The organism is Vicinamibacterales bacterium (assembly GCA_036012125.1).
GTDB lineage: Bacteria > Acidobacteriota > Vicinamibacteria > Vicinamibacterales > UBA823 > UBA11600.
This window is the reverse complement of the sequence record DASCOS010000035.1, coordinates 57672-99451: the sequence shown is the minus strand read 5'-3', so window position 1 is coordinate 99451 and position 41780 is coordinate 57672. Positions and strand designations below refer to the sequence as shown.

Below are 41780 nucleotides of genomic sequence, written 5' to 3'. Positions count from 1 at the left end.
TTTCTGGCGGCACGACTTGGAAGTTTCCGAACGCGTTCTGTCCCCATCGGAGGAATGCATATCGCTCACGGTTGCGCTGATATTCAAGCTCAGCATTCAATAACAATGCATCGGGTCGTCCAAAATAGTCGACTTGGACGGAGTGATCGATCACAAGCTCAACCGGCTGTAGTGGATTAACACATCTTGGGTCACCGCCAAGCTTGGCTACTCCGTCACGGATCGCGGCAAGATCGACGACTGCCGGTACCCCCGTGAAGTCCTGCAGTAGCACCCGTGCCGGACTGAACGCAATGTCCTCTACTACTCCACCGGCTGGGTCCCATTGTGCGAGGGCAGCAATATCGTCTCCAGTCACCGCTCTACCGTCCTCGTGCCGCAAAAGATTCTCCAAGAGAATCTTGAGTGAATATGGCAGATGGGACACAGAGGGAAATCCCGCTTGCTCGAGCTTGGCTAGACTGCAATAACGACTGGACTGGCCACTTATGGTCAAGTCAGCGAACGTTTCAAATGAGTTCTTCACGCTGGCCTCGTCCTCCTTCCCACCATTACTATCATCTCGACCCCGACGCTACCTTTAACACCGCTTGTGCAGCACGGTGGCTCGCACCCGAACCACCAAGGCGCTCCCGCACAATTTGCAGCGATGCCTTCGTTTGATTCATCCGATCGTGATCGGTGAGGTAGCCAACAATTTCTTCAGCGACCGCGCTGGCTGTGCAGCGCTCCTGAATCAACTCGGGCACAATCGGTCCGCCAGCAATCAGATTTACCATGCCGTAATTATCCACCTGTACGAATCGTCGACCGATTGCATAAGTCAGTGGCGATACGCGGTAAACAATGACCATCGGCCGACCGTGAATCGCCGCCTGAACCGTAGCGGTGCCTGAAGCGGTTGCAACTACGTCAGCGGCCGACAGGGCATCGTCAGTCCGTGCTTCAATGACCGCAGGACACCAGGGTTCACGCCGACCCATCAACGAACTGAACAACGAGTCTTCGAGATTGGGTGCTCGAGCAAGAATAAACTGCACTTCCGGTACGCGTGTCGCAGTTATTCTGGCCGCCTCGAACAAGATTGGTAACAGGCGCCTCACCTCATTAGGCCGACTACCGGGAAGTAAAGTAACGGTTGGTGCCCTTGGTGCAAGACCCAACTCGAGAAGTAACGTTGTTCTCGCTGTTCTTGATTCCGCCAAGTCGACGAGTGGGTGGCCAACGAACTCGACGGGAATACCAGCATTTCGATAGACCTCTTCCTCGAATGGAAAAATGACAAGCATGCGATCCACAAGTTGCTTGAGCGTCCGTAGCCGTCCACGACGCCAAGCCCAAACCTGGGGACTCACATAGTAAACGACCGGTATCCCAAGCCGACGAGCGGCCGCCGCCAACCTGAAATTAAAGTCCGGGAAATCGACCGTCACTAGAACATCCGGTCGGTTCTTCTTCATGGTGTCGACCAGCCGTCGATACATCACTAGTGATCGCGGGAGGACAGCCAGAGCCTCGCTCAAGCCCGTTACGCTTAGGCCACGATAGTGACCAATAAGACGGGCGCCAGCTGCTGCCATCTGATCGCCACCAAGACCAAAGACCTGCACTCGGGAATCGAGCTTGACGAGCTCTGACGTCAGCGCACCGGCATAGATATCGCCTGACACTTCACCACACGAAATCAGCATCTTGGTCATGAGAGGGTCACCGTGGGACACCGCTTGGCATCATACGGACACTAAAGTAGGCGCGATAAGCCGCAAGGATGAGCGTCGACTTATCTTGATAAACTCGAACCACTGCGGGTCAACCCGGTCGATGACAGGTCAAGGTCGGTCACCGGTACCCGCTCGATGTCTGTAAATCCGGCGATGGCTAGGTCATCAATGAACTCAGACGCATCGCCGACAAGCACGATGGACAGCCGATCCGGCGTCAGAAATTTTCGAGACACGCGTTGGATGTCATTCACCGTTACAGCCCCGACGCGTTCCCGGTAGGTCGCCAATTCACCAAGGTCTAAACCATAAAACACTACATTTAAAACTCGCAATGCGATGGCGTCGGGTGTTTCGAGTTCCAACGGGAAACTGCCAGACATGTAAGCCTGAACCCCAGACAGTTCACGCACACCGATCCGCTCCTGCCGCAACCGCCGGAACTCCTCGATCATTAAGCCGAGCGCCTCAACCGTCGTCTCAGTTCGCGTAGCGGTCTGAGCCTCGACATCACCGATAAACTGCAGGGTATGCATGGACGCTTCTGCGCCATAAGTCAGTCCACGGTCACTCCGCAGCACGCGGTGCAGTCGGTTACTTCCCTCCCCACCGAGCACCCGAATCGCCATCTCAAGAGGCAAGTAATCAGGATGCTTCCGTGCTACTCCTACGTGACCCAGGCGAATCTCAGTCTGTACCGCTCCAGGTTTATCCACCACGATGAGCCGCCGCGTCGCTGGCGGCGGCTCGCTCAGCCGAAGAGGCTCGATTGGCCTCAGGGGCCAGTCCCCGAAGATGCGCTCAGTCGTATTGAAAGCGGTATCTGCGGTGAGGTCGCCGACGATTGCCAGAATGCTGTTGTTCGGCGCGAAGTAAGTCTCGTGAAACGCATGGAGATCGTCCGAGGTAATCGTCGGAAGTGACTCGAGCGTTCCCGACTGTGGTCGACCGTACGGATGGAATCCGTAAACAAGACGATCGAACACAATACTGGCCAGATAGTCGGGATCCTCTAAACCCACCTGCAGCCCGGATACAATTTGTCGCCGTTGTCGCTCAATTTCCTCAACAGCGAATGCCGGGTGCCGGATAAGGTCACTCACGATTTCCATCACCAAATCGAAGCTGTCGTTCATGACAACTGCGTTCACGAAAGTGAGGTCGCTACCTGCACCCACACCTATTGACCCACCGATTGTATCGATGGTTTCGGCAATATCCTGCGCCGTTCGACTGGTTGTACCCTGGTCGAGCAACGCTCCGAGGAGACTCGCTAAACCCGACTTACCAGCCGGCTCATGCGCCGTACCGGCGCCCACGAGAAGCCGGACGCTCACAACAGGTTGTTCGTGATGCAGTACGACCACAACGCGCATGCCATTGTCGAGCGTGCGCACCTCATACGGGGGAAACTGGACTTCTGTCTGCGCCAACGGCGCCGGAGGGGATTCCACCGGCCACTCGGTGGGAGTCTGTGCAATGACCGTGACCGGAAGCAAGAGACACGCGGCGCCCGTAGCAAGCCTGTTTACCGCTCGTGCGCCCCGACTCACCGTTATCAATGGACGCCCCCAGGGAAGACCTCCCGAGGCATGATCGTGAGGATCAGGCGATTGTCGTCAGTAAAATAGGTCTGTGCAACGCGTTGCACGTCCTCAGCTGTAATGTTCATAAAGATGTCGAATTCGCCATCAGCCGTGGTGATATCGTCATGAATGACCGCGGCATGCGCAAGATGCATCGCCTTTTGCTGATTCGACGTCCGTCCGAGAATGTAGTCACGAGCGAACTGGTTCTTAACACGTTCTAACTCTCGCGGTGAAACCAACTCCGTTTTGAGTAAGTCAAGCTCCTCCCGAAGCGCCCGCTCCGCTGCGGCCGAAGGACGATCGGGTTGAACCAACGCAACGGCATAAAATAGGCTCGGGTCCTCGACAATTTCACCCTGGCCGAACGCCGCCAAGGCGAGTTGGTCATCATAGACAAGCCTCCGATAGATCCGCGAACTCTGGCCATCCGAGAGAATCTTCGACGCGAAGTGAAGCGGATAGGAATCAGGATGGCCATCGAACGGAATCTTATGCACCACCACAACGGCAGCTAGCGGCCACGATTCCTCAAGTACCACTCGGCGCTCGTGCTCCCACGGCGGCTCCTGGGGGATGTCACGCGGAACGGCTTGTTTAGCAGCTGGCACCCGCCCAAAATACTGCGTCACTAGATCAAGCGCTGCCGAAGATTGGAAATCACCCACAACTACAAGGGTGGCATTACTCGGCACGTAGTAAGTCTCATAAAAGCTTCGCACATCCCCTATCGATGCCGCCTCGAGATCCGCCATGCTTCCAATGGTTGAATGTTTATACGGATGCACGGAATAAGCCTGGTCGTAAATAATTTCCGATAACCGGCCAAACGGTTGGTTATCCACACGCATCCGTCGTTCTTCTTTAACGATTTGACGTTCGGAGACCAATGCTTCTTCATCCACTTTGAGGCTCGCCATTCGGTCGGCCTCCATCCACAACACAAGCGGCAGGTAGTGTGCAGGTACCGTTTCCCAAAAAACCGTAGCGTCTTCGGTGGTGTAGGCGTTGCTCCGTCCGCCAACACTAGAGACCATCGACGTGTGCTGCTCAGCTTCGACATTCTTCGAACCGTTAAACATAAGGTGTTCAAATAGGTGGGCAAAACCGGTTAGCCCAGGCTGTTCGTTCTTTGAGCCGACGTGATACCAAAGTTCCACGTGAACAATCGGAGTCGAATGGTCCTCAGAAAGCACGACAGTCAACCCGTTGGGCAAAGTCGTTATCTCATACTGCAACTTTGGTGGGCGCGTGGCCGCCGTCAAGACACCGACACCGATGATCGCAACAACAGCGACGCATGTAGACAACCGTCTCTTCATCACTATTGGTTCGATTATCGCACAGTCATACCCTGGATTCCGTTCGCAGGTGCAAGAACTTAGTCCCGACTAAGAAGGCGAAAGCCGGCCATGCCCCACGTTCGGGGCAGTCGATCGAGCGGGGCAGCATCGACGCGCTTCTCAAGGGCAACAAATAGTTCGAGTGCGACAGCATCGCGGTCAAAACGTAAACCTCCCTCAATCGACCCTCCGCTAATCCCACTACGACCAGCGACACTTGTGTCGGTGCGCATGTGTACAGCATCCGCAGAAGCGATCAGAGAGAGACGCTCCTTGAGCCGATATCGGAGGCGCGCATGGCCACCAAATTCACCTGTATAGTCAACAAACGAACGTTTAGTTGTTCCATACGCGCGGGCTCCTAGATCAAGATGTACTTTGTCAATATCGACGCGGTGCCACACCTGCATGCCCACCATGTTCCAATCGATCGGAAAACGCTTACGTCGATCGCTAAGATGACGTGAAATGTGGTGGAACGTACCACCAATCTCGGTTGACCCAAGACGATAGGTGATCGTGCCGTCGAGAATGTAGTTTCCTTGGTTTACGTCGAAGCGCCGAAACTGTTCTCCAAGAATCGCTTCGAAGTTCGCGAGGAAAATGAATCGTCCAACCCCAAAATCAACTACATCGATATCCCCACCGTAGTCAGCATCCCAATTGAATCGTTCATCATCGTCAAGAAGAGCAACGGCGTTCAAATGAAAGCGGTAGCCGGTGAAAACACGGACGCCCGCATCATCAGAAGGGTCGCCATTCTGAGCGGAAAGCGGTGAAGCACAGCAGAGACTTACGAGGCACAACACGCGCATCACCATCCAAGGAATGGATGGCTTATCAACTGGCGTGGACATGAATACAAAACGTGAAGAGACTGAGCCGAGACGCCGGCAGTATAGCACGCGTGCTCTTGTCGCTTATCGGGTAGAGCGCAGGACCCTCCGTTCAATAAACCACGGAAGCCCTTCAAGACCAAGTGCCAGTGATACCTCGTGTATGCGCTGGTTACGACTCATGGGATCGAGGTCCAAGATGTTGCGCAGGCGGGTAAGCGGTGCCGATGCAACGCCCTGCCATCGCACTTTGGAGCGCCCTCGCCGCGCGCCACGAAGTGAGAAATAGTGACCGAAGCAGCGGACAGCAAAGTAATAGGCAACCAGGTTAGGCCCAGGAATAAAAAAAAGAAGCGGGCCCGTTACCGCCCATCCGATGGCATCCAAAACCAGCCAGAACAGATGACGATCGCCGTCGCGTTTTAGGAGCCGCCGCATTACGTCGTGGGCCCTATCAGACCCGAGGTCATCAGGGTGTAATAATCGTGACGTCGCTCGCTGACGAAGCTGCCACAATAATCGCTGCTCTGCGACAAAAACGGCCATCCAGCGAAACAAACGTCGGCGAAGCCACCTAGCGCCTCTGTATAACCACGACGCCGATGAGGGGCCGGGCTGTGCCCGGCCGCTAGCAATCTCAAGTTCCGCCTCCTTAACGTGAGCACGCAACTCTTCGAACCATCGACGCAGAAAGCCGCGAGGCCGCTCATCCTCCTGCTCTGCCTCGACCTCATTCGCTTCGTAGTAAAGCGCGTATCGTCCGTTACTGGTAGGCACCAAATACACGGACATTAGCTCCGGATTCTTGGGCGGAACGGTCAGGCGGCACCTCCGTGGTCGCCACCATACTGGGTGACACTGTTGATCATACGTATGGCCCTCATTCTTGATGGTATATTAGCTTCCTCGAACGACCATGCCCCGTCTCGGTGCCCATATGTCGATCGCAGGTGGCCTGCCTCGTGCCGTAGAGCGGGCACAGGCTGCTAACTGCAACACTTTGCAGATCTTTACCAAGTCCGCAAGTCAATGGCGTGCGCGGCCACTGCCTGCAGACGAGGTTACCGCGTTTCGAGCGACCGCTCACGACCTCGACATTACCCCAATCGTCGCGCATGCGAGTTATCTCATCAACCTTGCGGCTCCTAACCCTGCGCTACGACAACGCTCAATCAACGCTCTCACAGACGAATTAGATCGTGGAGATGCACTCGGCCTATTGGGAGTTGTACTGCATCCTGGCTCATACACAACCGGCACGGAAGAAAGCGGTCTCCATCTCGTCGCCGAGGCCATCGACGAAGTCTTTGCAGATCGGGAAAAAGGAACGCTGCTCCTTTTGGAACACACCGCTGGGCAGGGTACGAACCTTGGGCACCGATTCGAACACCTAGCGACAATCATCAACGGAACGTCCGCCAAGAAACGTCTCGGCGTCTGTCTCGACACCTGTCATCTTCTTGCAGCCGGCTACAACATTGCCACGGCAGACGGCTACTCACGAACCTTCGAAGACTTCGAAACGTACGTCGGACTGGATAGGTTGCAGTTGCTTCACCTGAACGACTCAAAACATCCTTGCGGTAGCCGTCGGGACCGCCACGAACACATCGGCGAGGGCTGGGTCGGGCTAGAGGCATTCGGGAGACTACTGAAAGATCCACAACTGGCTCACCTGCCGATGGTACTGGAAACACCAAAAGAACAACGACAGCCCGGTAAACCCACAGAAGTGGACCCGGCTGACTTGAAGAACTTGAACACCCTGCGTCAATTTATCGACGCCACCGACAGTAAGGAGAAGAAGTCTTGATACTGGGAACTATCTTGGATCTGTACTCGTTGGTTATCGTGGGCGCGGTCATCGTGTCGTGGACGAAACTGCCACCAAATCACCCAGTGGTTCAACTGGTAAGCGCGCTGACCGAACCCGTGCTCAGGCCAATCCGCCGCGTGCTTCCATCTATGGGCGGCCTAGACCTGTCTCCGATGGCCCTCTTAATCGGCCTACAGTTTCTCCGACAACTGTTCATATTGTAGGTGGAGTGAACTCCATGTCCTCACGTCTAACCAAGAGCGACGTCGAAAGAATCGCGAGCCTCGCCCATTTGGAACTATCCGAAGCGGAGAAAGAAACATTTGCCCGACAATTGGCGGACATATTGACCTACGCTGAGACCCTGCAGGCGATCGATACGACAAACGCGTCGCCTACCACGCACGTGCTCTCTCGACATGAAGCATTCCGTAATGACGAAGTCCAAGAGTCCCTGTCTCGAGATGAAGCCCTCGCCAATGCACCTGACGGCACGTCCGACGAAGGCTTCTTTAAGGTTCCGAAGGTCATCGAATGACAGCAACGGCTCAAACCTTGGTCGAGATACGTGATGCGATCGCCGCGGGTGAGATAACGTCAACGAATATCTGTTCAGAATATCTTGAGCGGATCGCCGCGGTAGACGGTTCGCTGAACGCGTTCAATAACGTAACGCATGAGCAGGCACTCGAACGTGCTGCAGCCGTTGACCGGTCAAGAACAGCGGGTGACCCACGCCCGCTTCTCGGCGTACCCATCGCTATAAAGGACAACCTCTGCACACGTGGTGTGCCAACGACCGCTTCCTCACGCATTCTCGAAAATTTCGTCCCGCCCTACGATGCGACGGCAGTCTCTCGGCTTGAAGCGGCCGGGGCAATCGTGCTCGGTAAAACGAACTGCGACGAATTCGGCATGGGTTCCTCTAATGAGAATTCAGCTTTTGGTCCTGTGAAGAACCCGTGGAACCTTACCCGGAGCCCAGGTGGGTCAAGTGGCGGGTCGGCCGCCGCCGTCTCAGCTCGGTTAGTACCTGGTGCCCTCGGGTCGGATACTGGTGGGTCAATCCGGCAACCAGCGGCACTTTGCGGCGTGGTCGGGCTCAAGCCGACCTACGGGCGGGTCTCGCGGTACGGGCTACTCGCTTTCGCCTCATCTCTAGACCAGGTTGGCCCTCTCACACTCACCGTGCGTGACGCAGCACTTTTACTTGAGGTAATCGCCGGTCCCGACCCCCGCGATGCGACGACGGCGCCTCAACAGGTCCCTCACTACACTGAGAACCTCGATGCAGATTTGCGAGGCGTACGACTGGGTGTACCATCCGCACTGCTCGACTCCGGCATCGACCCCGAAGTCAGCCAGGCCTTCAGCGCCGCGGTGGAGGTGTTCCAATCAACCGGAGCGACGGTCTCAGACATCACGCTTCCTCACGCGCAGTATGCGATTCCGGTCTATTACCTTCTCGCCACAGCCGAGGCCAGCTCAAATCTTGCCCGTTACGATGGTGTCCGCTATACCCACCGTGCTGAGCTTGACCCAACATCTACGACTCTGCGGGCAATGTACGATCAAACGCGTAGCGAAGGATTTGGCGAAGAAGTGAAACGTCGGATCATGCTCGGCACCTACGCACTCAGTGCCGGTTATTACGATGCTTACTACCTAAAAGCTCAACAGGTGCGGACTCTGATCCTTCGCGATTACGAGCAAGCGTTCGATAGTGTTGACGCTGTAATCATGCCAACGAGTCCAGTCCCAGCGTTCACGCTTGGGGAGAAAATCAAGGATCCGTTACAAATGTACCTGCTCGACATATTCACGGTAAGTGCCAATCTCGCGGGGCTTCCAGCAATCAGCGTTCCAGCTGGCTTTACGCAAGAACGGTTACCAGTCGGCGTTCAACTCGTGGGCCGAGCATTCGATGAAGGTGGGCTCCTCAAAATCGCCAGAGCCTATGAACGAAACAACGGATGGTGGAAAGAAACACCGAGCATCTGAGAAGACAACGGTTGATAAGAGAAAACCCTGATGACGTAACCGAGCGGAGCCTCAGTCCTTACGGTCCGCTTGCTCCAAAAGTTCAGGGGTTTTTAACTGGTCGGCGGGACCACGCGGGGCATCTGGTGGAAGATACTTGAAGGTGCCATCCAAGTCAGCGAGGTTCCTGATAACCAAGGTCTTCCGACTACCCTGCCGCAATTTTGGAAAACCTAGCACAACGCAAAACCCAATGAAGAGTGCAAGTAAGAACCCAGTCGTGGCGCCAAGACCCTGCAGGGCCCCAATAACCAGATCCATAACCTCGGGAGAATTCACTTCGTGGCCTTTTCTTCAACGGCCTGGTCAGGCAGTTCGAAAACGATTCTCCCCTCCTTGACTTCCTGCATCGCCACCCGCTCCAACCTGACGTCTGTATCAACCCGCGCACCCGTTTCGGGATCCGGCCGAAGGTGCGCTAAACGCGGAAGCGCACCACGACGAAGCTGCTTGGCGCGTTTAGCTGATACATCGACATAGAGAAAACGGCTCTGAATTTCTGGCATCTTCCGTGGTTCGGGGGTAACGGCCTCAACGACGGACTCTTCAGTCACTGGAACCTCAGGTGTCTCATCCATAACCCAACAGGGTATCCGAAATCGCGCAGTAGCGCCATCCATTCCCGAAACTGACGGGGCCCCAGTCGGCATTCTGTGGCGTTCACAATTTCTCCATCAAACACCTCGGCTTCTCGACCAAATTCAGCATCGCCCGCCCAATGCCGACAACCTTCATCCTGACTGATAACGTATTTGTTTACTTTTGGATAAAGTTGACACATCAGACAACAGTCTCCCGGTTGCACCGAAGCTATAATGGGTTAGGCAATTCTTCATGAGGCTGCTCTTTATCGGGGACATCGTGGGTAAACCTGGGCGTGAGATCGTCAAGCGCGGCCTACGTGCGATCGTCGCTCAGCATGAAATCGACCTAGTTATAGCCAACGTGGAGAATGCGGCTGGCGGTTTCGGCATCACACGGGAAATCGGTGAATCGCTGGTCGCTCTCGGCGTGGACGTAATGACCTCAGGCAACCACATCTGGGACAAAAAGGAAGTCTTCGACTATATAGAAATTGAACCCAGGCTGATCCGACCGGCCAACTACCCTGCCGGGACCCCTGGCGGCGGACTCTGCACAGTTACAACGGCGGCCGGAGAACCCGTGGCCGTGATCAACATTATGGGCCGGATCTTCATGCAGCCAATTGACAATCCTTTTAGCGTGGTCCTGGACCAAATTCGTTTAGCACATGACCACGCCCGAGTCGTTCTAGTGGACTTCCACGCAGAGGCAACCTCAGAGAAAATTGCGATGGGCTGGTACCTCGACAGCAAGGTAACAGTTGTGGTGGGAACCCACACGCACGTACAAACTGCCGATGCCAGGCTACTGCCGGGTGGAACAGCCTGCATTACGGATGTTGGAATGACCGGACCCCACAACTCAGTCATCGGGGTGGAAAAGAGCGCCGTAATCTCCCGATTTATTAATGGCCTGCCCAATCGGTTCGAAACAGCCTCTGGTGACCCAAGACTGCATGCAGTTGTCGTGACAGCAGATTCCACAACGGGACGAGCCATTAACATTACGAGACTTAGCCTGAACCTCCAGGATGTTGAATCTCTCACTGCACAACCGGTAGCGTGAAATGGCAGATCTTGTTGACCTTCCGTTCGACGATCCCGCCCATGCAACTAGTGACCCGCAATTGAGTAAGGCACCGCTCTCAACAGCCAAACCAACAACGCGCCGTATTTTCACGGTCACCGAACTAACCTCTGAAGTTCGGGAATTACTCGAAACCACCTACGGCGAGATCTGGATCGATGGCGAGCTGTCAAACTACAGGCGTTGGCGTACTGGGCATGTCTATTTCACGCTAAAGGACGCTGAGGCACAGCTAAAGGGAGTGATGTTTCGGTCGGCAGTGAGACACCTCCGTTTTACACCTGATGATGGCATGCGCGTGATTGTGCGGGGTCGCCTGAGTGTCTACGAACCCAAGGGCGAATACCAAATCGTCTGCGAGCATATGGAACCGCACGGTATCGGCGCGCTTCAATTAGCTTTTGAGCAGCTGAAACGTCGTCTTGAGTTGGAGGGGTTATTCGAGCCGTCAAGTAAACGACCGCTGCCGACATTGCCCCGAAAAATCGGCATCGTTACATCCATGGATGGTGCTGCGCTACGCGACATCATCCACATACTGGGTCGGCGCTACCCTAACGTGCACCTAGTCATCCGCCCGGTGCGCGTTCAAGGCGAAGGTGCGGGTAACGACATCGCCCAAGCGCTGAACCAGATTGCCAAACTTAGTGGCGTTGACGTCATTATCGTCGGCCGGGGCGGAGGGTCCATAGAAGATCTGTGGGCCTTCAATGAAGAGGTGGTTGCGCGTGCCATTGTTGCGTCGACTATTCCTATCATTTCCGCAGTAGGCCACGAAACCGATTTCACCATTGCCGATTTTGCTGCTGATCTCAGAGCACCTACCCCGTCTGCTGCAGCTGAACTGGTAGTAACCAGAAAGGATGAATTTCGCGCGCAAATTGACCGGATGCAGGAGCGGTTACGCAACGGTGCGTCGATGAGAATTCATTCCAAGCAAGCGCGGGTTCGCTCCCTTGAGCAGCGACCAGGCTTGGCAGCGTGGCCTACCCGCCTTGCGTTGACGGGTCGTCGGGCCGTCGATCTCTCGTATGGCCTCTCGCGTACAACGCGCAGATTTGTTGGACGCGTTCAACGGCGCTATCACGAACTCCGCTTGCGTCTCGAAGGCCGTGACCTCCGGCGGACCGTGGGTGCAATTACCACGCGGCTCACCCTCTCAAAGGGGCGACTTGCTCGTGAAATAACGCGCCACCTCTCCGAGCGACGGGAGTCTCTTGTGGCACTTGCCGGCCGACTTGAAAACTTGAGCCCCCTAGGAGTCTTGGGTCGGGGCTACGCTGTTTGCTGGAACGGTGACCGCACCGGAATCGTGTCGGACGCCAGCTTAGTTGAAAAGGGTGACGCAGTGCATGTCACTCTTCATCGCGGTGAATTGGGTTGTAAGGTAATCACCATGAAACGACCATCCACATCTACCGAGATACGAACTTCAAAAGAATGAACGGGTAAATTATGAGTAGCAAGACCAAGATTAAGGATTTCGAATCGGCCATTAGCGAGCTGGAAACGATTGTAAGCACATTGGAAGAGGGCGACCTGTCGCTCGACAAGTCTCTTGAGCTATTCGAGCGTGGCGTTCAACTCTCTCGGTTTTGTCATCAACGGCTTGAGGAAGCCGAAAAAAAAATCGAGGTGCTGAACGAGCAAGGCGAGTTAAGCGATGCGACTGATTCGCTGAATACTCCTGATTCAGACGCGGACGAGCCTGCCCAGTGACTCCACTTTCAGACCTCACCGAATATTTTTCCGCCTGCAAGGCTGATGTAGACGAGGCACTGGAAACCTTACTGCCCTCAGCTCCAGGATGTCCATCCACCATCGCTAAGGCGATGCGCTATAGCGTCACAGCAGGTGGCAAGCGCTTTCGTCCGGTCCTAACGCTCGCAGCAGCAGATGCGATTGACTCAACTTCTGCTATGGGGTCCTCTCGGGCACTGGCATTGCCGTTTGCTTGCGCTATCGAGTTGATACATACCTATTCACTAGTGCACGACGACCTACCGGCCATGGATAACGACACATTACGTCGTGGCCGACCGACGGCGCACGTCATTTTTGGTGATGGTCTGGCCATCCTGTCTGGCGACGGCCTTTTGACCGAAGCGTTTACCATAATGGCAAAGACGGGAAGCCGCGAGGACGCGGAAGCTATGGGACGGCGCCTTCGAGCCATTGGGGCCGTCGCCGAAGCTGCTGGTGCCGCTGGCATGGTGGGCGGACAAGCAATTGACCTTGAGGCTAGCGGTCTCAACAAACAGCTAGCCAGTGGTCCAACCACGCAACTTGATGCTGCTGCACTTCTGGATATGCACGAGCGGAAAACAGGAGCACTCATCAAAGCAGCGGCCGTCTCCGGAGCGATTATCGCAGGGGGAAGTGATGCGGCGGTGAACGCGATTCGCATTTACGCACAGAATTTGGGTCTGGCGTTCCAGATTGTCGACGACATCCTTGACGTTGAGGGCGCAGCACTTGACCTTGGCAAGACGGCCGGGAAAGATGCAGCAGCCGGAAAGCCAACCTACCCATCGCTCTATGGTGTGGAGGCATCTCGAAATCACGCCGCTGAAGCAGCGAACCGCGCACGAGATGCATTGCGAGAGACGGGCCTCGAAAGCCGGCTCACGCAGATAGTCGATTGGGTGGTTTCTCGAACCCGCTAATGTACGGGCCCATCACGCTGGCCATGGCATCAACTGAAACGGTCGTCACATGACCGCTGCACAACAGAAGCGTCGTCTGGATACACTTCTCGTCGACCGCGGCCTCGCTACCTCTCGCACACGAGCACGCTCTATGATTCTGGCCGGGCAGGTCCGCCTAGACAACGGCGTCGCGGCCAAAGCCGGCACAATGCTTTCAACCGACGCCGACATTACATTAATCAAACCAGATCATCCGTATGTCAGCCGGGGTGGGATTAAACTCGCTCACGCGATCGCCCAGCTAGGCGTATCAGCGAGCAACCGTGATGCGCTTGATATTGGCGCCTCAACCGGTGGTTTTACGGACGTTCTCCTCCGTGCAGGAGCACGGCGGGTCGTAGCCCTCGACGTTGGCCGCGGACAGCTCGCCTGGTCGCTTCGTCAGGACCCACGGGTCACTGTTCTCGACCGCGTCAACGCTCGGTCACTCGAGGCTGTGCCTTGGCCGCCGGGTCTCACAGACTTCGATCTCGTGACGGTCGATGTCGCATTTATTTCGCTCACATTAATTGTCCCAGCGCTACCTCCGCGTTTACGCCCGGGTGGCAACATCCTCCTACTGGTCAAACCACAATTCGAAGCTAACCGTTCGGAGATCGGCAAAGGAGGTCTCGTCAAGAACCCAGTAGTGCACTTACGTGCCGTCAAGCGGGTCAGCACTACGGTGGATCGGGTAGGATTGAAGGTGGTGGGTACAATTGAATCACCGATTACTGGCACTGAGGGCAATCGCGAGTTCTTCCTTCACTTGCGCCATCATGAGGACACGGCATGACTGCCGTTCACCATCACACAAGGGCAATTAAGCGCGTCGGGGTCGTTGCTAAATCTGGGCTACAGGAAGCTGCCGGCACTCTGGTCGAGTTAAGCGAGTGGCTTAACGCCAGAAGCTTGACGGGTGTCTTCGAAACCGAGACTGCGACGTTGTCTAGTCTGACTAATCAGGTAACTACCTGTAGCCGGGATGAGATGCCAGCTGCAGTTGACATGATTCTCGTCCTAGGTGGGGACGGAACCCTGCTCGCCATGGGTGATCGTATTGCGCAACATGGCGTGGATGTCCCGCTACTCGGTGTGAACTTTGGTAGCCTCGGCTTCCTCACTGAGATCACACTTGCGGAGTTGTTCCCGGCACTTGAAAACGCGATCAATGGATCAGTGAGTCTCGATCAAAGGCGGATGCTAAGGGCCGTGGTACGCCGGGACGAGCAGGTCATCGCCGACCGCGTCGCCCTGAACGACGTGACACTCACGAGGAACGCTACGTCACCAATCATCGACCTGTCGGTATCGGTCGGCTCACAGTTCGTCGCTGAGTTCAAGGCCGACGGTTTAATCGTGGCTAGCCCAACGGGGTCGACAGCCTACAACCTGGCAGCAGGTGGACCGATCGTGCATCCAGTCGTAGAAGCGCTTGTGATTACACCTATCGCGCCACACACCCTTACGAACCGTCCAATTATCGTCCCGGCTAGCTCAGACATCCGTATTCAGCCGATCTCGAACTGTGACGATAATCAGATCATCGTTTCGTTTGACGGTCAGTCCGGCGTACCTTTGGCGTGTGACGACATCGTAAGTGTGTCGTCATCAGAACAGCCACTACAACTGTTCAGAGCGACATCACGAAGCTATTTCGCTGTGCTTCGCGAAAAACTTAAATGGGCCGAACGTTGACGGTTACGCTCCAGGGACTCTCCACTAGACTAACGACATTGAGTTTACCGCTCACGGAAAAATTGAATCTGGTATTCACGGACGTTGCGGTTGTGTTCACGTAGTGAAGACGCAAAGACATGCGAACCATCGTTCCTACTAACGAAATACAGGTAGCCCACGTCTGCCGGCTTCACGGCCGCTTCAAGTGACGCAAGGCCTGGGGCGGCAATCGGTCCAGGAGGTAAACCAGAATAGAGATACGTGTTGTAGGGGGAATCATAGGTGAGATTCTCTCGCGTGAGATTGCCTTCGTACAAACCAGCGCGCTCAAGCGCATAGATCACGGTTGGGTCACATCGGAGCGCAATGCCGATCTTCAGCCGGTTCAGGTAGACAGCACTGACTACGGGGCGCTCCTCGGCTAGGGCGGTTTCACGCTCGATTAGAGACGCCAACGTTACTACCTCCCGCATGCTGAGACCTGCCTCGCCCGGCTGTTGTAATAGTGGCTCACCGAACGCCTGCCTGAAACGGACGACCATTCTCTCAACTAGTTGATCGGCCGTAATTGTGCGCGGCAACAAGTAAGTGTCGGGAAACAGGTATCCTTCAAGGTCAGAAGCCTCTGGGTCGAGCGCGGCAATCAATTCGACACGTTGACTCGCTGCGAGAAATTCCTCAGCAGTTCCAAAGTCGCTCCTCCCAAAGATCGACGCCATCGCCGGAACGGTTAGCCCCTCCGGAAACATGAGAGGTCGGAGATGCACATCACCGCGTTCGATTTTGCTCACGACTTGAGACACCGACAGTGGCTGGTCAAATCGGTACTCACCCGCTTTCAGCCCCCGACCCAAGTTCGTCTTCCACAAGGCGTATCGGAATGCCCATTCGTCTTGGACCACACCAGACTCAACCAACTGGCCGCCAATGGCTAAGGCACCAGAACCTGGCATAATCTGGACGAATACCTCAGCAGTTGGAAATCCACGATAAGGAGCTTCCCAACGGGCTACCAGCCGCATAGTAGCCACTCCGGCAACAGCGACTCCCAACACTAAAACCACTAGACCGCCGAGTGCTATTCGGTGAAGAGTCATGCCCTCAGTCACAAGAATTCACTTGGTCGAGGTGGTCCTGCAATATAACCGCGGCGGCGGCGGCATCAATGGACTTCTTGCGGAGGCGCCAATCGCGCTCACGCAAAGCTAGACGGGCCTCAGCTTCCCGACTACTCAGGCGCTCATCTTGAAAGGTCAGTGGTAAATCGATTTCGCTTCGTAACCGATCGGCGAACGCACGGACCCGGGCCGTCTGCTCACTTGCACTGCCATCAAGATGCCTCGGCAACCCGATCACGACACCACCGAGCCCATCCGGATCAGTCTGTAAATCACGAATTTCATCCACCAATACCCTTATAAGATTGTCGAGGGAACTGGTTCGGGTGATCGTCCGCAGAGGGCGCGCCAATGTGCCTGACGCGTCACTGACCGCGAGACCCACGCGTTTATTGCCGAAGTCGAGCCCGAGCAGTCTCACCCTTCTAGCGTAGCTGCGCATTGCCACGCTGTCCACTGACCTCTCGATACAGGGATTACAGGCCAAAGTCCAATGGCCATTACAAAAGGCGGATCGACGATAACCTGATTGATCCGCTAAAATGAGTTTTACGATGAGTCGTCGCACACGTCTTCTGGCGTTATGGTTGTCAGCACCAATACTGGCGTTCGTGGTCCTGGGTGGGTATGTCAGCCGCACCTCTGCACAGGAAGATAGGTATCGCCCACTACGGATTTTCGAAGACGTCGTGTCGTTGATCCTCAACAGCTACGTTGAAGAAGTCGATATTGACCGCGTTATGACTGGTGCTATGCGAGGACTTGCCGAGGGTCTCGACGCCGAAAGCACCTTTTTGACGCAGGATGACGTTGCGGCACTCGAGAGTGATACCCCTTTGCCCAAGGGGCAAACGGGCATCACACTCACCCGCCAGTATTACCTCAGAGTGCTGTCGGCGAGGGACGAGTCGACGGCGGCGGTCGCCGGTCTCCGCCCAGGTGATTACATCCGGGCCATTGACGGTGAGTCCACCCGTAATATGTCAATTTTTGAGGGGAACCGTCTCTTGCGAGGCTCGGTTGGCTCAACCGTGACTCTGACTGTGATTCGAGGTAACGCCGCGGAACCCCAAGAGATTGTGCTTGAGAGAACTCCGGTCAGCTCGTCAATCGTCAGAAGCCGGCTTGCGGCGGCTGACATCGGCTATCTCCGTCTCATCGCGTTCGATAGGGGGATTGCCGAAGATATCGTCTCAGAAGTTGACTCGCTTACAGGGGCCGGTGCACGTCAACTCATCATTGATCTCCGTGGCACAGCGGATGGAAACTTCAATCACGGGCTAGAAGCTGCGCGTCTGTTTGTCGGCTCGGGAACCTTGGCAATCCGCCAGCGTCGAGGAGAACCCCAAGATCTCACGGTTGCCCAAGTTGGGGACGGCAGCATCGGGTTGCCCACGGTGATCCTCATTGGAGCCGGAACATCGGGTGCGGCTGAGTTGTTCGCGTCGGCTCTCACTACCAACGGCAGGGCTGAGCTCATCGGTGGACGCACCCTTGGCAGGGTCGCCGAGCAACGTCTCATCAAATTAGTCGACGGCACTGGACTATGGCTGTACTCGGCCAAGTATCTGACCGGCACGGGTGAGCCCCTACATCAACAAGGCCTGGAACCATCAGTGGCTGTTGCCGAGCCCTCCTTCGTTCTTGGCGCCGTTCCACCGGATGTCGACCCAGTTCTCGAAAAAGCGCTAGAACAGCTCGCGGACGACCGTGCTACATAAGGACCGGCGGGGAGTTAGAACATTCGAATGAACCCGCCACTCGCCCCGTCGAACCTAGAATTTACAACATTGTTATAGATAGACCCGAACGCGTAGGTAAAGCCGATCCGGATGCGATACTCGTGGTCGGTCGCTAGTTCTCGCCGGCGGAGAAGAATCCGTTCATCCGTCGTTCCACCCCGCTTCAGGAAGATTTGGTCGCGCACACGTGACAGGGTACCAAAGACGTTAATAAAGAACCCGCGGAACAATCGATACTCTACGTTACCGAAGAGCACCTGACGCGACTGGCTCATTTCGTCCAGAAACTGGGAGAACTCATAGCTCACACCTGCGTCACCCCACGGCTGGTTAGTATCCAGTGAGAAACGTAAACCGTGATTGACACGAGCTTCCTCAAGCTTGTCGAAGATTGTCAATTCGGTGTAGTCAAAATTGTTGTAGCCAACCGAATACGTTGCTGTCAGCTCACGTCGCGTTGATTCGGAGTATGGAAAGAAGTTGAACTGAAACGCCGGGGCGACCCGCCACGTCAGGTCCTGATTGCGAAAGGTCGTCGTCACCGCTGACCCGCCAAACCCGACCCCCATATGCTCACCGACCGTCTTAATGAACCGCGTTGTGAAAGCGTTGTTCCGGCTGACGTCCGTCAACTCACGTCCGTCGCTCAAAGTGAACGCATCTTCTTCATAATCCACGTTTATCCCAAGGTTGATCTTCCATCCATCAGTCGTCCGGTTTGCCGAAAGTGACCCGCCGAACTCTTTCGCTGTCTCGAGGTCCTCGCCTTCAAGTTGGGTATTGAAACGAGCTCGGAATACCCAGAAATTCCACGGGTCATCCTCAGGTTGTGCACTGAGCTCCTGCGTCGCATCGGACAAGTCTCGGTGCGAAATCATAATTCGATCAGCGAGTGGTGTTCGGGCTGCATAGCGCATCAAGCCCATCTGAAATATCTGCGAGAACCCTCTGCGCTCGGAATCATCAGTATCGTCTTGTGTCGTAAAGAACATCAACTGGTCGTCATGTCCCAAAAACTCTTCTAAACCGAAGAAATCCAGCGTGAAGGCCTGCCCGCCGGCAGCAGTTCTCTCACGTGTGACGAGAACATGTACCTGAGCATCGCGCCGATCGCGCACGTAATTGACGAAGGTGATTTCCTGCCTAAGATAATCAAGGTCGCAACTACGACGATCGCAGTCAAGATAGACACGTAACGCCTCTACCCCTGACTCCGTGGCAGCGGGCTGAGACTGACCCGCTTGTGCACTGGCACCTAAGCCGACCCAGAATGCAGTTAAGACGCTGGCCAGGCGCCCACACCGGCGGCGGAGTCTCGGTACAGGATAAGCCTTGGGACCAGACAAGTCGGAAGTCATGTTACGAAAGGACTCAACAGAAAATACCTACGGCGAACGACCAGCTAACCGCATGATGTCACTAAAGCGATATGTTTGAGAAAGTCTTTTTTCTTCCCGCCCAACACGTAACCGTGGAAGAGCCGCGAAAGTCAACGTGTTTCGTTGACTCCCCAGAAACCACGTTGCTATACTTGCCGTTTCTGTAAGGCCCGTGTTTTCAAGGCATAGGCGCGTAGCTCAGTTGGTTAGAGCGCCTGCTTGACATGCAGGAGGTCGGCGGTTCGAGTCCGCCCGTGCCTACCAGAATCTGAAACGGTTGCTGAGGACCTCCAACCGGGACACCGAGACACGGTTCGATGCCCTGTGTCGGCGGCGGGTGACACTAGTTGCTTGCTGACAACTCGAAGACGAGAGTTAAGTATCCACCTTATGGCGCACGTTACCGTCACGCTTCCGGATGGCTCGCAACGCGAGGTGCAGCGAGGTTCTCTCGTCAGTGACCTGGCCAGTGCAATTTCGCCGCGACTGGCCAAAGCTGCCCTTGCCGCGATTGTCGATGATCAGCTGGTCGATTTGTCAGCGTCCCTCGACCACGATGCTTCACTACGGTTGGTCACACCGAAGAGCCCTGAGGCCCTCGAGTTATATCGCCACAGTACGGCACACCTACTCGCGGCTGCTGTTACGAATCTGTTCCCTGGTACCCAGTGCGGCATCGGACCTGCTACCGAAGACGGTTTTTTCTACGACTTCATCGTGGAACGCCCATTCGTACCGGAGGACCTTGAGGCGATCGAAGCGAAGATGCGTGAACTCACTCAAGGCGATCTGAAATACGAACGCGAAATGATGTCCAAAGAAGACGCCAAGCTGTATTTCAACGATCGAGGGGAGCCGCTCAAGGTGGAGCTCATCGAGGAAAAGGGCGGACCGGTCGTCTCGTGCTACTCCATCAAGGACGCCTTCATCGACTTCTGCACTGGGCCCCATGTCCCCTCGACCGGGCACCTTAAGGCGTTCAAGCTATTGTCAACTTCCAACGCCTACTGGAAAGGTAGCGCCGATAACCAGCCGATGCAGCGCGTCTACGGCACAGCATTCTTCAATACCAAAGACCTAAAGGCCTACCTTGAACAACTGGAAGAAGCCAAAAAGCGTGACCACCGAAAGCTGGGTCGCGAGCTAGGACTCTTTCTCTTCCACCATTGGGCCCCTGGCGCACCCTTTTGGCTTGCCAAAGGCACAATTCTCTATAACCTGCTGGCGGATTACATGCGTGAAGTACTCTGGCCAGCCGGTTACGTTGAACTGAAGACACCGATCGTCTACAACAAGGCACTTTGGGAAACATCTGGGCACTGGGAACATTATCGAGAGAATATGTTCCTAGTCGAATCGACTGACTCCCAACCAATGGGAGTCAAAGCGATGAACTGTCCAGGCCACATGCTGGTGTTTGCCAGCGAAGTTCGCAGTTACCGTGATTTACCAATCCGTTTTCACGAGCAGACTCCCCTGCATCGTAATGAAGCCTCGGGTGTGCTGGCTGGGCTCATCCGCGTGCGTCAGTTTGCCCAAGACGATGCCCACTGCTTCGTCACCGAAGACCAAATTGGTGAGGAGGTCGCTCGACTCCTTCGTCTGGTCGAACGCGTTTACGGGGATTTTGATCTGACGCCGGTGTTGCGATTGTCAACGCGGCCCGTAGAGTTCCTGGGAGAGAGCGCGCAATGGGACCACGCTGAAGCCCAGTTGAAAGAAGCACTCGCCGAAGTGGGTTTACCCTACACCGTCGACGAAGGTGATGGTGCCTTCTACGGACCGAAGGTGGACGTCGATGTGACCGATGCGATCGGTCGCAGATGGCAGTGTGCAACCATCCAACTCGATTATCAGCTCCCTCGTCGCTTCGACTTGAAGTACATTGGTGCCGACAATGCTGAGCACTGTCCGGTAGTCATTCACCGGGCAATTCTTGGGAGTTTTGAACGGTTCGTGGCTCTTCTAATCGAACACTACGCAGGCGCATTGCCAACGTGGTTGGCACCAGTTCAGGCCATCGTCCTGCCCATCGCAGACCGCCACGCCGAATACGCCGAGACGGTGCGGACCAAACTCACCGAAGCAGGCCTCCGAGTGGAAGTCGACGCGCGAAAGGAAAAAATCGGATACAAAATTCGAGAGGCCCAGTTACAGAAGATCCCGTATATGCTGATAGCTGGGGATCGCGAGGTTAGTGACGGCGCAGTGGCCGTCAGAAGTCGGGCCGGAGGCGATCAAGGGTCTCGGCCACTTAACGAATTTCGCGATGCCGCGGTTAATGAGGTGCGGCTCCGGAAAGGCGCTGCTACAATAAACTAAGGGGGTTTTTATCGCTTTCTATAGAGGTGCACCGCGGCGTGAAAGCCGCACGCGGGTAAACGAACGTATCCGGACACGTGAGATTCGGGTCATTGACGATCAAGGCGAACAGCTTGGCATCATGCCGCCTCAGCAGGCACTCGTCGTCGCTAAGGAAAAAGGACTGGACCTCGTTGAAATCTCGCCAACGGCCTCACCGCCGGTGTGCCGCATCATGGACTTCGGGCGTTATCAGTATCAAGAGCAAAAGCGTGCACGGGAAGCCAAGAAACGCCAGAAGACCATTGACGTTAAAGAAATCAAGTTTCGTCCTAAAGTTGACGAGCATGACTATCAATTCAAGAAAAAGCACATTGAACGATTTCTCGCCGACGGCGATAAAGTCAAGGCCACGATCTTTATGCGAGGGCGGGAACAGGCGCATCCAGAGATCGGACGGCGGATTCTTGAGCGCCTGGTAGCGGACCTAGGCGATCAGGCTACACAGGAGACCATGCCACGCCGTGAAGGTAATACAATGCACACTATCCTGTCGCAGCGTACTCCCGGCAAGGGAGCCGATAAGAAAAGTTGACGCAGGAAGTATAAGACCTCATCGAGAGAGTGACCGAGTTCCATGCCAAAGTTAAAAACACATCGCGGGGCTGCAAAACGATTCAAACAAACCGCTTCAGGGAAAATCGTTCGCAGTAAAGCATTCAAGCAACACATACTCACCAGCAAGAGCACGAAACGGAAGCGGAAGCTACGCGGTACGACAACCGTTTCGGCAGTTGACACGCCTCGGCTGAAGCGAATGCTGCAAAACAAGTAACGCCGGACTTGGTCCGGTCAGTGGGAGAAAAGTTATGCCGAGGGTTAAACGCGGAAATGTGAGGCGCGCCAAACGACGGAAGCTGCTGTCACGCGCCAAGGGCTTCTATCAAACCAAGAGCAAGCTCTATCGTGCGGCAAAGGAGTCTGTCGACAAGGCTCTCTCATACGCTTACATCGGACGGCGCCGTAAAAAACGGGACTTCCGACGGCTCTGGGTCATACGGATCAACGCTGCGGCGCGTCAACACGGATTGAGCTACAGCCAGTTCATCTACGGTCTGAAAACAGCCGGTGTTGCCCTCGACCGAAAAAGCCTGGCGGAACTGGCCGTTAGTGAACCGGCCGCCTTCGCTCATCTAGCGGCCCAAGCCAAGGGCGCCAGTAGGTAACTAGGACGAGCAAGCCGCAGTCAGACAAAATGGACTGCCGTTCCGTTGTTTCTTCGAATTAAGATGACTGACGCGCGCGCGATTAACGATCTGCGCACTCGATTTCAGACTGACCTCGCCCAGTCCTCAACTTCCCGAGAACTCCAAACCGTCCGCGATCGATACCTCGGCCGTAAGGGTGGGGTTGTCACCACACTTATGAAGGAAGTCGCGTCCGCCCCGGCGGACGAGCGGCCGGTGTTGGGGCGCCTTGCCAACGAGCTGAAACGTGACATTGATGTAGCGATCCGTGAACGGCGAACTGCAACCGGAGTGGGCGGTCAGGTGACGAGCACGGTGGACGTAAGCCTGCCTGGACGGGGGGCCGTAACCGGATCGCGTCACCCGTTAACAGCACTTCGGGAACAGATTGAGACGATTTTTGCCAAGATGGGATTCACGGCGCTCGAAGGCCCAGAAGTCGAGGATGAATATCACAACTTCGAAGCACTCAACATGCCACGCGACCATCCTGCGCGCGATATGCAGGATACGCTTTACCTCGCCGAGCCACTCGAACCAAGTGCGGCTTCAGGACCACATAATCAGCCACGAAGACTGCTCCGCACGCACACCTCAGGCATGCAGATCAGGTATATGGAGGAACACGAACCACCGATCCGAATCATTGCACCAGGTCCGGTTTACCGTCGCGACAATCTAGATGTCACCCACACGCCGATGTTCCACCAAATCGAGGGTCTACTTGTCGGCGAGGGTGTCACGATGGCCGACTTAAAAGGCACACTCGAGACGTTCCTTCGAGAACTCTTTGATCCTGATACCAAAGTGCTGTTCAGACCGAGTTTTTTCCCATATACCGAACCATCTGCGGAGGTCTTCATTGGGTGTCTCTTCTGCGATGGGGCCGGTTGTAACGTATGCAAAAAGACCGGATGGCTTGAGATTCTTGGCAGCGGCATGGTGCACGCCGCCGTTTTCGAAGCAGTTGGGTATGACCCCGAGCGGTATACGGGTTGGGCGTTTGGTCTGGGTATTGAACGGGTTGCGATGCTGAAATATCGCGTTGACGACATCAGGCTCTTCTACGAAAACGACCTCAAATTCCTGGAGCAGTTTCCAGCGTGAGAATCCAACTCTCTTGGCTCGATGACTATGTGACGGTGCCGGTTCCTGTTAAGGAGTTCGCGTCAAGTCTCGACATGCGCGGCTTCGAAGTTGGAGCCATTGAACCACGACCAGAGAGCTCTACGGTAAACGACACTGTTTTTGACCTTGAGATCACTGCCAACCGTCCTGATTGCCTGAGTGTGACCGGGATCGCTCGTGAGGTCGCTGCAATGTACAGCACGGAACTTCGGATGCCAACCTCTGAAATGGCTCCAACAGAGGAGCTCGTGGGCGGTTTACCGGAGTTGTCCGTAACCTTGGAAGACGCGGACCTCTGCCCACGGTATGCAGCAGCCGTCGCAGAGGTCACCGTAACCGACTCCCCTGATTGGCTAGTTCAACGCATCGAGGCCGCCGGAGGTCGGGCAATTAACAACATCGTCGACGTCACTAACTACGTCTTATTAGAACTCGGTCAACCAATGCACGCGTTCGACTTCAATCGATTGAAAGGTGCCGAGTTACGTATCCGTCGGGCTAAACCTGGCGAGCAGATACAAACTTTGGACGGCCAAACTCGCCGACTGACTGACAACATGCTGGTCATTGCCGACGGTAAGCGGCCCCAAGCCGTGGCAGGCGTAATGGGTGGCGCAGATTCCGAAGTGAATCAGGCTACACGAATCATCGTCCTAGAAAGCGCCTACTTTCAACCAGTGTCCGTGCGCCGCACTAGTAAGCGGCTTGCTCTCAGCACCGATGCATCCTATCGGTTTGAGCGTGGCTCGGATGTCTCAGCACCGGTCAGAGCGCTCGAGCGCTGTTGCACGCTACTTCGGCAGATTGGCGCCAGCAAGGCAATCGGGCCCGTTATCGACTGTTATCCGGACCCAAAAAAACCCACGTGCGTCCGTCTCCGACACAAGCGGGTCGAATATTTACTTGGTCAAACCATCGACTCTGCCTTTGTCGTCAACATCCTCACACGCCTCGGGTTCACTGTGGAGGAAACGGACCCAGGCACGTGGAACGTAGAGATACCCTTGAGACGGGTGGATGTTTCGCGAGAGGTGGACCTGATCGAGGAGATAGCACGTCATCACGGATATGAACGATTGCCGTCTACGTTTCCAATTTTGGATTCGCCGCCGCCGCCGGCTGATCCCCGAATCGACCGCGACCGACTCGTCAGTCAGGTTGCCAGGGCTAATTGTTTTTCCGAGGCCGTAACATTTGCATTTATCGAACACCCGGTAGCGTTGCCGTTTGTTAGCGACCCCGACGAACTGGTAACAATTAGCAATCCACTGTCTGAGCAATTCACGGTGCTTCGCCCGTCTCTCTTGCCTGGGCTCGTCGGTTCAGTCGCCCATAATCACCGTCGGGAACGTCATGACGTAAAACTGTTTGAGGTTGCAACGCGGTTCACACGGGCAGGCGAGACGCGAGCGGTTGCCCTCGCGTGGACAGGTGCTGGAACGCCGGAGCATTGGAGCCAGCCCTCACGTAACGTGGATTTCTTTGACATCAAAAGTAGCGTCGAGCAGCTTCTCAACACCCTGGGTGTGGTGGCCCCGGTGTATCGCCAAGCGACCTCTGCATATTTGGTCGCAGGGCATGCTGCAGAGGTGGTCACGGACAACACCCGTCTTGGAATACTGGGACAGCTTGCGCCAACCGTTTGCGTCATGCTCGGGCTTGACGGACCTGACGAGGTGTTCGTCGCCGAACTGAATCTCGACGCGGTCGCACAAATCTCTTCGGACCGTAGCAACTTCCGTTGCGCAGCCCTACCCCGTCATCCATCTGTAGTAAGGGATTTGTCAATCATCGTCGCGAGCACCTTGCCTGCCTCGGTGGTTCGTGACACGATCCGGTCGGCCGCACCGGATACACTGTTTTCAATCTGTGAATTTGACCGTTACACTGGCAAGGGCATCCCAGAGAACTGCGTGAGTCTATCGCTTCGACTTACTTTCCGTGAGCCAGACCGCACACTGACTGACACTGAGGTGCAACAGGCGGTGGAGGAAATCGTGTCGGCGTTAGCTGCATCCCACCAAGCTCGGATCCGTTAACGAATTGAGGGAGTCTGATGGCTAATAAACGTTCTTCCGCTCTGGAGCCACTCAGTCGCCTTGAAGACAAGGTGAAGCTGTTAATAGGGTTGGTGGAACGATTACAACAAGAGAAGACCAGCGCGATCCGTGAAAACGAACAACTGAAGAGTGAGCTCACCGCGCTTCGGGCCCAGTTCGAGGAATCTGACCGTGCTGATGCTGAAGTGGTTGCGCTGCGGTCTGAGCGTGATCAGATTCGGACACGCGTTACCGGTATCCTGGAACAGTTAGAAGCGATAGACCTTTAGGAGTAGCGCCGTGCCTCAAAATTCGTCGAACGTTACCAACGTCGAGATTCATGGCTTGACATACGCAGTACGGAGTTCACTCGAACCAACCGTGGTAAATAAATACGCAGCTCACGTCGAAAAAAGGATGATGAATGTGGAGACTGATGAGCAAGCACCGACGGATTCGCTCAAAGTCGCTGTTCTGGCCGCACTCAACATCACCGACGATTACTTCATGTGTAAGAGTGCCGATCAATCGACGATGCCACAGGTCCTCAAGCAAGTGGAGAACCTGGAGAAGCTGATCGATGAGGTCTTGGCCTCTAATACCTAAGCCCCGTCCCCCATCCAGAAACTAAACACCTGCCGCTTGCCAGTCCCCACCGTTCATTCTAAGATCGCGTCGACGAATAGTAGAGTTGCAATCGGCACACTAACAACCAGCTGTGGGCGGTTGGTGGTGTGGGGTGATTTCCCTGCTTTGTCCGTGATGGTTTCGGAGGTTCGGTTGAGCCAATGTTACTTTGAGTGAATTGCAACACCGTGTGGTGTGCACGCCTCTGAGTGAGGTAGCCTGAAACGCGGATGGACCCAGCGATTCCACCTGCTACACGCAGGTTCATCCGACCTCCCCACACGGCAAAGCGGGGCTTTTCCCTCTCCTTCTTTCATTAGATTTTAAGAGCGCGCCACATAGCTCAACCCATTCCAGGGACTGCAATGACAGACCAAAGGCCTCCGTCGTGTAAGCCCCCAAAGCTCACTACCAGCCATGCCAGACCGACCAGATAGGACGGCCACGCCAACGGCGGGCAAGCGTGTTGCTGAACTCGGCGAATACAAACTACTAGAACGTATCCGAGCGCGGGTGCCACCGGCTCCATCCTGGGTCGTAATCGGAATTGGTGACGACGGAGCGGTCGTCGAGCCGGCCCGAGGCCGGCTCGACGTCATCACTACCGATGCGATGGTTGAAGGCGTTCACTTCGACCGCGCATTCGGAACCCCAGCCGACCTGGGCTACAAAGCACTGGCCATCAACCTCAGCGATTTGGCAGCTATGGGTGCAGAGCCACGTGTCGGCGTACTCTCGCTGTTCTTACCCCCGGACCTAACTCTCGATGACCTCGACCATCTCCTCGATGGCCTACTAGCACTTGCCAGCCAGCACCACTTGGAACTGGTTGGCGGTAATCTGACGCGCTCTCCAGGCCCTTTATGCATCGACATCACGGCAATAGGGTCAGTCCGACGGCGAACGGTCCTGACCCGTGGGGGTGCTCAACCCGGAGATGGCCTGTATGTGACCGGTTCAATCGGCAACGCGGCAGCCGGCCTCGAATGGCTCAAAGCTCAACGAAAGGCGTCAGACACTGGTAACGAGATGACCTCTTGCGTCGAAAGGTTCCTTCGACCGGAACCAAGAGTACGCGCCGGCCTTCGTGTCGGACGCAACCGGGTAGCCACCTCTGCAATGGACCTCAGTGACGGACTCGCCGATGCGGTAACTCAACTCACACGACCGCTAGGTCTCGGAGCGATCGTCGAAGCTGATGCAATACCCGTTCAAGATGCCGCGCGGCGCTGGTTCGCTGCGCAGGACCGAGACCCAATCGTCGCAGCCATTTCTGGCGGTGAGGACTACGAACTGCTATTCACACTGCCCGACCGACCACGCAGCCGTGCGCACCTTCTTGCACGTCTCGTCAAACCACTGTCGGTTACACGGATTGGCACTGTCACTACCACACCGGACCTACTGCTCCGACGGCCAGGAGGTGATGAGCCGCTCCCCGTTGGGTTCCAACACTTCTGATAGACTTCCCGACCGAGAGCGAATTTCGTCTCATTCAGTAGATGCTGGCGATATCCTTCCGGGAACAAATCGTGACCGCCGTGGTAACCACCGTCGTGGTGGTCTTGGTTGCGGACATAACCTTGGTCGATTTGCCCACTGTTGCCGAAAGCCCCGCTCTTTCCAACGTCTCGACCCCACTACCAGAGCCTCGAACACCGTTACGCTTTATCGCCACCGCCTACTGCAAAGGCCAAACCACCCGGTCGGGGGTTCGGGTTCGGTCCGGAATCGCTGCAAGCGACCCCTCAATATTGCCACTCGGTTCGATTATCCGAGTCAGTGCAGCCGGCGACTACGACGGCCTTTACACTATTCTCGATACCGGCCCAGCAATCCAAGGTCGAATGATCGACATCTACATCTGGAGTTGCTATGAGGCTTTGGATTTTGGACGTCGCCCGCTAGACGTCACGATTGTCCGGCTCGGATGGAACCCGGCAGACAGCGAGCCCGAACGGATCAACGAAGAGTTCCAACGACGAGAAAAAGAGTGGCAGCCAAAGCACCTGTTCTCTCGGCCCCTGACGTTGAACGACGCCCCTCCACGCTAACCCGCCGCGGCAATTTCCTGCTCTTGGTATTGCAGTTGGTAAAGTTTGTAGTAAATCCCACGGCGCGCCAGCAGTTCCTGATGCGTTCCAGCTTCTCGCAATTGCCCCTTGTGTAGAACGAGAATCCGGTCCATATCCTGAATCGTCGAGAGTCGGTGGGCGATCGCGATCGTTGTACGCCCCGTCATTAACACACGGAGTGCATCCTGAATTAACACTTCGGTCTCAGTGTCCACGCTCGATGTTGCCTCGTCCAGCACCAACACCCTCGGTTCGTACACTAGGGCACGAGCAAACGTCAACAGCTGCTTCTGTCCAACTGACAACGTTGCACCCCGCTCCGCCACTGGACTCGCAAGACCGGCCGGAAGTTGATCAATAAATGGTTTGGCATGGACACTCGTAATCGCAGCGTGTATCTCGGCATCAGTAATCGTCTGATCACCTAGCCGCACGTTCGCGGCAATGGACCCCGCGAAAAGGTGTGCATCCTGGAGAACTAGACTGGAGAGCCCACGAAGGTCCGACAGGGACAGCTCACGAACGTCAATTCCATCCACGAGAATCCGCCCTCTTGAAACGTCGTAGAAACGCATTAGTAAATTTATGATCGTCGTTTTACCCGCACCCGTTGCACCAACAATGCCGATTCGCTCTCCCGGTTCCACGACAAACGATACATCCCGAAGAACATAGTTATCGTCGCCATAAGCGAACCACACACCATCAAACTCAATTCGGCCTTTAGCCGGCGCCGGACGCAGTATTGGCTTTGTCGGACTCTGGGTCTTAACGGGCGTATCAAGCAATGTAAAAATCCGCTCAGATGAAGCCATGGCTGATTGCAAGATATTAAATTTTTCTGACATGTCGCTAATCGGCCGAAAGAAGCGCTGAGCATAAAGCAGGAAGGCGACAAGGACCCCCAAGGTCAATGACTCGTCCAACACCCAGCCACCACCAAACCAAATGATCAGGGACGCTGCTAATGCGCCAACCAACTCGATAGCTGGATAGAACACCGCATAGAAAAAGATCGATGCGATGTTTGCATCGCGATGGGTCCGATTAATCCCGTCAAACGCATCAAAACTCCGCTTTTCTCGTTGGAACACCTGCACGGTCGCCATGCCCGTGATGTGTTCCTGTAAATACGCGTTGATCCGCGCAATCCAAATTCGCACAGTCCGATAGGTCTCTCGGACATGCCGGCGGAACCACTGCGTCACGATTACGATGAGCGGCAATACGGAAAACGCTACGAGCGCTAGGCGCCAGTCCATTGAAAGTAAGACGGCCATGATCCCGATGAGCATAAACACATCGCCAAAGATTGCGACGACGCCGGAGGCAAACAATTCGTTTAACACATCAACATCGGTCGTCACGCGCGTCATTAGTCGCCCGACCGGATTACGATCGAAGAAACGCACGTCGAGTCTCTGTAAATGCCCGTATACCTGCATCCGCAGGTCGAACATAATCTTCTGACCAGTCATCTGGAGCGTGTAGGTTCGGATGTATTCCAGAACGAACGCTCCCAATAGTACGAAGAGAAACACCAGCGCAATCTGGTTCAGTCCGGCAAGATCACCCGTCGCAATATAGGAATCAATGGCAATTTTCGTGAGATACGGCTGTGCGAGCTGTAATGCAGAGTGTCCAATGATCGCCACAAGCGCCACAGCCACCGTTTGGCGATAGGGCCAAAGATACGTCAAGAGCCGCCGCATCAAACGGGCGTCATAGGCTTTTCCGAGAGCTTCTTCTTCGTAAGCGGACATGTCCCACAGCCGAGGCTACGATGCGGCCAGTTCCTCCTCCAACAGCTGCTTGCGATAGAGGTCGGCGTAGACGTCATTAAGGTCAAGCAATTCGTCATGCGTCCCTTGTTCGACCAACCGTCCCTGATCAAGAACGGCGATGATGTCAGCATCGCGTACCGTGGACATTCGATGGGCGACAATGATTGATGTCCGTTGATCCATGACCTCACGTAACCCTTTCAGAATTCGCTCTTCTGTGTAGGTATCCACTGCGGACAGGGCGTCGTCAAGAATCAGAATGCGCGGGTCAACCGTCAGCGCTCGTGCCAACGCAACCCGTTGTTTCTGCCCGCCGGAAAGAGTGATGCCTCGCTCTCCGACCGTCGTCTCATATCCGCGTGGAAACTGTTCAATATCGGCATCTAGACAAGCCACTGTGATTGCCGTCCGTACCGATTTGTCCACCACATCAGTGTTCGCGTCCTCGGCTAGTCCGAACGCCACGTTATCGCGGAGGGTCGTCGAAAAGAGGAACGGCTCTTGCGGCACGTATCCGACAGCAGACCGCAACTGACCTAACGGCAGGTCCCGAACGTCGATACCATCAATGAACACCGTCCCAGGTGGCGGGTCATATAGCCGTTGAATGAGGCCGAGCAGCGTTGACTTTCCAGAACCCGTACCGCCAACAAGGGCAAGCGTCTGTCCCGGTTCAACGCGAAGTGAGAGACTGGAGAGTACCGGGGCTCCATCACCGTAAGCGAACGTCAACTCGCGTATTTCAATGCCCCCTTGGACGTTCCCAACCGGCACCCCACCCCGGTCAATGATCTCCGGCACCGCATCGAAGACCTCAAGCATACGTTTCCATGACGCCATGCCACGTTGCAGCATGTTCGTGACCCAACCGAAGGCGATCATTGGCCAGGTGAGCATCACCAAATACGCATTGAATGCCACGAATTCACCGACCGTGATTTGCCCGAGGATCACCTCGCGGCTACCGAGCCACAATACGAGTAACCCTCCAAAACCGAGGAACATCGCCAAACTCGGATAGAAGAGCCCTTGGAGTTGAATCAAACCTCGATTCCGATCGAGATATGTTCTATTGGCGACCCGAAACCGCTCTATTTCAGACTCCTCCTGTCGATAGGCACGAACGACCCGCACGCCAGCGAGCGCTTCTTGGACCACCGCACTCATGTGGGACAGCTGAGCTTGGATTTCCTCAAAGCGGCGATGAATCGCACTGCCGAAGAATTTCACCAAGAGCGACACAAACGGCAGCGGTATCAGTGCGATCAGTGTCAAACGGAGATTGATCGAAAGCATCAAAATGATCGCGACAAAGAACACGAGGATAGTGTTGACCGAGTACATGATGGCTGGTCCGGCCATCATGCGAACCGCGCTGAGGTCGTTCGTCGCACGCGACATGATGTCGCCCGTGCGCTCGGACTGAAAATAGCTTAGGGAGAGACGCTCAAGGTGCGCGTAGAAGTCGTTCCGGATGTCGTACTCAATCTCTCGCGACACGCCGACGATTAACCTGCGCATCAGGAATCGAAAACAGCCACCCACCACCGCAATACCCAGCAACAATGCCCCGTAGAGGCCGAGCTTCCCGCGAGTGACCCCGACCGTCAGGTCATCAATGGCATACTTGAGCACCCACGGTGACAAGAGCGAGACCGAGGCCATCGCAACAACACACGATAAGCCAAGCAGTAACCGACGGCGATGTCGGAGGACGTAAGGGAGGAGTCGTTTGGTAGCAGCGACCATACGAACGTCTACGATAACTCCACAAGTGCGGGTCAGCCTGTGGTCTGCACGCCGAGTTTTGCCAGGCGGCGGTCGGCTTCACGCAGGGTCTCGTCCTGCTTGCAGAAACAAAACCTGAGCTTCGTGCGACCGAACTCAGTGTTTCGATAAAAGCTGCTCCCGGGCACAGCAGCCACGCCAATTTCCCGGACTAAATACTGGGCAAACTCCACGTCGTCCACCGCACCAACCGAGGTGAGGTCAATGTCGGTCATGATGTAGTAAGCCCCTGAGGGACGGTAGCAATTGAAACCGTGCCGCTCAAGAATCTCCATTAGGAGATTCCGCCGTTGCTCGTAACTATCGGCCAGCCCACGATAGTAGCTATCTGGCAACTCAAGGGCGACCGCGCCGGCAGCCTGAAGGGGTGCGGCCGCACCCACGGTCACGAAGTCATGTACCTTTCGGATCGCACCCGTCAGTTCTGGCGGTGCGATGGTCCAGCCCACTCGCCACCCCGTTACGCTGAAGGTCTTCGAGAGGCTGTTGATCGTCACAGTGCGGTCTACCATCCCATCAATCGCCGCCATCGGCACGTGACGCACCCCATCGTAGATGATGTGCTCGTAAATCTCATCGGTCACGGCCAGCACGTTCCACTGCTGGCAGAGCCCTGCAATGACACCGAGTTCCTCCGGGGTGAACACCTTACCGGTTGGGTTATTTGGACTGTTAATAAGAATTGCACGAGTCCTGTCGTTGAACGCCGCTGCGAGCTCATCAGGGTCGAACATCCACGCTGGCTCGCGCAACGTCACATAGCGGGGCACGGCACCGGAAAGAATCGCATCGGGCCCATAGTTCTCATAAAACGGTTCAAAGACAATGACTTCATCTCCCGGGTCGACGCTCGCGAGCAACGTCGTAAGCATTGCCTCAGTCGACCCGCAGCAGACCGTGACCTGCGTGTCAGGATTTACCGGAACGCCATACCGGCGCGTAAAATCCTTGGCGACAGCTTCGCGGAGCGGCGTCGCACCCCACGTGATGGCATATTGGTTGTCATCGGCCTGAATTGCAGCGCACGCGGCGGTCTTAATCGCGTCAGGTGCAGGAAAATCTGGGAAGCCTTGCGACAGATTAACACCGTCGTGCTCGTCCGACAGCCGCGTCATCTCACGAATGACCGATTCGGTGAACTGACTAGCCTTCTTGGACCCGACACCCTGAGTCATGACGCGAACTCACTTCCCTGCTCACCTACTCTACGAAAGACCTCGGTGATCTCGTGCAGAGCTGCAACATGTGATATCCCGACCAACTGCACAACCGGCGCGACCGTGATCGCTTGACGGGTTCGGTCATCCCGCAACATCACGAACCAGCAACTGGTCCCACTAAACCGTGTTACGGAAACAGACAAGCGGTCATTATACGGGATGTTGTGAACGCTTGCGCTGGTCGCGAACAGCTACAAGTCTCATGTGCTCAACGAATTGACCAGTGATCCCCCCAAGACTACAATAGGGAACGCGCGTGGTCTTCTGGCCACGGTGAACGTTGGTCAGAGAATCGGGGGCGATACGGCTTCGACGGAGGTATACAACCGCGGGATGCATGTCGAGCACCATCGACTCGTAAATCCGATGGAACAAACCATAACTGCGGATACGCAGCTCGCTCTCGCTGCCTAAGGGTAGCGACGTTCAACCCGTTCTAGCCTGTGAGGCGGGATTGAATGTCATTTCAGCAGGCTGGTCGTAACGTGCCGTGCCGACGCGGAACGATGAGACGTTTTCGGGGCTAGTCAGTAGCAATTTCGGCGGCTCTTCAACGCTACTGGCAAACTTTCAAGAGCCGACACACATGTAGAGTCCCACGGGTACGTGCTTTCGGACGCGGGTTCGACTCCCGCCGCCTCCACCAACATCACATCCGACGAGATTCCAGAAGAACCGATAAGATTTTGACAATAGGCGACCTGCCCTTGTTACACTGGGGGCTACGTCCGGCGCCGGTTCTCTCGCAGCACGGGCGTCTTTTCATTGTGACGCAGTCCAGTTTTCGCGCTAGCGTGCTCTTCGTCATCCTCGGTCAGATCGCGACCCTAGTCGCGGCGCCGCTCGCGGTCTGCTATCTGGCGGACACAGGGAGCCCGCCCGTGCACGAGTGCCCGCACCAGATGGAGCCGGGCGCCTATTGCCCGATGCATCACGGGAACGAGGACGGTCCATCCGCCGACCCGGTGGCGACGTGGCAGACCTGCGGGGTGGACCACCAGTTGCTCGCGTGGCTGCACGTGCCGCTCGCGCCGCCCGAGCCAGTAACGAGCGACATCGGGATACCGCTCGACTGCACCCCTACGCCCATCGCGGCGTCGCTCACACCGGCCCAACCGATGGCCGATCCACCGTCACCTCCACCCCGCGCGTCATAACCCCTCCGTCGTCCTTCGTCTTGGCTCTCCGTTGACGATCAAACCGGCATCGTGCCGATCGTGATCGGTGTGGACAGACACCGCTCGACTGTTAGCGCGCTCTCGTGTTGGAGCGCTCGAGGAGGTTCATTGTTCCGCTGCAAGGCCCGTTGGAAGAATCTGTTCGCGTTCGTGTTCATCGCGACAACCACCACCGCCGCCGCCCATGCTCAGGGCGTGAACTGGGGCGGTGTGGTGGTTGACCCACAAGCGTTCGCGCTGCCCGGTGTGTCGGTCGACCTACGCACCGTCGACGGCAACTTCGTAGCGACCATCCCCACCGACCGGGAGGGTCGGTTCCAGTTCACCGTACCGGCCGGCACCTACCAGTTGACGGCTAGCCTGCTGGGCTTCGAATCGGTCACACGGGAGGTCGCCATCGGCGCGCCGACGCGCGACTTCCGTATCGAGCTCAAGCTCGGGTCGTTCAGACAGGAGGTGGTCGTCACCGCCACCATGCCGGAACTGGCCATGGAGGTCGTCGTGTCGGCGACCGAGGCGGAGCAACGCGCCGTCCGTGACGTCGCTGAGCACCTGCGCACCAAGGCGGGCCTCTCGGCCACGCGGCGCGGGCCGATCAACCTGGAGCCAACGATTCGCGGTCTCCAGGAGACACAGGTAGCGATGTTCGTCGACGGCACTCGCACATACGCCGCTGGCCCAGCCCGGATGGACTCGGACATTAGCCATGTCAGCCCGCACACCTTGCAGGCGGTGCGCGTCGTCAAAGGGCCGTGGGCGCTGACCTGGGGGGCCGGTGCCCTCAGCGCTGTGCGTATCGAGACGTTCCGGCCAGCGTTTTCCGGCGGCGAGTTCGTCCTGGGTGGTCGTGTCGGCGCCAACTACGCGCAGAGCGGCGACGGCACCGACGGCTTCGCCGGTGTCTGGGGTAGCAACGATCGCGCCCGGTTCGCCGTGTACCACAACACCCGGGCGGCGAACGACTACGAGGATGGCGACAACAACCTGATTCCAGGCGACTACGAGTCGTTCGACACCCGCTGGACCGCCGCCTTCAAACCGAACGCGGCAACCACCATCGAGTATCTGGGCGGGTATCAGGAGCAGCGTGACATCGACTACGCGGGTCGGATTCTCGATGCGACCTTCTTCAAGACGCACTCGCACGCCGGTGAGGTGACCTGGCGACCGCAGGCGTCGATCGTGTCCGAGATACACGGTCAGGTCTACGCCAACCTCAAAGACCACCTGATGAACAACGACGAGAAACCGACGGCTTTCGACATGCTGGGGCGAATCCCGCCGTTTGGCCTGCGGGTCGAGCTACCGACCGAATCGGACACGACCGGCGGGCGGTTTTACGTGATGCTTGACCAGGGCACGATCGACTGGAAGCTTGGAACCGACCTGACGCGCCTGGAACAGAACGCCAGCCGGTCGATCTTCCGGCGCTCGAACGACTCCCTGATCTTCAGCGACATCGTCTGGCCAGACGCCGGTCTGACGAATATCGGTGGGTACGCCCAGGCGATCTACGCCTGGGGCGGCGGACAGCTCGGTGCTACTGTGCGGGTCGACGCGCTCGACGCGTCGGCTGGCGTGGTCTCGGACTTCTTCTCCGCCAATACCACGGGTTCGATCAACCAGACCGAAACGAACGTCAGCGCCGCCGTGAACGCCACCCTGCCGGTGACCGGCGCATTCGTCGTCTCGGCCGGAGTCGGCCGGAGCGTGCGAAGCGCCACGCCGATGGAGCGGTACTCAGACCGGTTTCCGTCCACCAAGTTCCAGACCGCGGCCGAGTTCATGGGGAACCCGGCCCTGAGACCGGAGGAGGCGCTGGAGGTCAATGTCGGCAGTCTGTTCCAGGTGGCGCGAGCGTCGATCACCGCCGACATTTTCTATCGCACCATCGACAACTACATCACCGTCGTGCCTGACCAGTCGCTGCCGAAACGGCTGCCGCTCAGCCCGAACACGGTCTTTCGCTACATCAACGGCAGCGAAGCCCAGTTCGCCGGCTTCGAGCTGCAGGCCGAGTCGGATCTCGGCCCTTACGCGGACGTGAGCGCCTCGTATAGCTACGTCTGGGCTGAGGACGAAGAGCTCAACGAACCGGTGTTCGGGATCGAGCCGTTCGAGCAGCGTTATGCGATTCAGGCGCACACCCGGGACTTGCAACGCTGGATCGAGCTGGGGGTGACGGTGGCGAGCGCTCAGAACCGGGTGGCCACGACGCGGCTCGAGCAGGCGACCGAGGGCTGGACCGTTCTCGATCTGCGGGCCAGCATCGCACTCGGTCGGGGGGTGTCGGTGAAGCTGGGAGTGGAAAACTTGACTGACGAGACCTACGCGACCCATCTGAACTCGCTGAACCCGTTCATGAGGCAGCGGGTCAACGAGGTCGGCCGAAGCTCTTATCTGGGACTGGAATACGGGTTCTAGCAGGCTGCGGAAGAACTCATAGGGCTACGGACAGGTCTGACAGATCAGGCAAGGCAGCTACTGGCGTCCGTGCAAAGGCGGGGGCACTTCCCCGATGCTGCCAGCCTCTCGCGTGACTTGACAACGCCGTCGGGTTGTCTACGATCGGGCTGGGCGAAGGCTGAATTCCACACTTCGGCTCCTCCCCACCAAGTGCTGACCCAACTTTCTTCATGAGAATCGACCTCAATTGCGACATGGGGGAGTCGTTCGGCTCCTACACCATCGGCAACGACGAGTGCGTGATGCGGAGCATCACGTCGGCGAACATTGCCTGCGGCTTTCACGCCGGGGATCCCTCGGTGATCCGACGGACGATCCGACTGGCTCTCGCGTCTGGCGTGGCGATTGGCGCGCATCCGGGGTTTCCCGACCTGGTCGGATTCGGGCGACGCGAGATGAAGGTGACACCGGACGAGGTTGAGGACTTCGTCATGTATCAAGTCAGCGCGGTCGCCGGCCTCGCCGCAGCCGAGGGGACGCGGCTACAGCACGTCAAGGCGCACGGTGCGCTCTACAATCTGGCCGCGCGCGACGCCGACATCGCGGCCGCGATTGCACGCGGCGTTGCTACCCTTGACCGTTCGTTGATCCTCTTCGGCCTAGCAGGCTCGGAACTTCTCATCGCCGGACGTGCTGCCGGCCTCAGGGTCGCGGCGGAGGCGTTCGCCGACCGCGCCTATACACCCGACGGTGCTCTGGCCTCACGTCGAGAGGCTGCGACGGTGATCCATGACCCTGAGCGGGTCGTCTCACGCGTGCTCCAGATGGTGCTCAAAGGCACGGTCCAGGCGACTGACGGCTCGACTGTCACCCTCGCCGCCGAAACGGTCTGCGTGCACGGCGACACCCAGGGGGCGGAACGGCTCACCGAGAAACTCAAGGCCGCGCTCGAGACGGCGGACGTTACCCTGCAGGCCGTCGGGTGTTCCTCGAAATGACGGTGAGAGAGAATCTCGACATGGGCGCGTACACGCGTTCCGATAAGGACGACGTCGCGACGGATCGAGATCGTCTCTTCGAGCGTCTTCCGAACTTGCATAGACGTCAGCACCAGCGTGCTGGTGATCTCTCGGGAGGGCAGCAGTAAATGTTCGCGATTACGCGCGCGATGCTTGCGCAACCGCTCATTTCGATGTCGGCGCCGATGCATACTTAATGGGCGGCAAGGCGAACATAAGGCCGGTGGCCGTTACAACCAAACCCATAGACATCCATAAACACCCTGCCAGTCCGGTCTCCAGGTATAACCATCCCGACATCAACGTGCCGAGCAACCGTCCTGCCGCATTGGCCATGTAATAAAAACCAACGTCCATTGCCACCGTATCAAATTCAGCGTACGCCAGCACCAGATACGAATGCACGGATGAGTTTAGAGCAAAGACAATACCGAACGCGGCAAGACCTGTGAGCACTACGCCAATCGACGGCATAACATTCGAGGCACCCATGGCTAGACCGCCAGACACCACTATCAACACGCTGCCGCAGATTTGAGCTGTCCGAGCAGTTATGACTGACTCGCCAGCAATACTCAAAGCCTTAGGCGCAACCGCTTGCACCAAGCCGTAGCCGATAATCCAACTTGCGAGACAGGCACCGACCCACGCGAAGCTCCAGCCCATCACATCGATTAAAAATAGCGGCAGTGCCACGACGAACCAAACGTCACGTGAACCGAACAGACAGAGACGACCAAGTGAAAGAATATTGATTGCGGGGCGTCTGGAAAATATCTGTGAAAAGGTCACTTGGCGCTTACTCCTGCCAAGGTCTCTCGTTAGCTGCCCTGTCGCCAGCACCAAAACGGCCAAGAGTCCGCCAGCCATGACCCAGAGCGAAAAGGAAAAACCGATTGTGTCCAACATCACGCCGCCCATAAAGAAACCCAATCCTTTGAGAGCATTCTTGGAGCCAGTCAACCAGCCAACCCATCGAAACAAAGTGGATGCATCTTGTCCAGACACAAAAGATTTGACGGCACTCTTGGAACTCAACTTCATTAAGTCCTTAGCGATACCCGAGAGCGCCTGAGCGGCCATTACATAGCCAACTGATAACACCAGTGTCCACGTTGGCTGCACGAACGAGAGCATCAGCAAGGCCACGACTTGCAACCACAAGCCGGCCAGGAGTGTGACGCGCAGACCTAAGCGTGCCGCAAGCCACCCACCAAGCAAGTTGGTGAGAATGCCGCAAAACTCGTAGAGAAGAAAGAGTAGGGCAAGGTCGAGCGAAGTGTAACCAAGCTGGTGAAAGTACAACGTCACCAGCATACGGAGCGCACCATCCGTCAAGGTCAGAGCCCAATACGAGGCGGTAACAATGACGTAACCACGAGTATTCATCGCTTGTGATATGCGCTTCAACCGCTCTGGGCAAACTGGGTATACAAAAGAAAGGTTAGCACCGTTTCCCCTATATCTCCCTGACTGGGTTAGAATTTCGACGATCTACTTCCCGTTCGCTCAACAGAATTCGAGGAGGAGTGATGAGAAGCAAGAGGCAAAGCTCAAGACTACTGTGGATGTGGCTCGCCCTCACCTGTACCATCCTGCTGACCCTACCCATGGTCGCCGGAGCGCAGGACCCCGCGAGCGAAAATACTGAGTGGCCATACCTCGGTGGGGATGCCTGGCACACACGCTATTCCCCAGCGGACCAGATCGACGCATCAAATTTTGAGTTCCTCGAGGTGGCATGGGAGTGGGACGCATCAAGTTTTGGGCCCAGCACCAACCGCGCCACGGCGAGTTATGTTGGTGGCAAACTGATCACGGTCACCGGTAATCGCCGTCATGTGATCGCTCTCGACCCAGAGACAGGCGAACTGCTGTGGAGCTTCACCGAGCCGAACACTCCCCGCTTCGAGTATTCCATGCGGCAGGGTTATGGTAAGGGCGTCGCCTATGCCAAGGTCGACGGCCGCGGGGTCATCTTCATCACTAGCCCAGCATTCTTCTTGCACGCGTTAGACGCAGAAACAGGACGACCGCTTGAGAATTGGGGTGCGCCCGTGCCGATCGAAGGTTTTGGACAAACCGGCACGGTCGACCTCGTCGCAGATTTAATCCAGGACTGGGGTCCCTGGCTCAACGCGAATCAGCCCTACGACCCATACACCGGGATCCCCCTTGAGCTTGGCTACATCACCAGTTCCTCACCACCGATCGTCGTCAACGATGTGGTCGTCGTGGGTAACTCAGCTGAGCAAGGCTACAACCAGACCCGGCAGGAAATGGTGCCGGGAGACATTCTGGGTTACGACGCACGGACCGGTGATTTTCTGTGGAAGTTCAACGTCATTCCACGGCCTGGAGAAGTCGGTCACGAGACCTGGTTAAACGACGCCTGGATGTGGACGGGTGATGTTTCTTCCTGGGCACCCATGTCAGCCGACCCTGAGCTTGGCTTGGTCTACATCCCTACCAACAGTGCCACGCTGGACTTTTATGGTGGGTTCCGCCCTGGCGATAATCTTTTTTCCGCAAGTCTCATCGCACTGGACGTTAAAACTGGTGAACGGGCATGGCACTACCAAATGGTGCATCACGATATTTGGAACTACGACACCCCAACGGCTCCGGTCCTTTTGGACGTCACCGTTGATGGCCAGGAAATCAAGGGTATCTACCAAGCTACTAAGCAGGCGTTCCTGTACGCGTTGAACCGAGAGACCGGAGAACCCATCTGGCCAATCGAGGAACGTGAAGTGCCTGAATCGAACGTGCCGGGCGAGCGACTCTCGCCAACACAGCCGTTCCCGACTAAACCAGCGCCATTCGACCTACAGGGGCGTACCGAGGAACACCTGATTGACTACACCCCAGATATCAGACAGCGCGCGTTGGCCGTTGCGCAACGAGAAAATTCCTTCGCACCTCTCTTCAATCCGCCCACGCATATTGGTAACGAGCAAGGGCTCGGACCAGCCCGTGTTTGCCCCGGGGGTACGGGCGGTGTGAACATCTCCGGTCCGCCCGTAGCTGACCCACAGTCAGGGGTTATCTTCATTACGTCACATAGCGGTTGCAGTGACGTATCAGTGGCCCCTGGTATTGATTCCCCGCAAGAGGGCCCAGCCCAAACCGGGACGACCGTCGTCGCCTTTTCCCGTAGCCGCATGGGTGGTGGCGGGGGCCGGCGTTCTGGCGCCAACCCGGAAAGTATCGACGGTCTTTCGATCTGGAAGGGACCCATCGGGCGGATCAGTGCAATCGACCTAAACACCGGCGAGTACCTTTGGGTGATCCCGAACGGCGATGCGTCAGAAGAACAGCAGGAAGCCATCCGCAACCACCCTCTCCT

General features: G+C 56.5%; 41 protein-coding genes, 1 tRNA gene and 2 other RNA genes (1 of these 44 only partly in view). 27 read left to right on the top strand and 17 right to left on the bottom strand.

Annotated elements, in window-relative coordinates:
• From QGH09_10990 to QGH09_10965, 6 genes are all read right to left on the bottom strand, one after another.
• The coding region (locus tag QGH09_10990; protein HJO18705.1) for an aconitase family protein at positions 1-526 on the bottom strand (526 nt) is incomplete at its 3' end.
• Positions 527-557: 31 nt separating this feature from the next.
• A complete protein-coding gene (gene lpxB / locus QGH09_10985; protein ID HJO18704.1) occupies positions 558-1700 on the bottom strand; it encodes a lipid-A-disaccharide synthase in 1143 nt (380 codons plus the stop codon).
• Between the two features lie 80 nt (positions 1701-1780).
• Positions 1781-3274: a pitrilysin family protein gene (locus QGH09_10980; protein HJO18703.1), complete on the bottom strand. Its 1494-nt coding sequence runs from the start codon at positions 3272-3274 to the stop codon at positions 1781-1783.
• Between the two features lie 5 nt (positions 3275-3279).
• A complete protein-coding gene (locus tag QGH09_10975; GenBank protein HJO18702.1) occupies positions 3280-4629 on the bottom strand; it encodes a pitrilysin family protein in 1350 nt (449 codons plus the stop codon).
• A gap of 59 nt (positions 4630-4688) precedes the next feature.
• The gene (locus tag QGH09_10970; protein ID HJO18701.1) at positions 4689-5507 is read right to left on the bottom strand and encodes a hypothetical protein; all 819 of its coding nucleotides are present in this window, start codon (positions 5505-5507) and stop codon (positions 4689-4691) included.
• A gap of 63 nt (positions 5508-5570) precedes the next feature.
• The gene (locus tag QGH09_10965; protein HJO18700.1) at positions 5571-6278 is read right to left on the bottom strand and encodes a hypothetical protein; all 708 of its coding nucleotides are present in this window, start codon (positions 6276-6278) and stop codon (positions 5571-5573) included.
• Positions 6279-6402: 124 nt separating this feature from the next.
• Here QGH09_10965 and QGH09_10960 point away from each other — a divergent pair, with 124 nt between their 5' ends.
• The 3 genes from QGH09_10960 to gatA all read left to right on the top strand — a co-directional run bounded on the left by QGH09_10960 (position 6403) and on the right by gatA (position 9303).
• Positions 6403-7299, top strand: coding sequence for a deoxyribonuclease IV (locus QGH09_10960; GenBank protein ID HJO18699.1), 897 nt, complete (start codon positions 6403-6405; stop codon positions 7297-7299).
• 241 nt (positions 7300-7540) lie between these two features.
• On the top strand, positions 7541-7840 hold the full coding sequence (gene gatC / locus QGH09_10955; protein ID HJO18698.1) for an Asp-tRNA(Asn)/Glu-tRNA(Gln) amidotransferase subunit GatC: 300 nt from the start codon (positions 7541-7543) through the stop codon (positions 7838-7840).
• Complete coding sequence (gene gatA / locus QGH09_10950) at positions 7837-9303, top strand: Asp-tRNA(Asn)/Glu-tRNA(Gln) amidotransferase subunit GatA (GenBank protein ID HJO18697.1); 1467 nt, start codon at positions 7837-7839, stop codon at positions 9301-9303. Before gatC ends, gatA begins: the two co-directional genes overlap by 4 nt.
• 51 nt (positions 9304-9354) lie before the next feature.
• On the opposite strand, the gene QGH09_10945 is transcribed toward gatA, so the two are convergent.
• The 3 genes from QGH09_10945 to QGH09_10935 are packed head-to-tail and all read right to left on the bottom strand — an operon-like array spanning position 9355 to position 10123.
• Positions 9355-9603 carry a hypothetical protein gene (locus QGH09_10945; protein HJO18696.1) on the bottom strand — a complete coding sequence of 83 codons (249 nt, stop codon included), beginning with the start codon at positions 9601-9603 and terminating at the stop codon, positions 9355-9357.
• A gap of 14 nt (positions 9604-9617) precedes the next feature.
• Positions 9618-9896, bottom strand: a complete 279-nt coding sequence (locus QGH09_10940; protein ID HJO18695.1) for a DNA-directed RNA polymerase subunit omega — start codon at positions 9894-9896, stop codon at positions 9618-9620.
• Positions 9893-10123 (bottom strand): hypothetical protein, encoded by a 231-nt coding sequence (locus tag QGH09_10935; protein ID HJO18694.1) that lies wholly within the window; start codon positions 10121-10123, stop codon positions 9893-9895. The genes QGH09_10940 and QGH09_10935 overlap by 4 nt, the downstream gene beginning before the upstream one ends.
• Before the next feature lie 53 nt (positions 10124-10176).
• Between QGH09_10935 and QGH09_10930 the strand changes: the two genes are divergently transcribed.
• Genes QGH09_10930 through QGH09_10905 form a run of 6 tightly spaced genes read left to right on the top strand, consistent with a single transcriptional unit; the run spans position 10177 to position 15398 of the window.
• A complete protein-coding gene (locus QGH09_10930; GenBank protein ID HJO18693.1) occupies positions 10177-10992 on the top strand; it encodes a TIGR00282 family metallophosphoesterase in 816 nt (271 codons plus the stop codon).
• 1 nt (position 10993) lies between these two features.
• Positions 10994-12457 (top strand): exodeoxyribonuclease VII large subunit, encoded by a 1464-nt coding sequence (gene xseA, locus QGH09_10925; GenBank protein HJO18692.1) that lies wholly within the window; start codon positions 10994-10996, stop codon positions 12455-12457.
• An 11-nt stretch (positions 12458-12468) separates the two neighbouring features.
• Positions 12469-12732, top strand: a complete 264-nt coding sequence (gene xseB, locus QGH09_10920) for an exodeoxyribonuclease VII small subunit (protein ID HJO18691.1) — start codon at positions 12469-12471, stop codon at positions 12730-12732.
• The gene (locus QGH09_10915) at positions 12729-13679 is read left to right on the top strand and encodes a farnesyl diphosphate synthase (GenBank protein HJO18690.1); all 951 of its coding nucleotides are present in this window, start codon (positions 12729-12731) and stop codon (positions 13677-13679) included. Before xseB ends, QGH09_10915 begins: the two co-directional genes overlap by 4 nt.
• A 49-nt stretch (positions 13680-13728) precedes the next feature.
• On the top strand, positions 13729-14496 hold the full coding sequence (locus QGH09_10910) for a TlyA family RNA methyltransferase (GenBank protein ID HJO18689.1): 768 nt from the start codon (positions 13729-13731) through the stop codon (positions 14494-14496).
• Positions 14493-15398, top strand: a complete 906-nt coding sequence (locus tag QGH09_10905) for an NAD(+)/NADH kinase (GenBank protein HJO18688.1) — start codon at positions 14493-14495, stop codon at positions 15396-15398. Before QGH09_10910 ends, QGH09_10905 begins: the two co-directional genes overlap by 4 nt.
• A gap of 44 nt (positions 15399-15442) precedes the next feature.
• Here QGH09_10905 and mltG read toward each other — a convergent pair whose 3' ends face one another.
• Together mltG and ruvX are read right to left on the bottom strand one after the other, a co-directional pair.
• Positions 15443-16477 (bottom strand): endolytic transglycosylase MltG, encoded by a 1035-nt coding sequence (gene mltG / locus QGH09_10900; protein HJO18687.1) that lies wholly within the window; start codon positions 16475-16477, stop codon positions 15443-15445.
• Between the two features lie 4 nt (positions 16478-16481).
• The gene (ruvX, locus tag QGH09_10895) at positions 16482-16940 is read right to left on the bottom strand and encodes a Holliday junction resolvase RuvX (protein ID HJO18686.1); all 459 of its coding nucleotides are present in this window, start codon (positions 16938-16940) and stop codon (positions 16482-16484) included.
• Between the two features lie 112 nt (positions 16941-17052).
• Between ruvX and QGH09_10890 the strand changes: the two genes are divergently transcribed.
• Positions 17053-18219, top strand: coding sequence for a S41 family peptidase (locus QGH09_10890; protein HJO18685.1), 1167 nt, complete (start codon positions 17053-17055; stop codon positions 18217-18219).
• A 14-nt stretch (positions 18220-18233) separates the two neighbouring features.
• Here the strand turns inward: QGH09_10890 and QGH09_10885 are convergent, their stop codons facing one another.
• The gene (locus QGH09_10885) at positions 18234-19598 is read right to left on the bottom strand and encodes a hypothetical protein (protein ID HJO18684.1); all 1365 of its coding nucleotides are present in this window, start codon (positions 19596-19598) and stop codon (positions 18234-18236) included.
• A 208-nt stretch (positions 19599-19806) separates the two neighbouring features.
• Between QGH09_10885 and QGH09_10880 the strand changes: the two genes are divergently transcribed.
• The 12 genes from QGH09_10880 to QGH09_10825 all read left to right on the top strand — a co-directional run bounded on the left by QGH09_10880 (position 19807) and on the right by QGH09_10825 (position 29015).
• A tRNA-Val gene (locus tag QGH09_10880) sits at positions 19807-19883 on the top strand.
• 126 nt (positions 19884-20009) lie between these two features.
• On the top strand, positions 20010-21941 hold the full coding sequence (gene thrS, locus QGH09_10875) for a threonine--tRNA ligase (GenBank protein ID HJO18683.1): 1932 nt from the start codon (positions 20010-20012) through the stop codon (positions 21939-21941).
• 10 nt (positions 21942-21951) lie between these two features.
• Positions 21952-22515 carry a translation initiation factor IF-3 gene (gene infC, locus QGH09_10870; protein HJO18682.1) on the top strand — a complete coding sequence of 188 codons (564 nt, stop codon included), beginning with the start codon at positions 21952-21954 and terminating at the stop codon, positions 22513-22515.
• Between the two features lie 42 nt (positions 22516-22557).
• Entirely contained in the window at positions 22558-22755 is a 198-nt protein-coding gene (gene rpmI / locus QGH09_10865; protein ID HJO18681.1) for a 50S ribosomal protein L35, read from the top strand.
• A 34-nt stretch (positions 22756-22789) separates the two neighbouring features.
• Positions 22790-23146 carry a 50S ribosomal protein L20 gene (gene rplT, locus QGH09_10860; GenBank protein HJO18680.1) on the top strand — a complete coding sequence of 119 codons (357 nt, stop codon included), beginning with the start codon at positions 22790-22792 and terminating at the stop codon, positions 23144-23146.
• Positions 23147-23209: 63 nt separating this feature from the next.
• Positions 23210-24274 (top strand): phenylalanine--tRNA ligase subunit alpha, encoded by a 1065-nt coding sequence (gene pheS / locus QGH09_10855; GenBank protein HJO18679.1) that lies wholly within the window; start codon positions 23210-23212, stop codon positions 24272-24274.
• Entirely contained in the window at positions 24271-26334 is a 2064-nt protein-coding gene (gene pheT / locus QGH09_10850) for a phenylalanine--tRNA ligase subunit beta (GenBank protein HJO18678.1), read from the top strand. The genes pheS and pheT overlap by 4 nt, the downstream gene beginning before the upstream one ends.
• Before the next feature lie 17 nt (positions 26335-26351).
• Positions 26352-26624: a cell division protein ZapB gene (gene zapB / locus QGH09_10845; GenBank protein ID HJO18677.1), complete on the top strand. Its 273-nt coding sequence runs from the start codon at positions 26352-26354 to the stop codon at positions 26622-26624.
• 10 nt (positions 26625-26634) lie between these two features.
• Entirely contained in the window at positions 26635-26940 is a 306-nt protein-coding gene (locus QGH09_10840) for a cell division protein ZapA (protein ID HJO18676.1), read from the top strand.
• Between the two features lie 136 nt (positions 26941-27076).
• Positions 27077-27261: non-coding RNA, 6S RNA (ssrS, locus tag QGH09_10835), on the top strand.
• Positions 27262-27378: 117 nt separating this feature from the next.
• Positions 27379-28422 carry a thiamine-phosphate kinase gene (gene thiL, locus QGH09_10830; protein ID HJO18675.1) on the top strand — a complete coding sequence of 348 codons (1044 nt, stop codon included), beginning with the start codon at positions 27379-27381 and terminating at the stop codon, positions 28420-28422.
• 71 nt (positions 28423-28493) lie between these two features.
• Positions 28494-29015 (top strand): 3D domain-containing protein, encoded by a 522-nt coding sequence (locus QGH09_10825; protein ID HJO18674.1) that lies wholly within the window; start codon positions 28494-28496, stop codon positions 29013-29015.
• Here the strand turns inward: QGH09_10825 and QGH09_10820 are convergent.
• Genes QGH09_10820 through QGH09_10805 form a run of 4 tightly spaced genes read right to left on the bottom strand, consistent with a single transcriptional unit; the run spans position 29012 to position 33971 of the window.
• A complete protein-coding gene (locus QGH09_10820) occupies positions 29012-30799 on the bottom strand; it encodes an ABC transporter ATP-binding protein (protein ID HJO18673.1) in 1788 nt (595 codons plus the stop codon). The two genes, QGH09_10825 and QGH09_10820, sit on opposite strands and share 4 nt — an antisense overlap.
• 15 nt (positions 30800-30814) lie before the next feature.
• A complete protein-coding gene (locus QGH09_10815) occupies positions 30815-32569 on the bottom strand; it encodes an ABC transporter ATP-binding protein (protein ID HJO18672.1) in 1755 nt (584 codons plus the stop codon).
• A gap of 32 nt (positions 32570-32601) precedes the next feature.
• Complete coding sequence (locus tag QGH09_10810) at positions 32602-33783, bottom strand: aminotransferase class I/II-fold pyridoxal phosphate-dependent enzyme (protein HJO18671.1); 1182 nt, start codon at positions 33781-33783, stop codon at positions 32602-32604.
• A complete protein-coding gene (locus QGH09_10805; GenBank protein HJO18670.1) occupies positions 33780-33971 on the bottom strand; it encodes a hypothetical protein in 192 nt (63 codons plus the stop codon). Before QGH09_10805 ends, QGH09_10810 begins: the two co-directional genes overlap by 4 nt.
• Positions 33972-34122: 151 nt before the next feature.
• Between QGH09_10805 and ssrA the strand changes: the two genes are divergently transcribed.
• From ssrA to QGH09_10785, 4 genes are all read left to right on the top strand, one after another.
• Positions 34123-34474: a transfer-messenger RNA gene (gene ssrA / locus QGH09_10800) on the top strand.
• A gap of 243 nt (positions 34475-34717) precedes the next feature.
• Positions 34718-35020, top strand: coding sequence for a hypothetical protein (locus QGH09_10795; protein ID HJO18669.1), 303 nt, complete (start codon positions 34718-34720; stop codon positions 35018-35020).
• A gap of 94 nt (positions 35021-35114) precedes the next feature.
• The gene (locus tag QGH09_10790) at positions 35115-37430 is read left to right on the top strand and encodes a TonB-dependent receptor (GenBank protein ID HJO18668.1); all 2316 of its coding nucleotides are present in this window, start codon (positions 35115-35117) and stop codon (positions 37428-37430) included.
• Positions 37431-37642: 212 nt separating this feature from the next.
• On the top strand, positions 37643-38410 hold the full coding sequence (locus tag QGH09_10785) for a 5-oxoprolinase subunit PxpA (GenBank protein ID HJO18667.1): 768 nt from the start codon (positions 37643-37645) through the stop codon (positions 38408-38410).
• 186 nt (positions 38411-38596) lie between these two features.
• On the opposite strand, the gene arsJ is transcribed toward QGH09_10785, so the two are convergent.
• Positions 38597-39820, bottom strand: coding sequence for an organoarsenical effux MFS transporter ArsJ (gene arsJ, locus QGH09_10780; GenBank protein ID HJO18666.1), 1224 nt, complete (start codon positions 39818-39820; stop codon positions 38597-38599).
• A gap of 143 nt (positions 39821-39963) precedes the next feature.
• Between arsJ and QGH09_10775 the strand changes: the two genes are divergently transcribed.
• Positions 39964-41780 carry the 5' portion of a PQQ-binding-like beta-propeller repeat protein gene (locus QGH09_10775; protein ID HJO18665.1) on the top strand. The gene runs 265 nt beyond the window's last position, so only the first 1817 of its 2082 coding nucleotides appear in the window; the start codon lies at positions 39964-39966; its stop codon lies off the right edge, out of view.

Coding starts and splice junctions, on each gene's coding strand:
- lpxB (HJO18704.1), bottom strand. CDS start 1,700: ATGACCAAGATGCTGATTTCGTGTGGTGAAGTGTCAGGCGATATCTAT.
- QGH09_10975 (HJO18702.1), bottom strand. CDS start 4,629: ATGAAGAGACGGTTGTCTACATGCGTCGCTGTTGTTGCGATCATCGGT.
- QGH09_10970 (HJO18701.1), bottom strand. CDS start 5,507: ATGTCCACGCCAGTTGATAAGCCATCCATTCCTTGGATGGTGATGCGC.
- QGH09_10965 (HJO18700.1), bottom strand. CDS start 6,278: ATGTCCGTGTATTTGGTGCCTACCAGTAACGGACGATACGCGCTTTAC.
- QGH09_10960 (HJO18699.1), top strand. CDS start 6,403: ATGCCCCGTCTCGGTGCCCATATGTCGATCGCAGGTGGCCTGCCTCGT.
- gatC (HJO18698.1), top strand. CDS start 7,541: ATGTCCTCACGTCTAACCAAGAGCGACGTCGAAAGAATCGCGAGCCTC.
- gatA (HJO18697.1), top strand. CDS start 7,837: ATGACAGCAACGGCTCAAACCTTGGTCGAGATACGTGATGCGATCGCC.
- QGH09_10945 (HJO18696.1), bottom strand. CDS start 9,603: ATGGATCTGGTTATTGGGGCCCTGCAGGGTCTTGGCGCCACGACTGGG.
- QGH09_10935 (HJO18694.1), bottom strand. CDS start 10,123: ATGTGTCAACTTTATCCAAAAGTAAACAAATACGTTATCAGTCAGGAT.
- QGH09_10930 (HJO18693.1), top strand. CDS start 10,177: ATGAGGCTGCTCTTTATCGGGGACATCGTGGGTAAACCTGGGCGTGAG.
- xseA (HJO18692.1), top strand. CDS start 10,994: ATGGCAGATCTTGTTGACCTTCCGTTCGACGATCCCGCCCATGCAACT.
- xseB (HJO18691.1), top strand. CDS start 12,469: ATGAGTAGCAAGACCAAGATTAAGGATTTCGAATCGGCCATTAGCGAG.
- QGH09_10910 (HJO18689.1), top strand. CDS start 13,729: ATGACCGCTGCACAACAGAAGCGTCGTCTGGATACACTTCTCGTCGAC.
- QGH09_10905 (HJO18688.1), top strand. CDS start 14,493: ATGACTGCCGTTCACCATCACACAAGGGCAATTAAGCGCGTCGGGGTC.
- mltG (HJO18687.1), bottom strand. CDS start 16,477: ATGACTCTTCACCGAATAGCACTCGGCGGTCTAGTGGTTTTAGTGTTG.
- ruvX (HJO18686.1), bottom strand. CDS start 16,940: ATGCGCAGCTACGCTAGAAGGGTGAGACTGCTCGGGCTCGACTTCGGC.
- QGH09_10890 (HJO18685.1), top strand. CDS start 17,053: ATGAGTCGTCGCACACGTCTTCTGGCGTTATGGTTGTCAGCACCAATA.
- QGH09_10885 (HJO18684.1), bottom strand. CDS start 19,598: ATGACTTCCGACTTGTCTGGTCCCAAGGCTTATCCTGTACCGAGACTC.
- thrS (HJO18683.1), top strand. CDS start 20,010: ATGGCGCACGTTACCGTCACGCTTCCGGATGGCTCGCAACGCGAGGTG.
- rpmI (HJO18681.1), top strand. CDS start 22,558: ATGCCAAAGTTAAAAACACATCGCGGGGCTGCAAAACGATTCAAACAA.
- rplT (HJO18680.1), top strand. CDS start 22,790: ATGCCGAGGGTTAAACGCGGAAATGTGAGGCGCGCCAAACGACGGAAG.
- pheS (HJO18679.1), top strand. CDS start 23,210: ATGACTGACGCGCGCGCGATTAACGATCTGCGCACTCGATTTCAGACT.
- zapB (HJO18677.1), top strand. CDS start 26,352: ATGGCTAATAAACGTTCTTCCGCTCTGGAGCCACTCAGTCGCCTTGAA.
- thiL (HJO18675.1), top strand. CDS start 27,379: ATGCCAGACCGACCAGATAGGACGGCCACGCCAACGGCGGGCAAGCGT.
- QGH09_10820 (HJO18673.1), bottom strand. CDS start 30,799: ATGTCCGCTTACGAAGAAGAAGCTCTCGGAAAAGCCTATGACGCCCGT.
- QGH09_10815 (HJO18672.1), bottom strand. CDS start 32,569: ATGGTCGCTGCTACCAAACGACTCCTCCCTTACGTCCTCCGACATCGC.
- QGH09_10810 (HJO18671.1), bottom strand. CDS start 33,783: ATGACTCAGGGTGTCGGGTCCAAGAAGGCTAGTCAGTTCACCGAATCG.
- QGH09_10785 (HJO18667.1), top strand. CDS start 37,643: ATGAGAATCGACCTCAATTGCGACATGGGGGAGTCGTTCGGCTCCTAC.
- arsJ (HJO18666.1), bottom strand. CDS start 39,820: ATGAATACTCGTGGTTACGTCATTGTTACCGCCTCGTATTGGGCTCTG.